Annotated in this window: 43 protein-coding genes and 3 pseudogenes; 30 read left to right on the plus strand and 16 right to left on the minus strand. The window is 46.7% G+C overall.

Annotated elements, in window-relative coordinates; genetic code table 11:
• On the plus strand, positions 1-191 hold a 191-nt coding region (locus ACYQ2M_RS19240; RefSeq protein ID WP_459918006.1), incomplete at its 5' end, for a hypothetical protein.
• A gap of 258 nt (positions 192-449) precedes the next feature.
• Positions 450-563 (plus strand): annotated as a pseudogene (locus tag ACYQ2M_RS19245) (HD domain-containing phosphohydrolase); the annotation flags it as partial.
• 292 nt (positions 564-855) lie between these two features.
• Here ACYQ2M_RS19245 and ACYQ2M_RS19250 read toward each other — a convergent pair.
• Positions 856-1,206 (minus strand): zinc ribbon domain-containing protein YjdM, encoded by a 351-nt coding sequence (locus ACYQ2M_RS19250; RefSeq protein WP_459918007.1) that lies wholly within the window; start codon positions 1,204-1,206, stop codon positions 856-858.
• Between the two features lie 487 nt (positions 1,207-1,693).
• On the opposite strand from ACYQ2M_RS19250, the gene ACYQ2M_RS19255 reads away from it, so the two are divergent.
• Positions 1,694-3,946 (plus strand): ATP-binding protein, encoded by a 2,253-nt coding sequence (locus ACYQ2M_RS19255; protein ID WP_459918008.1) that lies wholly within the window; start codon positions 1,694-1,696, stop codon positions 3,944-3,946.
• A gap of 197 nt (positions 3,947-4,143) precedes the next feature.
• Positions 4,144-6,243 (plus strand): oxidoreductase, encoded by a 2,100-nt coding sequence (locus ACYQ2M_RS19260; RefSeq protein WP_459918009.1) that lies wholly within the window; start codon positions 4,144-4,146, stop codon positions 6,241-6,243.
• A 57-nt stretch (positions 6,244-6,300) separates the two neighbouring features.
• Here the strand turns inward: ACYQ2M_RS19260 and ACYQ2M_RS19265 are convergent, their stop codons facing one another.
• From ACYQ2M_RS19265 to ACYQ2M_RS19275, 3 genes are read right to left on the minus strand one after another with little or no spacing between them, the layout of a single operon-like run.
• Positions 6,301-8,484 (minus strand): NAD(P)/FAD-dependent oxidoreductase, encoded by a 2,184-nt coding sequence (locus tag ACYQ2M_RS19265; RefSeq protein WP_459918010.1) that lies wholly within the window; start codon positions 8,482-8,484, stop codon positions 6,301-6,303.
• Positions 8,485-8,522: 38 nt separating this feature from the next.
• Positions 8,523-9,314: an NRDE family protein gene (locus ACYQ2M_RS19270; protein ID WP_459918011.1), complete on the minus strand. Its 792-nt coding sequence runs from the start codon at positions 9,312-9,314 to the stop codon at positions 8,523-8,525.
• 39 nt (positions 9,315-9,353) lie between these two features.
• Positions 9,354-10,268 carry a B12-binding domain-containing radical SAM protein gene (locus ACYQ2M_RS19275; protein WP_459918012.1) on the minus strand — a complete coding sequence of 305 codons (915 nt, stop codon included), beginning with the start codon at positions 10,266-10,268 and terminating at the stop codon, positions 9,354-9,356.
• Positions 10,269-10,718: 450 nt separating this feature from the next.
• Between ACYQ2M_RS19275 and ACYQ2M_RS19280 the strand changes: the two genes are divergently transcribed.
• Positions 10,719-13,301 (plus strand): helix-turn-helix domain-containing protein, encoded by a 2,583-nt coding sequence (locus ACYQ2M_RS19280; RefSeq protein ID WP_459918013.1) that lies wholly within the window; start codon positions 10,719-10,721, stop codon positions 13,299-13,301.
• Here the strand turns inward: ACYQ2M_RS19280 and ACYQ2M_RS19285 are convergent.
• The 4 genes from ACYQ2M_RS19285 to ACYQ2M_RS19300 are packed head-to-tail and all read right to left on the minus strand — an operon-like array spanning position 13,283 to position 19,409.
• Positions 13,283-13,597, minus strand: a complete 315-nt coding sequence (locus ACYQ2M_RS19285; protein ID WP_459918014.1) for a hypothetical protein — start codon at positions 13,595-13,597, stop codon at positions 13,283-13,285. The two genes, ACYQ2M_RS19280 and ACYQ2M_RS19285, sit on opposite strands and share 19 nt — an antisense overlap.
• 48 nt (positions 13,598-13,645) lie before the next feature.
• Positions 13,646-14,947: a TolC family protein gene (locus ACYQ2M_RS19290; protein ID WP_459918015.1), complete on the minus strand. Its 1,302-nt coding sequence runs from the start codon at positions 14,945-14,947 to the stop codon at positions 13,646-13,648.
• A gap of 47 nt (positions 14,948-14,994) precedes the next feature.
• The gene (locus tag ACYQ2M_RS19295) at positions 14,995-18,240 is read right to left on the minus strand and encodes an efflux RND transporter permease subunit (protein WP_459918016.1); all 3,246 of its coding nucleotides are present in this window, start codon (positions 18,238-18,240) and stop codon (positions 14,995-14,997) included.
• Positions 18,237-19,409: an efflux RND transporter periplasmic adaptor subunit gene (locus ACYQ2M_RS19300; RefSeq protein WP_459918017.1), complete on the minus strand. Its 1,173-nt coding sequence runs from the start codon at positions 19,407-19,409 to the stop codon at positions 18,237-18,239. Before ACYQ2M_RS19300 ends, ACYQ2M_RS19295 begins: the two co-directional genes overlap by 4 nt.
• Positions 19,410-20,009: 600 nt before the next feature.
• Between ACYQ2M_RS19300 and ACYQ2M_RS19305 the strand changes: the two genes are divergently transcribed.
• The 15 genes from ACYQ2M_RS19305 (at position 20,010) to ACYQ2M_RS19375 (ending at position 37,078) form a co-directional block, all read left to right on the plus strand.
• On the plus strand, positions 20,010-20,924 hold the full coding sequence (locus ACYQ2M_RS19305) for a DMT family transporter (protein WP_459918018.1): 915 nt from the start codon (positions 20,010-20,012) through the stop codon (positions 20,922-20,924).
• Positions 20,925-21,150: 226 nt separating this feature from the next.
• Positions 21,151-22,542 carry a DEAD/DEAH box helicase gene (locus ACYQ2M_RS19310; RefSeq protein WP_459918019.1) on the plus strand — a complete coding sequence of 464 codons (1,392 nt, stop codon included), beginning with the start codon at positions 21,151-21,153 and terminating at the stop codon, positions 22,540-22,542.
• 98 nt (positions 22,543-22,640) lie between these two features.
• Positions 22,641-23,435: a bifunctional demethylmenaquinone methyltransferase/2-methoxy-6-polyprenyl-1,4-benzoquinol methylase UbiE gene (ubiE, locus tag ACYQ2M_RS19315; protein WP_459918020.1), complete on the plus strand. Its 795-nt coding sequence runs from the start codon at positions 22,641-22,643 to the stop codon at positions 23,433-23,435.
• Between the two features lie 457 nt (positions 23,436-23,892).
• Complete coding sequence (locus ACYQ2M_RS19320) at positions 23,893-26,883, plus strand: molybdopterin-dependent oxidoreductase (protein ID WP_459918021.1); 2,991 nt, start codon at positions 23,893-23,895, stop codon at positions 26,881-26,883.
• Positions 26,884-26,908: 25 nt separating this feature from the next.
• On the plus strand, positions 26,909-28,213 hold the full coding sequence (nrfD, locus tag ACYQ2M_RS19325; protein WP_459918022.1) for an NrfD/PsrC family molybdoenzyme membrane anchor subunit: 1,305 nt from the start codon (positions 26,909-26,911) through the stop codon (positions 28,211-28,213).
• Between the two features lie 3 nt (positions 28,214-28,216).
• On the plus strand, positions 28,217-28,732 hold the full coding sequence (locus tag ACYQ2M_RS19330; RefSeq protein ID WP_459918023.1) for a DUF3341 domain-containing protein: 516 nt from the start codon (positions 28,217-28,219) through the stop codon (positions 28,730-28,732).
• Positions 28,729-29,967, plus strand: a complete 1,239-nt coding sequence (locus ACYQ2M_RS19335; protein ID WP_459918024.1) for a hypothetical protein — start codon at positions 28,729-28,731, stop codon at positions 29,965-29,967. The genes ACYQ2M_RS19330 and ACYQ2M_RS19335 overlap by 4 nt, the downstream gene beginning before the upstream one ends.
• Positions 29,958-30,587, plus strand: coding sequence for a cytochrome c3 family protein (locus ACYQ2M_RS19340; RefSeq protein WP_459918025.1), 630 nt, complete (start codon positions 29,958-29,960; stop codon positions 30,585-30,587). The genes ACYQ2M_RS19335 and ACYQ2M_RS19340 overlap by 10 nt, the downstream gene beginning before the upstream one ends.
• 16 nt (positions 30,588-30,603) lie before the next feature.
• Entirely contained in the window at positions 30,604-31,977 is a 1,374-nt protein-coding gene (locus ACYQ2M_RS19345) for a cbb3-type cytochrome c oxidase subunit I (protein WP_459918026.1), read from the plus strand.
• Positions 31,974-32,906: a cbb3-type cytochrome c oxidase subunit II gene (locus ACYQ2M_RS19350; protein WP_459918027.1), complete on the plus strand. Its 933-nt coding sequence runs from the start codon at positions 31,974-31,976 to the stop codon at positions 32,904-32,906. The genes ACYQ2M_RS19345 and ACYQ2M_RS19350 overlap by 4 nt, the downstream gene beginning before the upstream one ends.
• A gap of 26 nt (positions 32,907-32,932) precedes the next feature.
• Positions 32,933-33,187, plus strand: coding sequence for a cbb3-type cytochrome oxidase assembly protein CcoS (gene ccoS, locus ACYQ2M_RS19355; RefSeq protein ID WP_459918028.1), 255 nt, complete (start codon positions 32,933-32,935; stop codon positions 33,185-33,187).
• Positions 33,188-33,235: 48 nt separating this feature from the next.
• Positions 33,236-33,511 carry a hypothetical protein gene (locus ACYQ2M_RS19360; protein ID WP_459918029.1) on the plus strand — a complete coding sequence of 92 codons (276 nt, stop codon included), beginning with the start codon at positions 33,236-33,238 and terminating at the stop codon, positions 33,509-33,511.
• A 3-nt stretch (positions 33,512-33,514) separates the two neighbouring features.
• Positions 33,515-33,748, plus strand: a complete 234-nt coding sequence (locus ACYQ2M_RS19365) for a hypothetical protein (protein WP_459918030.1) — start codon at positions 33,515-33,517, stop codon at positions 33,746-33,748.
• Positions 33,749-34,264, plus strand: coding sequence for a c-type cytochrome (locus ACYQ2M_RS19370; RefSeq protein ID WP_459918031.1), 516 nt, complete (start codon positions 33,749-33,751; stop codon positions 34,262-34,264).
• Positions 34,265-34,606: 342 nt separating this feature from the next.
• Positions 34,607-37,078: a heavy metal translocating P-type ATPase gene (locus ACYQ2M_RS19375; protein ID WP_459918032.1), complete on the plus strand. Its 2,472-nt coding sequence runs from the start codon at positions 34,607-34,609 to the stop codon at positions 37,076-37,078.
• Between the two features lie 143 nt (positions 37,079-37,221).
• Here the strand turns inward: ACYQ2M_RS19375 and ACYQ2M_RS19380 are convergent, their stop codons facing one another.
• The 3 genes from ACYQ2M_RS19380 to ACYQ2M_RS19390 all read right to left on the minus strand — a co-directional run bounded on the left by ACYQ2M_RS19380 (position 37,222) and on the right by ACYQ2M_RS19390 (position 40,439).
• On the minus strand, positions 37,222-38,739 hold the full coding sequence (locus ACYQ2M_RS19380; RefSeq protein ID WP_459918033.1) for an ABC1 kinase family protein: 1,518 nt from the start codon (positions 38,737-38,739) through the stop codon (positions 37,222-37,224).
• A gap of 194 nt (positions 38,740-38,933) precedes the next feature.
• A complete protein-coding gene (locus tag ACYQ2M_RS19385) occupies positions 38,934-39,215 on the minus strand; it encodes a hypothetical protein (protein WP_459918034.1) in 282 nt (93 codons plus the stop codon).
• Between the two features lie 288 nt (positions 39,216-39,503).
• Positions 39,504-40,439 carry a UbiA family prenyltransferase gene (locus ACYQ2M_RS19390; protein ID WP_459918035.1) on the minus strand — a complete coding sequence of 312 codons (936 nt, stop codon included), beginning with the start codon at positions 40,437-40,439 and terminating at the stop codon, positions 39,504-39,506.
• 417 nt (positions 40,440-40,856) lie between these two features.
• On the opposite strand from ACYQ2M_RS19390, the gene ubiG reads away from it, so the two are divergent.
• On the plus strand, positions 40,857-41,555 hold the full coding sequence (gene ubiG, locus ACYQ2M_RS19395) for a bifunctional 2-polyprenyl-6-hydroxyphenol methylase/3-demethylubiquinol 3-O-methyltransferase UbiG (RefSeq protein WP_459918036.1): 699 nt from the start codon (positions 40,857-40,859) through the stop codon (positions 41,553-41,555).
• On the opposite strand, the gene ACYQ2M_RS19400 is transcribed toward ubiG, so the two are convergent.
• A complete protein-coding gene (locus tag ACYQ2M_RS19400; RefSeq protein ID WP_459918037.1) occupies positions 41,542-42,786 on the minus strand; it encodes a 3-dehydroquinate synthase in 1,245 nt (414 codons plus the stop codon). The two genes, ubiG and ACYQ2M_RS19400, sit on opposite strands and share 14 nt — an antisense overlap.
• A 2-nt stretch (positions 42,787-42,788) precedes the next feature.
• Positions 42,789-43,631, minus strand: coding sequence for a sugar phosphate isomerase/epimerase family protein (locus tag ACYQ2M_RS19405; protein ID WP_459918038.1), 843 nt, complete (start codon positions 43,629-43,631; stop codon positions 42,789-42,791).
• 319 nt (positions 43,632-43,950) lie between these two features.
• Between ACYQ2M_RS19405 and ACYQ2M_RS19410 the strand changes: the two genes are divergently transcribed.
• On the plus strand, positions 43,951-44,127 hold the full coding sequence (locus tag ACYQ2M_RS19410; RefSeq protein WP_459918039.1) for a hypothetical protein: 177 nt from the start codon (positions 43,951-43,953) through the stop codon (positions 44,125-44,127).
• Positions 44,128-44,651: 524 nt separating this feature from the next.
• On the plus strand, positions 44,652-44,822 hold the full coding sequence (locus ACYQ2M_RS19415) for a hypothetical protein (RefSeq protein ID WP_459918040.1): 171 nt from the start codon (positions 44,652-44,654) through the stop codon (positions 44,820-44,822).
• A 115-nt stretch (positions 44,823-44,937) separates the two neighbouring features.
• Here the strand turns inward: ACYQ2M_RS19415 and ACYQ2M_RS19420 are convergent, their stop codons facing one another.
• Positions 44,938-45,150, minus strand: a complete 213-nt coding sequence (locus ACYQ2M_RS19420; protein ID WP_459918041.1) for a hypothetical protein — start codon at positions 45,148-45,150, stop codon at positions 44,938-44,940.
• A 382-nt stretch (positions 45,151-45,532) separates the two neighbouring features.
• Between ACYQ2M_RS19420 and ACYQ2M_RS19425 the strand changes: the two genes are divergently transcribed.
• Positions 45,533-45,787 (plus strand): hypothetical protein, encoded by a 255-nt coding sequence (locus tag ACYQ2M_RS19425; RefSeq protein ID WP_459918042.1) that lies wholly within the window; start codon positions 45,533-45,535, stop codon positions 45,785-45,787.
• Positions 45,788-46,227: 440 nt separating this feature from the next.
• Here the strand turns inward: ACYQ2M_RS19425 and ACYQ2M_RS19430 are convergent, their stop codons facing one another.
• Positions 46,228-47,214, minus strand: coding sequence for a sigma 54-interacting transcriptional regulator (locus tag ACYQ2M_RS19430; RefSeq protein WP_459918043.1), 987 nt, complete (start codon positions 47,212-47,214; stop codon positions 46,228-46,230).
• A gap of 38 nt (positions 47,215-47,252) precedes the next feature.
• On the opposite strand from ACYQ2M_RS19430, the pseudogene ACYQ2M_RS19435 reads away from it, so the two are divergent.
• The 6 genes and pseudogenes from ACYQ2M_RS19435 to ACYQ2M_RS19460 form a co-directional block, all read left to right on the plus strand.
• Positions 47,253-47,546: pseudogene (locus ACYQ2M_RS19435) on the plus strand (hemerythrin domain-containing protein); the annotation flags it as partial.
• 187 nt (positions 47,547-47,733) lie between these two features.
• Positions 47,734-48,069 (plus strand): cupin domain-containing protein, encoded by a 336-nt coding sequence (locus ACYQ2M_RS19440; protein ID WP_459918044.1) that lies wholly within the window; start codon positions 47,734-47,736, stop codon positions 48,067-48,069.
• Positions 48,070-48,369: 300 nt separating this feature from the next.
• Entirely contained in the window at positions 48,370-48,687 is a 318-nt protein-coding gene (locus tag ACYQ2M_RS19445) for a hypothetical protein (protein ID WP_459918045.1), read from the plus strand.
• 458 nt (positions 48,688-49,145) lie between these two features.
• The gene (locus ACYQ2M_RS19450; protein WP_459918046.1) at positions 49,146-49,313 is read left to right on the plus strand and encodes a hypothetical protein; all 168 of its coding nucleotides are present in this window, start codon (positions 49,146-49,148) and stop codon (positions 49,311-49,313) included.
• A 369-nt stretch (positions 49,314-49,682) separates the two neighbouring features.
• Positions 49,683-50,806: pseudogene (locus ACYQ2M_RS19455) on the plus strand (IS4 family transposase).
• Positions 50,807-51,225: 419 nt separating this feature from the next.
• Complete coding sequence (locus ACYQ2M_RS19460) at positions 51,226-52,080, plus strand: nitrous oxide reductase accessory protein NosL (RefSeq protein ID WP_459918047.1); 855 nt, start codon at positions 51,226-51,228, stop codon at positions 52,078-52,080.
• On the opposite strand, the gene ACYQ2M_RS19465 is transcribed toward ACYQ2M_RS19460, so the two are convergent.
• Positions 52,066-52,764: a sulfite exporter TauE/SafE family protein gene (locus ACYQ2M_RS19465; protein ID WP_459918048.1), complete on the minus strand. Its 699-nt coding sequence runs from the start codon at positions 52,762-52,764 to the stop codon at positions 52,066-52,068. The genes ACYQ2M_RS19460 and ACYQ2M_RS19465 overlap by 15 nt on opposite strands.
• Positions 52,765-52,890 lie beyond the last annotated feature (126 nt).

Here is a 52,890-nt window from a genome sequence, read left to right on the forward strand (position 1 = left end):
ATTGTACGGTTCGGCTCAGCTTTACCATAGCCACAGAAGGCGAACTCCCTGCTGTTCTGGAGACACGAACTTGGAATCAGCCGATAGGTCTTCATATCACTGCCCTGATCGGACTGGGTATGGCAGTTGCTTTGCCGGTGGAGAGTATCTTTTTCTTAAGAGAAAACGTAAGCCATTCACTGGCCGCCTGACAGAGACAGGAGATTAACAGATGGGAAGTGCGGCGATCCACTTCAAGAAAAGTCATGTCCAACAGGAGCAAAGGGATCTTTTTTGTAACTGGATCTTGACTTATTTTTTGATGAAAAGGTCTAACTCAAATTTTATTCTTCATCCATCTCATCACGGTGAAGATAACACCACTCCGGGTCAGATGGCGGCCCAGGCTGCCAGTGAACTGTGAATGTGTCATTCCCGACAGGTGCAAATTGTCTCCTCGACTGCGGACGGTCAAACTGGGCGAAATAATCGCCCTCACTCACCATGAAAAGTGGGATGGCAGCGGTTATCCCAATGGGCTGTATCGCAACGAAATTCCGCTTTTAGGTCGGATCGTTGCCATAAGGTTAGTCGGGGTAGAGTATCTCTATTGCAATTCATACAAAAAACATGACACGGACTCACTGGGAACGTCTTATCAAAATATGTCCGGTCCTGAAAACGTGATCCTGGCGGTCTCAGGGAGACACGGCGTAAAAAAATCAACAACCACTGCACATGGACAAGCCAGTGAGTTAAAGATTCACGGCGGCGCAGGCTTTGCCATGAATCACGGTGGTGGCTTTGGCTATGCTCCTTGTCATCAAAAAGCATAGTCAAAGAACAAAATATATTTCCGAAGGTTTAAACTGCCCTTTACGCTTTTTTAACAACAGAGCATTTAAGGTACATGGCACCGAATCCTGAAATCTTACAAGAAATATCATGGCCATTTACAGGGTCATCAAGTAGTTTGATGTTTCTGACCCTTGTACCCAATTTCATTGTGTCCTTTCCGGCCTTAAGATCTTTGATGGTGGTGACGGTATCTCCATCCTGCAAAGGATTGCCATTGACATCAAGGAATCGTGGCGCATCTTCCAAGGGGGTATCAGACGTCTGGTCAGGTACCCACTCGTGGGCACATTCAGGGCATATCCACAGGGGGCCATCAGGATAGGTGTAGGGCGAATTACATTTGGGACACATCTTTTCTTCAACTGACATAGCAAAATTCCTGGTTGATTGTGTAAACTGGTTTAAAATATTTTTTTAATGCAGGGAAACTCTTATCATAGTGAAAGACAAATGAAAACTTTATAAGAAGAAGATAGATTTATTTTTGAAATTTCCCAATAAATATGAAAAAGGGGATACTCATACCGTGTCGTTTAGTGAAATACTTTGGAAAAACCATTCAACATGGTGGATCTTGAGATGATGGCAATGGTGTATGCCTTGCTCGCCCATGATAAATAAATCATTTTGTCACCAAACCGGAAAAATGGTAATGCGTCCGATTTGTTTCCTCTTAAAAGCTGACGCCTAACTCTTTTTTTAAGGGGCTTTTTTTAAAACAAAAAATCAGGTATAATTGGATCAATTCTTGACTTTAAATCCGAACCTTTGATGATTTTCAGGGCTTTAGCCCAATTGAAATTATAGCCTCTTCTAAATTCCTTATAATCAGAATTTATCTGGGAAAATGTTTGCCATGAATGAAATAGAAATAATACGATTGCATGTTGATACTTCAGTTTCTTCATTGAAGTCTAATATTCTCAGGTATTATGATGTCTTATATGAACTAAGGCGAATGTCCACCTTTCTATTTAACGAGACAACCTGCAGCCAAGCAGATATTGATAAATGGTTTAAATCTGAAAACTTTGGGATTTGTGAAGATGGGTTTTGGCAAAGTATATCTGCATTAGAGAAACACAGACAAGGGAAATTATCTAAAGATGCAATAAGTTATTCATGCCATCCAGATTTGCGTCATGATAAAAATGCGTGTTTTCGTATGTATTTACATAGAAATATTGGACGGTATTTAGCAAATATCAAATCAAGACTGCCTGGTTCGGCATGGATATATTACCAGGACTCACACAATATAGCTCTTCAGTACCCTTTTATAGATCAATCGTCTGCGATAACCCCGGATTTTGATTGGTCAACCTATCATACATGGATTTCGGTGGTTTTGGAAAATAACCCAGATCGTGAAATTAAATGGACAGATCCTTCCATCGACTATGCAGGTGAGGGGTTGATTATTTCAGTATCTATACCAGTATATTGGGGAGATGCTTTTGCAGGACTCTGGAGTATTGATCTGCCAATGAAAACGCTTTATCAGGCTGCAGATGAACAGCAAATTCCAGAGCAGCAAGACTTTATCTCGGATTATCACGGTAATATAATCACTCATCCCTATATAGAAGTGAAGATAGATAAAGAAAAAGGCAGTATTTTTCAGGAAAATATAAGTTCAATTGGAGGAGAATTTAAAACAATAGATAGGGAAAAATTGATTTCCAGCAAATCAGGTCAAATGGAGCTTTCCATTGAGGATGGAAGAAAATATGATGTTATTTATAAAATAATACCTGAAATTCAGTGGATATTTTATTCAATTTATCCCAAAGACAAACTCCTTGAAGTAGTTAACAATAAGGTGAAATCAGCACTCGATAAAGTGAGGTCTGGAGATTATTCCTATCGTCTAAACCATATGCAAGATGATTTCAACGAAAATATACTTGTAACAAGCTATAATGAGATGGCAGAAGCACTGGAAGTACAACATCTACAGATTCAAGACTCTCAAAAGCGAATCATTCAGGCAGAAAAAAATAGTGCAATAGGTACTTTGGCAGGCGGGATAGCCCATGATTTTAACAATATTCTTTCAGCCATAATTGGATTTACAGAAATTGCATTGGAAGATGCACTTAAAGGTTCATCTCAAGAACAAAGCTTGAAAGAGGTCTATATTGCAGGCATGAGGGCAAAAGAACTCGTTCAGCAAATTCTTGCATTTGCTCGCCAGTCCAGTGGAGAGGTAAAACCTGTCAGGTTGAGCGAAATTATCGCTGAAACGCTCAAATTACTTCGCCCCTTAACACCATCCACCATTGACATTGTCTTTAATATCAAAAGCACTTTACCAGTTAATGGTAATGTCTCTCAATTACACCAAATCATCTTGAATCTGTGTACCAATGCAGTCTATTCATTGCAGGAATTAGGAGGGGTCATAAAAATAGAATTAAAAAATAGATTCCTCGAAAACTATATTGATAGAGAACATTCAATGTTGCCTGGAGGGGAGTATGTCGAACTCACCATTACCGATAACGGTCCTGGAATTGATCCGGCTATTATTGATTGTATTTTTGAGCCGTATTTCACGACAAAAGGAGTTGGCGAAGGGACAGGCATAGGTCTGGCGATGGTAAAGGGTATTATTAAGAGCTATAAAGGTGATATCCAGGTGAGAAGCGAACCTGGAAATACCACATTCATAGTAATATTACCAGTTGCGGCAGTTAGAAGTGTGGATGTGGTGGAGCAGGACGATATAATACTGCAGGGGACTGGGCATATTTTATTTGTTGATGATGAGCCCCCAATAGCCAGAATGGGTTGCCGCATGCTTGAGGGGCTTGGGTACAAAGTGACTATAAGAACCAGTAGTTTTGAAGCTCTTGAGTTATTTAAGACAAAACCAGATGTATTTGACTTGGTAATAACTGATATGACAATGCCTTCAATGACAGGGGATGTTCTTTCGATAGAAATTCGAAAGATACGGTCGGACATCCCGATTATACTCTGCACTGGATACAGCCGAAAGATGAGCGAAGCGCTTGCCAAGCATATTGGTATTAACGCATTCGTATATAAACCATTCACCAAATCAGATTTTGCCAAGACTGTAAGAGCCGTATTGGAGTCGTAAAAATTATTTTCGGCTTTGTGGTCAGGATGCTTGGGTTGTCAGGGATCCTCCTGTTTTGATCAACTGACCGGGCAGACATCTCTTGGGCAGATATTGATAAAAAAATAGTTAAGCTTCAGTGAAAGCATGCCCAGGTGATCAGGCGAAATTTCTACTGCTTTAAAAGAAACGTAAAGAAAGCTGGTGAAGATTCACGCATGACACAAAATAAAAAAACAGAAAAAAAAACTTATCCCTCTCTCTTTAGCCCGGTGAAAGTGGGATCATATCACATGGCGAATCGGCTGGTGGCCTTGCCAGTGCATACGGGTTTTGCCCATACCAACGGTGGTGTCAGTCCATGGATGGAATCGCTGTATTCCAGATTGGCCGATTCGGGGGTGGGTATGGTGATTGTTGCCAATGCAGCGGTGTCCTTCGATGGTGCAGTCTCCAGTTTTAACTTGAGGGTGGACCAGAATGCGTTGATTCCAGGGTTAAGCAGGCTGGCCATGCGCATCAAACAAAAGGGAGTCATTGCCTGCCTTCAGCTGAACCATGCCGGAAGGTTTGCCAAAACAGACCGCCCCATGCTGCCTTCACCCATCATCAGCGAACACCTTGCTTTCAACATGGAGTCCCTGAAGGATTTCATGCACTTCTTCCCCTTTGAAAAACGCTTTGGCCTGACAAGAACCTTCCTGCGCCAGGCAGCAAACTGGAGAGATGCCATGACCGCCGAAGACAGGGACAGAGTCATGGAGGCTTTTGCCAACGCCGCTTGCAGAGCCTATCTAGCCGGGTTCGACATGGTGGAACTCCACGGGGCAAACGGCTATCTTCTATGCCAGTATCTTTCTGCATTTACCAATAAACTGCCACCTGGGTCCGGATTTGGAGGGGACTTTCAGGGTCGCAAGACATTTCCCCTGGAAGTAATCAGAAGAGTGAAAGAAAAACTTCCCAAAGATTTCCCCGTGGGTTTTCGGATGATTCTAAGGGAATGGGTCCCGGACGGTATTGATCTTCCCGAAGCACTGTCTTTTGCTAAACTTCTGGAAAATGAGGGCATTGACTATCTTTCCGCTTCTGTGGGTACCTATAACTCCATACTATCGCAAGAGATCTTAAAAAAAATGGACAGTACGGCATACCTCGAATCCGATATGGCCAAACTGACCGCCAGGGTCGGTATTCCAACCATCATATCTGGAAGGATTACCAGCCCATCCCTTGCCGACAAACTGGTTCGTGAAGGCACCGCAGACCTAATCGGTTTGGGTCGTCCCCTGCGCACAGACCCGAAATGGGTGAAAAAGGCGAAACACCCCGGCAAAAAAATAATTAAATGCATCAATTGTAATTGGTGTTTAAAGAGGGTTGTCCTGGAAAAGGGGTTTAACTGTCGCCTCTGGCCCCAACTATATCAGGAAAGAACAACCCTGGATCATAAGATTCTCACCCGGAACAACAGAACCTTATGGATCATCTCCAGTATAGATGAGATGCAATTGTTCAAGATGGCCCAGCCACTTGTGCCCCAGATGAAAAAAGAAATGTCCTTTTTAACGATTCTGTTTCTCTTGAGAAGTGCTGACAATGAGAGAAATAAAGGAAAAAACAGCTCAGAATTTGATTCTGCCCGACTGAATTTTATACAATTTATCCGGCAGATTTTTAATAATAAGCCCAACAGATTGAATCCTTCCAGAGATCGCGTAGAAATTCCATTCAATTACAATATCATTGAATCAGATCAGGAGTGGGAAAAAACAGCTATTGATGAAATTCGCCGTGGTAATCATGGCAGAATCGCCCTTTGCTCAAATCCTCGGGAGTTCTGGCGGGAACGCCTGCTTTACAGGGAGCGTGGCAAAGTAATGATGCTCCTTGGCGCGGATTATCACAGCCAAAAGCCCCCATATCAGCATGAATTTGATAAAAACAAGGTGATAATACCCGTGGACCTTTCCGATGTCTCCCTGTTGATGCTTCGCTTTTTGCAACAAAATTATATGGGGAAAAAAGCATGGCAATTCGATTTTGTCCATGTGGCAGCAAAATATTCCACCCACCTGCAGCAACGCTGGTCAGAGTTAAAGCGCATTGCCGATCTTCATATTCAAATTCCCCTGGAGATCATCATATCCCAGGGCGACGTGGTTTCCATCTTGACTGAACGCATTCACAGCAGAGAGTATAAAACGGTTATCATGGGAAAACGCGGCCTGTCGGGAATGAAGCGATGGCTTTTGGGAAGTGTTTCCGCAGGTGTGCTGAGGCAGTTGAACGGGCAATCCCTTATTTTAATTGATTAATGCGTTTCATGTTAGTAAATATTCGGTAAGCCCCCATCTTCATCTGTTTGGGCATGCTCACCCCGCATTCCCTTCCGCCGCCCCTTTTATGGTGCAGATGGCATGATTCCACACCACATCATGGGCATAATCCGGGAACAGATGTTTGAACACTGTCCAAAAGATCCTGCCAAAAAAAGTTTTGCCCTTTTGAAAATCAAAGGCCGTATAGATTATCAGTCGATGGTTTCCATCCCTTGTGGGGGCGATATCAAAAAGCAACTTTCCCCGCTTTGTAAAAAGCTCTGTCGGTTCATACAGCAGGGCTTTTCCAGGAATGACTTTAACAAGGCGGATGTCCATGGAGATGGGCACCCCCTTTAAACGATAACGAACAACAGCGCCTTGGCGAAGGGACTTGCCGGTCAGGTTTGTGACCGCCACAAATCTAAGTTTGAGAAACTTTCCCTCTGGATGTCCGAATTTGCTCAGCTCCTGAAAAATCCTGCTGGCACTGGCCCTTATTTTAATGGCATACATCCGCTCCATATCTGGAGATGCATCCAGTTCTATTCCCAGGGGCTCTGCTATGGATTTCTTAAAATAATTACGTTTCTCCTTTATTATAACCGTTGGATAACGACCCCGATCGCCCCAGTTCAGGCCGAAAAAAATTTCCGTAAGAATATTTCTGATTGTTTTATATATGCCCGTCAGTATTGAAAAGAAAACGGCTGGGGAAAAGATATCCCTGCAGATATCCCTGTAATCGGCCTCCCCGCTGCCCACCTTCCAGAGTACGGATCCCAAGGCCCATTTATCCTTCTCCTTAAACTTCATCTCCGTTGCAAAGGCCTGATATAAAATTCGACTCAAAAGGGTAGATTTCAAGATCGCCTGTGTCGTGCCCATCACCAGACGGCCATGGAAATTGTCTTTTTCAAGCCACTTTAACACCCATCCATATTCCTGAGAAAGAGTTTTTTTGTCTATCCCTTTATGAATCACCGTCTCTGCAAGTGCACGGGCACTGATAAAGGCAGAGAAGAGGCCGTCTCTGTAAAGTCGTGATCCCAGGGAATCCCCGGCCATGGCGATCCTGTCTGAAAAGGGTTCTTTTGCCGGTGTAACAGCCATGCGGGGATTGCATATGCAGGCCACAGGAATGGTGATGATGGTAGCAGAAGAAAGAAAGGCTTCTGAGGTGCCAGGGATTTTGTTTTCATGTTTTTCAGGGTTTTGGCCGGTAGGGTAGGTTACTTTGATACTGATATGGGGCAAAATAGTTTGAATATGGGGCAAAGAAAAAAAACTTTGGATAATTTGATCCGTTTCTCCGGGAGATAGGGATTTATCAACGCTTTTTCCGGCAAGGGCCACAGTGAGATATTCCCCCTTGGGTATCAAAGCGATGTGGTCAAGCTGTAGAGATCCGGCACCAGATATGATGAGATAGAGTTCCCTGTCCATATGTTTTTTTAGATAGTCTCTGCCCGGTTTTAATTCAAAAATAAGTGCAGAGCTTGTCACAGGAGGTGTGAACAGGGGATTTATTTGCCGGTATGATTTCCAAAATGGAATTTCTTTGTTTTTTTTCCGGTTGTGATTAACGCCTGTGCAAATACAGACAAACTCAGATTCAATGGATAAAAAATTACCCAAAGAAGTTTTGATGGTCAGGCAGGGTTTGTTTATCCCCAGCCCGCCCATATTATTTTTTATGCCCAGATGTTTCTTATCTTGAAGGGGAGGAGAAGAATTATGAATCTCCAGCACTTCTCCACTTATAACTTTTGCACCCTCCCCAACGGCCCCTCGTAAAATGAATTCGTCAAATCCCCGGGATAAACCCTGGGGCAGTTCTTCACGACCAGGGGGCAGACTCCCCCTGAATACCGAAAAAAGCCTTTGTCCCACCGGTACCCTCAAGGGAAAATTTTTCCAGAATCCGTGTATCCATACATGGGAAAAAGATTCGGCCACCACTTCCTGGGGCAGTACGATGTTGCATTCTGCCAAGGCTTCCTGCAATCGGGGAGAAATAACGCCTGCGCAGAAATTACACCCTTTGAACGCCTGGATACTCCCATCCAGCTCAAGTATCACCCTTTCATCAATAATAGTAACGGTGATATCTAAATCTGCCTTTCTGGCATCCCGGAGCAGATGAATGGCAAAAAAAGCACCGGCAGGACCACCCCCCAGAATCACAATTCTGGCTCCATTTTCTAATCTCAATGGGTTCCAATTCTGTTTTCCCAAAATAGTCCATCCTTAGTCGGCCATCATTATCAGGGATATTAATGCCCACCTGATTCCAGCCGCACCGGGAAATGCTTTAATGATAATTTATGACATTTTTTTTCGTCTTCATGATTTTTAAAGCTCAGCTCACTGAAATGGATTATGCCTTCCCTTTCCATGCGGATTACCGAAGACGAGCGAGTGCCGTAAGTATCACCACAAATAAACAAAGGGGAAAGGATTCGCTCCCATTCCATGCCAACCCCGGTGCTGGGAAGCTGGTCATCCGGCGGTTGATCGCGGTTCTCCAGGAGTTTGAAAATACTTTCATCATCCACCGTTCCCTGCTGGATTAATTTTTTCAAGTGGGCTTTTCCTGTTTCCACCTTGGGCCAGGGAGAATCAATAAAGCGGTTGCTCAGGCCATATATCCCGGGGGTAAGCCGGTGAATTTTATTTTGATAATTGGAATAATAAAAAAGTTCGGTGCCATCACCCAGTATAAGATTAAATCCATTATACTTTCCGGATGAGGGATGAATTTTTTCAAGATAGTTCAGGGGCGGTTCATCCCCACAGAGAAAATCACTCACCAGGGCACCCCGGGACGGGGCATTTTTTTTCAAGCCAGCCGGATCTCGAAAATTGGTTATCCCGGCAAACTTTCCGGTTCTGGTTATCCCCATCCAGGTGCCACCGCCCCTTAAATCCCTTCCGGCCAGAACACTTGGATAATCCTTCCACCAGTCAAGGGGTGCTGTGGGGCGTTCATAGAATTCATCCCGGTTCGCCCCAAGAATCAGATGATAATTATCATGCATCTCGTATGCAAATAAAATCAAACACATAAACTTCCTTCAACCATGAACGGCGTGTTCGCTTGATGTTTACAATCCACGCATATATTCAGGACGTCTCACTGCCGGATTTTTAATACCCGCTTCAACCCTGTGTAAGAAGTCTTTCTTATCTTTTCCCAGTTCCCCTTTTAAGCTTAGATAATTGGAGGCATGGTTGGTGTTGAAAATACAGCCTTTGAGGTCATCGTCTGTATGTTCTATTAGCGTATACAATTCCTCTAAGATCTGGGTTGAGGTACAGGGGTGAAATTTTTCTTTCAAATTTTGCGCCATTATCTCTGAGCCCGGGGTCATCTCCAGTGTGAGAGGGGAAATATACCATTTTTTTGGCATGGGGGGGGCCATGCGGTTTATCAATTTTGCTGAGTCAATAGCGTGGCTGCGGCTTTTTGCAGGATCGTTTCCAGCAAGACCCAGCAGGAAAATTCCGGACCATTCAATTCCTGCCCGGTGACATTTCTGGGCAGCCAGTGCATAATCATCCTGGGTTGCCCCTTTGTTGCAGTCTTTGAGCACTTGGTCGTTCCCGCTTTCAATGCCAACGTAAACCATTGTAAAACCGGCGTCGGCAAGCCGCTTTAATTCATCATCAGATTTTTTGAGGATATCCTGGACATGGGCATAGGAGCTGACCTTTCTTAAATTCGGGTGCTGCTGATAACAATATCTGGTCAATTCAATGAGAACTTCCGATTTTACGACAAATGCATTGCCGTCTTCAAAGAAGATTTTTTCCGCCCGGCTTCCGAACAGCTCTCTGGCCTTGCGAATATCCTTCTTGATCTCTTCAATATCCTTGCGCATTGAGAATTTTTTGGTCAGGTACATGGAACAAAAAGTACATCTGTGGGTGCATCCGTTTGTAACGCTGATTAATAACGCATCCCATTCTGAAGGAGGCCTGAATACAGGTGGTTCTAAATTGCCAACATCTAAATTCATAATTTTAACTGCCCTTTTGACGTCTTACAGGCTGAATTCACCTTATAAAAACGAGTTCATGTGACTTTTCCATATGAAACTTTGTCCAGACGACTGGAATTATAAGCGTTTCAATCATTGTTGTGGCTAGTGGTTATTGCCATGCATGTTATAAAGCCACAACACCATGAGGGTGTCAATATGATTTTGGGTATTGCTCATAACCTAGCCCACTTTGGGAATAAGCGCCCTTCTTTGATTTTCAGGGTTTGCTCATAACATGGGCCACTTTAGGGTGAGGCCAGGCTTGGGCTTGCATTATTGTTTTGCTTTAACTATAGGATCTTGTGCAATAACAGAAGCCTGGCCCCATTGGCCCGTCAATTCGGACGGTGGTCCATGTTGTGACCAAACCCAACTTACTTTCACAATTTTCTTGATTTTTTGCGGGTTTTTAAAGATATTCAGATCATGAATGAAACAACGCAAAGGGGTGAATCGTCCCTGAAAAATCCAGAACTGGAGCTGGCCCGGGAGTTTGTTCTGCACACAGGGTGCAATCTGTTTTTAACGGGCAAGGCAGGCACCGGGAAAACCACTTTTTTACAAACCCTGGAAAAAGCTACAGCCAAGCAGATGATCATCACCGCCCCCACCGGCGTGGCGGCCATCAATGCGGGTGGGGTAACCTTGCATTCGTTTTTTCAACTGCCCTTTGGCCCCTTTGTGCCGGGAAGTGAAACCCAGGAACACAACCGCCAGCGCCTGTTTCGGTTCAGCCGGGAAAAACTAAAAATTATCCGATCCCTGGATTTGCTGGTGATTGATGAGATCAGCATGGTGCGCTCGGATCTTCTGGATGCAGTGGACGCCCTGCTGCGCCGCCTCCGGCGTAATGAACGGCCCTTTGGTGGGGTGCAATTGCTCATGATCGGGGATCTGCACCAGCTGCCGCCGGTGGTCAAGCAGGAGGAGTGGGGCCTTTTGCAGCAATATTATGCATCTCCCTATTTTTTCAGCAGCCAGGCTTTGCTCCAGACGGAATTGATCTCCATTGAGTTGCAGCATATTTACCGACAGACCGATGCACGCTTCATCCGGCTGCTCAATCAAGTCCGGGACAACTGCCTGGACAGCCAGGGCATGGAAGCCTTGAACCAACGTCATGTGCAAGGATTCATCCCGGACCCGGATCAGGGATATATTACCCTTACCACCCATAACCTCACCGCAGAATCCATCAATAACAATCGTTTGAACGATCTTAATGGAAAATTTTCCGGTTTTGAAGCCGAGGTATCCGGAGAGTTTCCCGGCCACAGTTTTCCCACCCCCGCCAATCTGATCCTTAAAAAAGGTGCCCAGGTGATGTTCCTGCGCAATGACACATCGGCGGATAAACGATATTTTAATGGTAAGATTGGTAAAATTATTTCCATGTCCCCGGAGGAAATCTGGATATCCTGTCCCGGGGAAAGCGATGCCATCAAGGTGGAACCTGTGGAGTGGGAAAATATCAAATACACCGTTGATGATGAGACCAAGGAGATCCAGACCGAAGTTATTGGTAAATTCAAGCAGTTTCCATTAAAGCTTGCCTGGGCCATCACCATACACAAAAGCCAGGGACTCACCTTTGATAAAGCCGTTATTGAGGCCGGGGCCGCCTTTGCCCATGGTCAGGTGTATGTGGCCTTAAGCCGGTGTAGAACCCTTGAAGGCATGGTGCTCAACTCCCCCATCCCGGCCCGGGGGATTGATGCCGATGCCACCATCCTTTCGTTTCTGGCCATGGCCCGGGAAAATCATCCCTCATTGGAAAAACTGGAAGCTGCCCGGGTTACCTTTCAGCAAAATCTGCTGCTGGAGTGTTTTGATTTTAAACGTTTGCAGAGTCGTTTTAACTATCTCACCGGGCTCTTAACCGGCAATGCCAGGGTGGTGCAGATTTCCGGGATCAGTGATGTTGCCGGATTGCGGCACATGGCCTGGCAGGATGTGTTTGCTGTCAGTGAAAAATTTAAGCATCAGTTGATGGGTATTTTTGCCCAAGGCCATCTGCCCGAATCCCATGATCATACATTGGAACGTATTGCCAAGGCATCGGGCTGGTTCCAGGATAAGTTTTCCCAGTGCTTTGATGATATTTTAGAAAAATTGCATGTGCAGACGGACAATAAAGAACTCAGGAAAAAGATCGGTAATGCCCTGAACAATCTCAAACAAGAGATCATTGTCAAACGGGCCGGAATTCAATGCTGTGAAAATGGCTTTTCCCCTGCTCAATACCAGCGGGCCGTGGCTGTGGCGGAGCTTGATTTTGTGCCGGAAAAAGTTAAGACCCAGGCCGCTCCAAGCTATGGTGAGTCGGACATTGAACACCCTGAGTTGTTTCGGTCCATGATGGCATGGCGCAACCAAAAGGCCCAGGAGCTGGGCGTTGCCCATTTCCAAATTTTACACCAGCGGGTCTTGATTCAGATTGTGGTGCATCTGCCCGATAACAATACAGACCTTAAAAAGATCAGTGGGGTGGGGCCTAAAACCATTGAAAACTATGGCGATGAGATCACAGCCATGGTAAAGGCCTACCGCAAGGCCCATAATATTGAAACGGTGATTTTAAATCCCCCCCGGGTGGTGCCGGAAGATGTCGCCGGTGAGAAGGGGGATAAAAAAAGATCAAGGAAAGGAAAATCGGGCGGGTCCGATACCCGCCAGGTCACCCTTGATTTATTCATTACCAAGGGGTTGTCCGTGGCCCGAATTGCCGAAGAAAGGGGGCTTGCGGAAAGCACCGTCCAGGGGCATCTTGCCTTTTTTGTGGAAAGAGGCACGCTTGGCATTGAAAAGGTCATTAGCGCAGAAAAACAAAAAACCATTGAAAAGGCTGTTGCCAAAATCCAGAAACAGGCTAAAGACCCCTCAGAGGTGCACGGCGGGTTTTTGAAATCCGTTAAAGAAAAACTGGGGACTGCCTGTTCCTATGGTGATATCAGAATGGTCCTGGCCCATTTAAAGCATCAGGCCCAAAATCATCCACCGCCGTTATAGGCGTCATTAAGGGTGACAAAGGCCCTTTTATATCCCCACTTGAAGCCTTTAATATAGGCATCGGAAAGGGGCGTTTCAATTTGTTTTAAATGTTTACCGATATTTTCTCTTATAACAGAGACGTTTGAAGCCCGGCCGATGTTGCTCTGGGTGTCGAGAACATCTTGCTTGGCAGCCTCTTCACCGGCAAATCGTCCTGCATGGTAATCGCCGGTGGATGGTGTTCCCACCATGTTCTGGCATGACATGGTCAAAAGAAGCAATGAACAGGCAATAAACAATTTATATGTTTTCATGAATTTCCTCCATTCTCTACGTATCTGAATCAAATAGGGGCAGGCTGCCTATTTGATTTCCAAGATTCCCGCAGCCAACTCAAGACGGGTCATGGCAGCCCGGTAGTCATGGATGGCTTTGAGATGATTTGTCAGGCTCTGTTGCACTATTACTTCAGCATTCAGCAGATCCGTGATGGTGAAAAGACCGCTGTTATACCTGTTTTTTACAATGCGTAAGGATTCTTTGGACTGGCCGATGGCAGCGGTTGCCACCTGGATACGTTCCCAGGCGCTCCGGGCAGTGAAAAAAGCCTGGCGGGTTTCTCCGCAGATGCGCTGTTCCATACCCTGGAGCATGGCGTTGCTCTGTTTCAGGTTAAATTCAGCATCTCGTATGCGTGATGAAATCCGGCCACCGGTGAACAAAGGCAGGGATGCCACGGCCCCAACGGTGTAGTTGGTGCCGCTGTCATTAAAGTCTTCACTGTTGATCTCATAGTTTCCAGAAAGGCTCACCGAGGGAAGACGGCTGGCCCTGGCTTTATCCCTTTCTTTGTCGGCAATTTGTTTTTGAAATTTCAATTGTTTAAAATCCGGTCGATGGGCCAGGGCCTTGGAAATCCATTCATCCAGAGTGCCCGTCATGGCCAGACCTGCTTCCAGAGGTGTGGTCAGGGTATCATCCAGGTTTCCGGCCCCGCCCATGGCGATTTTCAGCATGCACTTGGCAATGTCGGTCTGGCTTTTGCTTTCTGAGAATTGCTGCTCCAGATCGGCTATGTGCACCTGGGCACGGAGCAGATCACTCTTTGCCACAAATCCGCCGTTATACCGGGATTGCACCAGTTTTAAGTGGGTCCGGGCCGTCTCCAGAATTTGCTGGATCACGGCCTGGTTTTCCCGGACCAGCAGTGCCCGGATGTAGGCGGTGACGGTTCCGGCAATGACCTGCTGACGGGTGCGCTCCTGGGACAAGGCTGCAGCCTCCTGGTTAAGGCCTGCCTGCTGTACGCCATACCAGGTCTGACCGCTGTCATACACCGGCCAGTTAACGGCAACCATGGTTGAATAATTGGTGATGGCATTGGGGTCATTGAGGCGATTGGGGTCAAAATCAGCCGCCGCGATGGACTCCTGGTTGAGTTTGGTGCCAAAGGCCCACATGGGATTGGTGGTGCGGTTGACCTGTTCCTGCAGATATACCTGGGGCAGGGCACCGGATCGCGCCTGGATCATTTTTTCCCGGGCTGAAAGGGTCTGGAACTGGGCTGCCTGGAGTCCGGGGTTATGGGCTATGGCTTTGTCCACCGCCTGGGCCAGGGTCAGCTCTGCTGCCTGTCCATGGACGGGAGATATGATTATCGTCATTATCCACATTGCCCAGGATAATTTCATCATATTTTTAATCAACAAACTCATTTTACCTCCTTGGCATTCTGTGTATGGACGTGGGCCGTCTCCCAGCGTTTATCCATGAAATAGAGCACCGGCACCGTCATGCGGGAAAACAGCAAAGAGGCCACTTCCCCTGCCATGAGGGAAATGGCAAGCCCCTGGAAGATGGGATCAAACAAAATCACCGAGGCCCCCACCACGACAGCCGCCGCCGTCAACATCATGGGACGGAACCGCACCGCACCGGCATCAATCACCGCCTGATCCAGGGGCATGCCCTGGGCAATTCTGAGCTCAATGAAATCCACCAGAATAATGGAATTTCTAACCACAATACCCGCCCCGGCAATAAACCCGATCATGGAGGTGGCGGAAAAGAATGCCCCCATGGCCCAGTGGGCCGGCAGAATCCCGATGAGGGAAAAGGGAATGGCCACCATGATCACAAAGGGCGTTGAAAAGGACTGGAACCACCCCACCACCAGCACAAAAATAAGAATCAGAACCACGCCAAAGGCAAAACCAAGATCCCGGAACACCTCATAGGTGATGTGCCATTCCCCATCCCATTTCATGGACAGATGGTGGTCGCTTTCCGGAAGGGCAGCCGTGTGTTGGACAATGCCATATCCTTCTGCCGTGGTGATGGCATCAATTTTTTTCCACATTTCCAGGATGGCATACACCGGGCTTTCCTTGGCCCCAGCCACATCGGCTGTGACATAAACCACGGGCATCAGGTTTTTATGATAAATGCTCCGGTCGGGTTCAGTCTCTTTGATCCGGATCAGGGAGGACAGGGCAACAAGGCTGCCGTCGGCGGCAGGGAGCTTCATCGATCCCAGGCGATCCACCCCAGCCCGGGTGGCAAGGGATGGCTGGAGTACAATGGGCACATCTTCTTTTTCCAGGGGCTGATGGAGAAGACCTGCCTGCTGCCCCTCCAGGACAAGCCTCAATGTTCTTGCGATCCTGCTGACACTGATGCCGTTTATGGCCGCCTTTTCCTGGTCAATGTCCAGCTGGTACCGCACCTGATCCTCTTCCATGTACCAGTCCACATCCACCACCCCTTCGGTGGTCTCAAAAATATGTTTCACCTGAAGAGCCAAGTTCTTTTGCCGGTCATAGTCCGGGCCATATATTTCCGCCACCAGGGTGGATAACACCGGTGGTCCCGGGGGTACCTCTGCAATTTTTACCCGGGCTCCATACCGGTCGGCTATGGCTTTCAGGGCTGGTCTGATCCTTCTGGCAATGGCGTGGCTCTGTTCCTTTCTATGGCCTTTTCCGGCCAGGTTCACCTGGATATCAGCCATGCTTGGCCCTTTCCTCAGGTCGTAATGACGCACCAGGCCGTTGAAATTAAAAGGGCCGGCTGTTCCACTGTATATCTGGTAATCCACCACCTCATTAACGGTTTTGAGATAATCCCCCATTTCCATGGTCGCCGCTGTGGTTTCCTCCAGGGTGGCGGTTTCCGGCATGTCCAGAATTACCTGGAATTCACTTTTGTTATCAAAGGGCAGCATTTTAACCTTTACCAGCCCCACTCCCACCATGGCGCAGGCCAGGATAAGAAGACCTACCACGCTTAAAAGAAATCCCCATTGCCAAACGGGCTTGTGAAGCAGGGGGTCCATAATTTTCCGATAAAGTCTTGTGGACCAGTCGTCACTGTCATGATCGTCATGGCCTTGCCCTGCATTTGCTTTGATTATGCGCACCGAGGCCCAGGGGGTGACAATAAAAGCCACAAGCAGAGAAAAGAACATGGCCGCCGATGCCCCCATGGGGATGGGACGCATGTAGGGCCCCATGAGTCCCCCCACAAAGGCCATGGGCAGAATGGCGGCAATCACGGCAAGTGTGGCAAGGATGGTGGGATTACCCACCTCATCCACGGCTTCAATGGCCACCGTGAACTTTGATCTGCCCTGGTTTTCGGCAAGTCTGTAATGGCGCACCACATTTTCCACCACCACAATGGCATCATCCACCAGGATACCGATGGAAAATATCAGGGCAAACAGGGTGATGCGGTTTAATGTGTAGCCATAAAGATAAAATGTGGTCAACGTCAGGGCCAGAGTGACAGGAATGGCAAAGGCAACCACCCCGGATTCCCGGTGCCCCAGGGTGAACCAGATGAGGATGGTCACGGACACCACAGCAATGAGCATGTGAAATAGGAGTTCATTGGATTTTTCTTCGGCGGTTTCCCCATAATGACGGGTGATGGTCATGTGGACGTTGTCCGGGATGATTATTCCTTTGGCATCATGGACACGTTCCAGAACCCTTTCTGCCACGCTGATGGCATTGGTACCCTTTCTTTTGGCCACGGTGAGGGTAACGGCAGGGAACACCCCCCGGGAGGAATCAACTTTAGGAATCTCTTTTTCACCGGCAGCGGGGCCGGTACCAAAAAAAACATATTGCCCGGGGTCTGAAGGGCCGTCTTCAATCTCAGCCACGTCCCTCAGGTACACGGGATGGCCTTTGGCGACGTTGATCACCACTCGGCCCACCTCTTGAGCATTTTTAAGAAGGCCACCGGTGTGGATGACAACTTGCCCCTGGTGTGACGGAAAACTGCCGGAATCCGATGCCTGATTGGCTGCAGATACCAAGGATGACACCTGTTCCACATCCAGGCCATAGGCAGCAAGACGGATGGGGTCCAGCTTCACACTTACCTGACGTTGCTCTCCTCCGATGATGTTGGTTATGGAGACATTGGGTTCGCGTTTCACCAGATCTTCCACTTCGGCGGTGAGTCGCCTGAGTTGGTAATTATCCACCTCTTCGCTCCAGAAAGTTAAGGCCAGGATGGGGACATCATCAATGTAGCGGGGACGGATGAGTGGAGGACTGACCCCCGTGGGAATTCGATCATAATTGGACATGAGTTTGGATTGAAGTTTTACAATGGAGGCTTCCTCGTCTTGTCCCACCAGGAAGCGTACCACGGCCATGGACATGCCGGGCATGGAGGTGGAGTAGATGTATTCCACCCCGGGGATTTCCCACAATAATTTTTCCATGGGTTTGGTCACCCGTTGTTCCACCTCTTTTACACTGGCTCCGGGCATTTGTACAAACACATCAATCATGGGGACAATGATCTGGGGTTCTTCTTCTCTTGGAAGGGCAATCACCGCTGCAATACCAAGCAGTATGGAGGCAATTATGACCAGCGGGGTGAGTTTGGAATCAATGAAAAATGCGGCGATTTTTCCTGCCGGGCCTTGTTTTATGCTCATGATTCACCCTCCACTTTCATGCCGTCTCTTAATTCCGGCGGAGGAGAGATAACGTACCGGATACCGGGTTTAACCCCGGAGATGATTTCCATTTGATCTTTAAAATGCCTGCCGGTTCTCATGAGGCGGAACCTTGCAATGTTTTTGTCATCCACCATGAAGTATCCGGTGAGCTGTCCCTGGGTTACCTGGGCGGACGCTGGCATCAAAAGCATGCCTCCGCCCCCCACAGGAATGCTCACCCTGCTGAACATGCCGGATCGAAGCATGGTGTTTTCCGGAAGGGTCATCTTTACATTAAAGGATCTGCTTTTTGCATCCGCTGTGGGGGCAATGGTCATGACGGTACCTGTGATGGGGGGAAAATTTGCAAGGGACGGGATGCTGACCTCCATGGTCTGGCCCATCTGGACCGCCTGAATATGATGTTCGGGTACCAGAAATTCCACCTGGAATCCCCCGATTTTTTCCAGGGTCAGAAAGGGACTGCCAGGGGAGGCAAGGTCGCCCACGTTGATCATCTTGGCGGTTACAATGCCGTCATAGGGCGCAAGGATGGTGGCATCTTTCTGTGAAATCCCGGCCCCGGACACCGCAGCCTGGGCCTGTTGAACCTGTGATCGGGCCGCCGAAACCATGGCCTGGGCCTGGGCAAGGGCTGCCTGGGCCTGGAGGTGACGGGCCTGGGCTTCCTCAAATTCCTGGCGGGTGGCAGATTCTTCCTGGAATAATTTTTTGAATCGCTTGTAGGTGGCTCTGGCAAGATCAGCACCCGCTTGGGCAGCGTTCTGGGCTGATATGGCGGCATTTTCAGCCTTTCTGGCCCCAGCAAGCCCGGCTTCACTCTGGCGTAGACCTGCGGCCACCTGTCGTTCATCCAGAATCACCAGGACGTCTCCCTTGTTTACGGCATCGCCTTCCTTGACATTTACCGCTTTGACGGTGCCCATGATTTTACCGGACAGAGTGCTGGAGTTTTGGGGGGTTATGGTGCCAAGAGCCTCGTAAATAAAGGGTTGATTGCTGATGGCTGCCACTGCCACAGGGGTTTTGATGGTTGACGGGGGATCTTGTTCTGTGGTGCCTGGTTCAATTTTATCATTGCAACCCATTAAAAGACAAATGATCCCCAATGAGATACATATCCCTAATAGCGATTTTTTACCCATGGTTTTCTCCTTATTATATTGATCTAATAAAATTTTTAGCTATGGTCCATAAGTTATCAGGCTTTGTCAATGCCTTTTGGGTCTTGGTCATAACATAGGCCTTTCTGGGTAGGAGTAATGCATGCGTTATTAACACTTATTGCCTTGATTCCATTCGAAAACAGTACAATTGGATAATTTTCTATATAGCGTAACTATTTATTATCCATATCATAAATATATACATAGGGGCAATTTGATTTTCCAGAACGGGCCGGGCTGTTGATCAGGAAGTCCCGGTAGAGTGGAGCGCGGAGCGGAGCTGTCCATCAGTCTTAACAACAAGGTATTTACAAAAAAGGGATCATCGCGTACAAGACAAGAAAAATAGGACATGACTTGTTAATCATAAGTTCTTACCATGGTTTGTTTTGATTTTAAATAACCCATTCAAATCATTAAACCTGGATCTTGAGAACGGTAAAGATTCTGGTTGAAAATGTAATTCTTTGGACAGAGTCCCATATTCGTCTGTTTGGACCTTTGTAGTATACTAATGCTATGTGAGCGGGTCAAAACAGGTGAAGCTGGGGGCCTGCACCGAAAAAAGGCGATACAAAGATGGAACCAACTAAAATATCGGGATATCTATGCATACTTGGGGCGGGCAGCCTGTGGGGAGTTCTTGGTTTAATCGGTAAAATTTTATTTGAATACGGACTCAAATCCCCGGACATCTCCTTTTACCGCCTGTTTATGGGTAGCCTTTTTATATTGATCTATCTGTCGGTCAAGGATCTGGATCTATTAAAAATTGACCGCAAAGGGGTATTGCTCACAGCCATAATCGGATTGATCTCCCAAACTCTGCCCAATGTGTTTTATTTTCACACCATTGATCAAACCAGCATCACAACGGCCGTGATTCTCCTTTACACCGCACCCGTTTTTACCAATATCATTTCCAGATTTATTTATAATGAGCACTTTACGCCCCTGAAACTGTTTTCCATGGCCCTTTGTGTAACAGGGGTTGTTTTCACCGCCACAGGTGGAGACACCAGTACCTTGAAATTCAACACGATTGGCTTAGTCACAGGGATTCTTGCCGGATTAACCTTTGGTTTGATGCCTATTTTAAACAAAGGCATTGTCGGGAAATACGACTCCTGGACGATCCTGTTTTACAGCTTTCTCTGGGGCAGTGTCTTTTTACTGCCCATGGCCCGGCCGTTTAAAATATTTTCCATCCACCTGGATCTTCGTTTCTGGGGTACATTTCTTTTTCTGGGACTGTTTCCTGCCATGTTTGCCTATGGATTGTATCTAAAAGGTCTCTCCATGGGGGTGACACCTTCAAAGGCCACCATTATCAGCACGGTGGAGATCGTAGTGGCTGTATGCATTGCCTGCACACTCTTCAATGAAAGACTTAATTTATACAACACCCTTGGCATTGTCATGGTTGTTGTTGCCTCCATTTTAATCCAGATGAAGAGTCCAGTGAAAATGCTGTTGGTCAAAGATAATCAATAAACTCATGATTCGAGTTCGAAATGTTCAAGATGATCGTGTGGCCTGAAATCTAAGCCCTGCGTTTGCTTAATGCCTCAAAGCCTCGAAAATTTTGAGACATTCCCCTGGGATTATGATATATTACCTAATTCACTTGAAATCCTTCAGCCAATATCCTCTGGTCTAAAGACCCATGGGCTTTTTTTGTTGGCTTTTTATAAATATTAATGAACCAGTTGGAAAAAATATGTCATTTGAAGAACTTGGCCTTCGGGTAGAATTGCTTAAAGCCGTTAAAACCAATGGCTACAACGCCCCCACCCCCATCCAGAGCCGTGTCATTCCGGCCATTATTCAGGGACGGGATGTCCTTGCCAGGGCTCAGACTGGAACGGGTAAAACCGATGCTTTTGCCTTGCCGCTGGTGCATGTTTTAAGTCAGCACAAGGGCGCTGGTCGACATCCCCGGGCCCTTATTTTAACTCCCACCCGGGAACTTGCTCTCCAGGTGGGAGACTGCTTTAAAGATTATGCCAGAAGGGTATCTCTGCGATGCTCTGTGGTGTATGGCGGGGTAAACATAAACCCGCAAATCCACCGATTAAGAAGGGGTATTGATATCCTTGTGGCCACCCCTGGCCGTCTTCTGGATCTAGCATCCCACAGGGATCTGGATCTTTCCCTGATAGAATTCCTCGTATTTGACGAGGCCGACAGAATGCTGGATCTGGGCTTCAGTGGGGAGATCTCCGCAATCCTTGAACTTATGCCAAGTCATCGGCAGACCATGTTGTTTTCTGCCACATATACCCCGCAGATAAGGCAACTTGCAGATAAGATGCTCAATAATCCCCAAAACATTGAGGAAACCCCAAATATTAAGGCTGCGGCATCCGTTTCCCAGAAGGTGCATCTGGTGGAACAGAGTAATAAATGTGCCCTGCTTGTCCACCTGATCACCAAAGAAGACTGGAACCAGATACTTGTATTTACCCGTACCAAACACGGGGCAAATAAGTTGACGGATAATCTTATGGCAAAGGGGGTCAGTGCTGCTGCCCTGCATGGCAATATGAGCCAGTCCCAGCGTACCCGGACATTAAAGGCGTTTAAAAAAGGGCAAATAAGAACCCTGGTGGCAACGGATGTGGCAGCAAGGGGGCTTGATATCACACATCTTCCCCATGTGGTGAATTATGACATGCCCCGGGCCCCGGAGGATTATATCCATCGCATTGGTCGAACGGGACGCGCCGGATTAAGGGGAGTGGCGGTTTCCCTGGTCAATCATCATGAAAATGCCAGTTTGAAGGCCATTGAGGAACTGTTGAAACAGAAAATTCCCCGGAAACCCGTAAAAGGGTATACCGTGGATGGTGATGTGCCGGATTTTGTTTTATTGCGCCCCAAAAATCCCGCCAGTGAAAGAAAGGCAGACAAGGGGATAAAGGAGGTGGTGAGCAATAGAAACGCTGCAAAGGCAACTGCCGTCAAAACCAAGGATTCCGGCAAAAGAAACGGGGATGAATCAAAAGCACCCGCTGGCAAAAAAGCTCAAAAATTTAAAAAAAAGCCTTCCCGGTCAGAAGCACGTTCCCGCCCAGTACCGAGAAAGGGAAGAAGCAGAGGGAAAAAATAGGACGCCCGGGCAAATAAAAAAACATTTTCATTTGTTGTGCCAGATGCTATAAATTAGAGAATCTTTTACATCAATATCAAATGGACCCGGACAAGAGAATGATCTTAGCTGTTGATAAATGGTACAATAGAGAAAAACGACAAGAGCAACTTGAAAGGCATGTATCAGAAACTCGGACGGCAACATTTGGGTTTACCACCTATGCCGAATCCGATAAGCGTCACCGGGTCAACCGGCATTTCAATTCCATTGCCACGCGATACGACTTGATGAATACCATTTTGAGTGGCGGAATTCATTATGCATGGAAACGAAGGGCCGTTGAAACACTCATGATCAAACCGGAAGAAAAAATCCTGGATGTATGCGGCGGAACCGGTGATATGGCCTGTTTGTCCGCATCCAGAACAGGTAAAAAAGGTGTATCGATTGTGTACGATATGAACCGGAAAATGATCGAGCAAGGGAAAAGAAAATCCATAAATGGGGTAACCTTTGTTCAAGGGGATGCTGAAAGCATCTCTTTTCCTGATGGTTCATTTGATGCTGTTTCCATTGGATTTGGGATTCGAAACGTCACCCATCTTGAAACCGGTTTCAAAGAGATCTTTCGAGTGTTGAAAAAAGGAGGCGCCATGTGTTGTCTGGAATTTTCAAAACCTGACAACTCATTTTTTAGATTTCTTTACGATCTGTATTCGTTCAGGATAATGCCGTTAATAGGGGGGCTCATCACCGGCTCAACAGAAGCCTACACTGCGTTTCCCGAATCCATACGCGCGTTTCCACTCCCCGGAGAGCTGAGCCTGATTTTACAAGATATTGGTTTTAAGGATATCAAAGTCGAGAAGTTGACAAATGGTATCGCAGTGATTCATTCAGCAAGAAAATAAAGCTCTATTACTGATAATTAAAAGTAAATATTCGGCTTGCTCATGTAATTGTTTGGCCAGTGCCCCATATTCGCCTGATTGGGGCTGCGTAGTATACGAATGCGATGTGAGCATGAGCAGACCCAAACAGGTGAAGATGGGGTGCTGACCGAATATTTACATATTAAAAATCGTTTTTACAAATTAAGACAATAGCTTTTGGCCAATGCTTTTTGAGTTGTTACAGACCGATGGCCCTTTGATTCAAAACTAGTGTACTGTCATCTCTTAATTTTTGGATAACTGATTTTGAACAGCTCACAGATACTCTGTTATGGGAGATGCAGAATCCCAAATTTTAGCATTGTCCGTGCACCAGGGGATTCAATTGTCCCACTTATTCGGAAAACTCAAATGGCCTCTGAATGGGAAAAATGTATATAAATCTATCAGCACCGTTACGATAAAAGGACGCATAATGGATAGGCGAACATTTCTCAAAACTGCTGGAATCGGAAGCATTTCTGTTGCCTATGGCTGCAAGTCAGACTTTGACAAAAATATTTTTTCGCTGGTAACGGCCCCGGAAGATTTTGTAACAGGGCAAGCGGTATGGTATGCCTCCACCTGCATGGAATGCCCGGCAGGATGCGGAATCCTTGCAAAAAACCGTGAAGGCCGGGTCATTAAACTGGAAGGGAATCCCGCCCATCCGGTGAATCTTGGGAAACTGTGCATCCGGGGCCAGGCTGCCCTGCAATCTGTTTATGATCCAGACAGACTGATGATGCCGCAACTCAAAACAGGGCAGCGTTTTAAACCCATCTCCTATAATCAAGCCTTTGATATTCTGAAAAAGCGGATGCAAACCGCATCAGAAAAGGGAAGCAACCGCGTTAAACTGTTGACCGGCATTACCTCTGCTCCCCTTTCCGCCCTGTTTGAAGCCACCCTGGAAGCCTTTGGTTCAAGTCCCGCAGCCATGTACGAACCCTACTCCCACGATGCTTTGAGGGCAGCTCATCAGGCCCTGTTTTCAAAACCCATGCTTCCCTCTTTTCACATGGATAAAGCTGATTTTATCCTGGGATTTGGCGCGGATTTTATAGAGACCTGGCTGTCACCGGTTGAATATATTCGCAAATTCAAATCCATGCACAGCCTTAAAGACGGTACAAAGGGAACTTTCGTTCATGCTGGGCCTTACATGTCCCTGACGGCTGCCAATGCAGACAAGTTTTTCCCAATCACTGCGGGAACCGAATATATGGTGGCCCTGGGGTTGGTCCGCCAAATTCTGAAAACCAGAAAAATAGATCATTTGCCTGCGCCGTTTTTAAAAGAACTTGCGGCTGTTGTCAGATCATTTAAGCCTGAAATAGTTGAAGCATATACCGGATTTCCGGAAGCGGATCAAAACCATCTGGCCAAATCCCTGCTCACATCCCATCGTCCCCTGGTTCTGGGATCAACAGGCACCACAACGGCAGACACCTCCTTTGCCCTGGAGATGGCCGTGACCCTGATGAATCTTCTGCTGGACAAGGATCTTTCCCTGTATGATTTTGAACAAAGGCACGCCCTTGAAAAGGTCATGACGGCAAAAGAGACAGCAGATTTCTTTAAATCGGCTGTTACGGATTCCACTGATCTCTTTTTGTTTTATAATACCAATCCCCTGTTCACGTTTCCAGAAAACAGAGATTTAACAGAGATTTTCAATCGCAAAGAGATCTTCAAGGTCAGTTTTTCAAATGTCATGGATGAGACGTCCAAAAAGGCAGACCTTGTTTTTCCTGTGCAGATGCCCCTGGAAACCTGGGACAGTTATGCGGGCAACACGGCATGCATTTCAACCCTCCAGCCTGCCATGGGACGGTTAAGCAAGGCTCCTTCCATGGGCGATGTTTTCCTTGACCTGTCTGACAAAGATCGGCAGTTTGAGGACTACTATCAATATCTTGCCGACTACCTGTATACGAATATGCCTGAAAAGAGCAAAGTCCATTTCATTCAAACAATTCAATCAGGCGGGATATTTCATTCCAACAGCAAATCCGGGGGCCAAAGACCATCCCTTGACCCTGGCTCCATCAAGACACTTAAAAATGCACTTTACGTCATCGAACCCTCTGAAAAACCAGAATTAAAATTTTTGGTGGTTCCGTCACTTCGGCTCTATGACGGTCGAGGGGCCAACAAGTCCTGGCTCAATGAAATACCTGATCCCGTGACCAGTATTGCCTGGGAAACCATGCTCATGATTCATCCTGATACCCTTAAAGAATTTGGATTCGCACACGGAGATATCCTGACCATTGAAGCAGGCGATAACGCCATTGAAGCGCCGGTCTATTCCTACCAGGGCGTGGCGCAAAGAGTGATGGTCATGCAGATGGGCCAGGGGCACAATGCCTGCGGCCGGTATGCCCAAGGATTCGGCAGCAACCCAGCTGATCTATTGACGGGCAATCTTGAGAGCTCCGATTTTCTCTCTTATCTGATCACCCCCACTTCGGTTAAACGAACAGGCCAGGTGGAAGCACTTCCCCAGACAGACGGCAGCCGGTCCCAGTACAAACGAAAAATTGCCCTGTCCATGACCTTGGCCAACAGTCATAGCGAAAAGGGGCACGGTGAATCTGCCGGCCACGGCAAATCTGACAAACATGGGAAAAAAGAGGGTGGGGGGCTGGATATGAATCAATTCCCGTTAACCCTGCCAACCAAGGAAGGATACGATAAAAAGCGAGATGCTTACGCGCCCCACGAGCATGACGGCTACCGGTGGGGAATGATCGTGGATCTGGACAAATGCGTGGGATGCAACGCCTGCGTGGCCGCATGCTATGTTGAGAACAATATTGGCGTTGTGGGAAAAGATCAGATCATAAAAGGCCGGGAAATGTCCTGGCTGCGAATTGAACGATACCAGGATCAGAACAGTGAAGAACGACTGATTTTTCTTCCCATGATGTGTCAACACTGCGATTCGGCGCCCTGTGAGTCCGTATGCCCGGTGTATGCCCCCCACCATTCCAAAGAGGGGCTCAACAACCAGGTTTACAACCGCTGTATCGGCACCCGGTTCTGTGCCCAGAACTGCCCGTACAAGGTTAGAAAGTTCAACTGGTTTGACTGGGAAAGACCCAAACCCCTTAACCTTCAGCTCAACCCCGATGTCACAGCCAGAAGTAAAGGGGTTATGGAAAAATGCTCATTTTGTGTACAGCGAATTAAAAAAGCCCATAATCAGGCAAAAAACGAGAACCGTAAAATCCGGGACGGGGAGGTTCAGCCAGCATGTGTGCAGACATGTCCTGCCAATGCATTGACCTTCGGTAATTTCCTGGACAAGAACAGTGCGGTTTCCATCCTGGCCCGGGAGTCACGGGCTTACCAGGTGCTGGGCTATCTGAATACCAAACCTGCCGTTATATATCTTAAGAAAATGGTGCAGGAACTATGAACCTTCAACCAGGGGTTTTAAACATATGTCTCAATTGACCTTTGAAACAATCAATACCACGGTTCTGGACACACTGAGCCGTCCGGGAAAGGCCTACTGGTGCATCATCGCCCTGCTGTTTTGCGGGGTCATCATGGGGGCTTCCTGCTGGGCCTACCAGATCTTTGTCGGCGTGGGCGTGGCAGGCATGAACACACCGGTCCACTGGGGCACCTATCTGATAAACTTTGTTTTCTGGGTGGGGATTGCCCATTCCGGCACCCTGATTTCCGCCATTTTATTTTTGTTCCGGGCAGGATGGAGAAATCCCATAGCAAGGGCTGCTGAGACCATGACCGTCTTTGCCGTGTGCATTGCGGGCCTGTTTCCCTTTATCCACCTGGGACGGGTCTGGCTGGTGTTTTACATGCTGCCCATTCCCAACCAGCGGACCCTGTGGCCCAACTTTCAATCGCCCCTGATCTTTGATGTCATTGCCATCTCCACCTATCTCACCGTGAGCAGTCTTTTTTGGTATACCGGGCTTCTCCCGGATCTTGCTATTATCAGGGACCGGTCCCAGGGGGTACGCAAAAAGATCTTCAAGGTGCTCTCCCTTGGATGGTCCGGCAGAACGGGTCAATGGATGAACTACTCAAGGGCCTATCTTTTGTTTGCTGGACTGGCTACTCCCCTTGTTATTTCTGTCCACAGCGTGGTGTCCTGGGATTTTGCCCTTAGCGTGATACCCGGCTGGCATACCACCATTTTTGCTCCCTATTTTGTTGCCGGGGCCATTCATTCAGGCCTTGCCATGGTGCTGACCTTAAGCATCCCCTTGAGAAAAATGTTAAAGTACGAAGCGCTGATCACCATGGATGTACTTGAAAGCATCGCAAAAACCATTGTTTTTACCGGCATCATTGTGGGATTTTCCTATGCCACAGAATTGTTCATCGCCTGGTACAGCCACAACAGCATTGAGATGGAAACCTTCTGGTGGCGGGCCTTTGGTCATTATGCACCCGAATACTGGATCATGGTGATCTGCAACACCGTCATCCCTCTTTTGTATTTATCAAAAAAAATCAGAACCCATGTCATCCCTTTGTTTATCATCTCCATTTTTGTCAATATCGGCATGTGGTTTGAGCGGTTTGTCATCATCGCGGGCAGCGTTGCCCATGATTTTCTGCCCAATGCATGGGGGCATTACCGCCCCACATGGGTTGAGGGAGGCATCATGGTGGGGGCCTTTTGTCTTTTCTTTTTCCTGTTTTTGCTGTTTGTTAAGCACCTGCCGTCGGTTTCCATGACGGAGATGAAGGAAATGATACACAAAACGGAGTAAGTCATGAATACGGATGCCATCATAGTCACCGGCCTTTATAACACCCAGGAAGAAACCCTGGCGGCCGTGGAAAAAATTCAGGAAAAGGGCTTTGAGGTAACTGAAGTTCACAGCCCCATTCCCAGCAACGCCCTTGCAAGGGCCCTGGGCAGAAAAAAAAGCAGGATAGGATGGTTTACCCTGACCGGCGGGATCATGGGATTTATTTCCGGATTTTCCCTTGCTGTGTTCACGGCCACTAGATGGAGCCTCATTGTCAGTGGAAAGCCCATCCTTTCCTGGATACCGTTTTTTGTTATTGCCTTTGAATTTACCATTCTGTTTGCTGTGCTTGGCAATGTGCTGGGCATCGTTACCCAGGTGGGGCTTCCTGATCCAAACTATGAAAAAAATTATGACCCGGAATGCTCAGGCTCTCTGTATGGTATTGAAGTGGCTTCAACGCCCGAAGACGCTGACAGTCTGAGAGATCTACTTCACCGTACTGGGTCTTTAAAAAAACAGAGGGAAACCAAATGACGTCCATGGACACGGCATTCACAAAATCTTCAGTACCTTTTAATAAGAGTGTGTACTTCATTCCTGCACTCATTGCCGGAGGCGGATTTCTATTTTTCATTATTTTGGCAGTAACGGGTCACCCGGAAAAAGCCTGGCTTGCTTACCTGACAAATTTCATATTTTTTACCATCCTCTCCTGCGGGGGACTTTTATTTTCCACCCTCATGCACTTTACCAAGGCCGGATGGAGCCACACGTTTGCGGCCGTAGCAGAGGCTTTTTCCGCCTTTTTCCCTGTCTCCTTTGTTCTTTTTATACTTCTTTTCATCGGGCAGAATTACATATTCCCATGGGTGGGACAAGATCTTCACGGCAAGGAAGTGTGGTTGAATGTTCCCTTTTTATTTGCCCGGGACAGTGTGGCGTTGTTGATTCTCTACAGTCTTGGATTTGGTTATCTGTATCACTCGCTTAAATTCAGATTAAAGACGGCTCCCCCAAATACCCGGTTGAAAACATTTTTATTCAAGCGGTTTGAACAAAGCCTGTATGACCCTGAAATCATCAAACGCCGGATGACGGTTTTTGCTGGCTGGTATATGTTTGCCTTTGCCATGTGCCTCTCCCTTATCGGATTTGATCTGGTCATGAGCGCGGATCCGCACTGGTATTCAACCCTGTTTGGGGCCTATACCTTTATCAAAGCCATCTTTGCCGGGTTCGGGGCTATTATCCTTTTGGTATCGCTTCTTCACCTAACCCCCAAGGTTCCCTTTACCCTGACCCCGACACAGCTGGCTGACATGAGCACGCTTTTTTTTGGCTTCAGCATTGTATGGGGGGATTTTTTCTATTCCCAGTTCGTGGTTATCTGGTACGGGAACATTCCCGAAGAATCTGCATATATCATTGAACGGACCATGACCTATCCATGGAGCATTCTGGCATGGACCGTCTTTCTCGGCTGCTTTATCCTGCCGTTTATCATCCTTTTGAGCAGAAAAATAAAACAATCCCCCAGGTGCATGGTCGTCATCAGCTCATGCGTATTGGCAGGTCTGTGGATCGAGCATTTTCTTCTTTTGGGACCCAGCTTTCTTGCCCACGATCCGGCTGTGTTTCCCATTGGCTTTGGTGAACTCATCATTACCCTTGGGTTTTTGGGCCTCTTTAGTATTTCCATTTTAGCGTATTTCAAAGAATTGCCTGAAGCACTGAAAATAAATTCAGGGGAGGGGGGTCAATGGAAATAATACTGGTATCCCTGACACTTTTAACCCTTATGGTTCTGGTGATTCTGGTGGGGACAAAAGGCAAACCCTTGACCCTTGTCTCTCAGTTTCACTCTTTTTCAGCCCAGGTTAAAGAGAATAAAATTCAATTGTTGGTATTCAGCGCTTTGATCATTTTGCTTTTTTTGTTTGCCTATTTTTATTATCTCATGCCCCATGTGGATGCAGGGCCTGCCCAGCCCATCTCTTTCAGCCACAGGCTCCATGCCGGCAACAAAAAAATTGACTGCCGTTTCTGCCATTCGTATGTGGACCGGTCCATCCATCCCGGGATTCCGCCGGTGGAAAAATGCCTTTACTGCCACAACTTTATTATTCCCAATCACCCGGAAATAAGAAAAGAACATGCTTATTTTGATACAAAGACGCCCACACCGTGGAAAAAGGTTTTTTATGTACCCGAACATGTCATGTTCAACCATGAACGCCACATAAAAAAAGAGATTCAGTGTGAAGCCTGTCACGGGGACGTTACAGGGACTGACAGGCTTAAGCGTCATGAATTTAAAATGGGATTTTGTATCCAATGTCATAGGAAGGAAAAAGCCAACCTGGACTGCTGGCTTTCCTGTCATAATTAATAGAGGAGTATTTGCTTTGCCCGAGAACCCAATCCAACCCGATACCGCCACTTACCTGACAGCCAGGGGATTTTGTTTGACCTCTGCCGTCTGGATGATGGTGGCCACCCTGGCAGGATTTATTGCGGCCATAGAGCTTGTGGCCCCTGATTTAACCGGCAACATTGCCTGGCTTCTCTTTTCAAGACTTCGCCCCATGCATGTGAACCTGGTGTTGTTCGGGTTTGTTACCCCGGGTCTTCTGGCCAGTGCGTTCTATCTGGTTCCCCGGCTGTTGCGCACCGAGCTGTACAGTGAACGGCTGGGGGTCTTCACGGTTGTGCTGTGGAACATTGCCCTTGTGGCCCTGGTGGTCACTCTTGCCGCAGGCTTGACCCAGGGCCGGGAATACGCTGAAATGATCTGGCCCATTGATGTGGGAATCGTCGTTGCGTTCAGTTTGATTTTCTTTAATTTCATGATGACGGTGAAAAACAGGCAGGAAAAAATCTTGTATGTCTCTGTCTGGTATGTGCTGGCCGGGATTCTTCTCACCATCTGTACTTACAGCCTGGGCAACGTTATCTGGCAGCCGGACTCAGGTGCCCTTGTGGGCATTCCCGATGCCATTCTCCTCTGGTTTTACGGACACAATGTGTTTGGGCTTTTGCTGACGCCTCTGGCTGCGGCCATTGCCTATTACATTATCCCCCAGGTCTGCCGGGCTCCCCTGTACAGTCACACCCTGTCACTACTGGGTTTCTGGGCTTTGATCGTTATTTACACCCATATCGGAACCCATCATCTTTTACAGGTGCCGGTTCCCACCTGGCTCAAGGTGGTCGCCATTGTAGACAGTATTGCCATGGTGATTCCGGTCATGGCCTTTCTCATCAATATCTGGTACACGGCCAGGGGAAAGCTGGGTCTGATCAGTGAAGATATTGGTGGTAAATTTGTGTTCACTGGGACCATCATGTATTTTATCGTCAGTATCCGAGGATCAATGATGGCCCTGCCCGATGTCCAGCGGGTGACCCACTTCAGCCACTGGGTGGTGGGCCATGCCCATGTGGGTGTCCTCGGGTTTGCCGGAATGATTGCCCTGGGGGGTATGTATTTCATCCTCCCGCGAATAACGGGCAAACCCCTTTTCAGTCCATTCCTGGCCAATTTCCAATACTGGATGGTATTGATCGGCGTGGTCGGGTTTACCATCGTGCTGACCATTTCCGGACTCATCCAGGGCAATGCCTGGCTCAACGGAGAAACCGTGTACCGAGTACTTCCTGAAATACACATTTACAATATTGTCCGGGCGTCCCTGGGGTTGTTAATTTTTCTATCTGCCCTGTCAGGGTTTTATAATATTTTTAGATCACTCTTTTCAACTCCCGGAGAAACGCCATGAAAATGACACCCACAGCCATTGTCATCGGCAGCCTTCTTATCCTTGTTGCTGTTGTATCAGTGGTCATCATTCTTCCCTATGCCAACACCAGCAAAACCATTCCTTCGGATCTGTTCAGAACCCGGACGGCCATGGAAGAAAAAGGTCGGGCCCTCTATATCAGTAACGGATGCGTTTATTGCCATACCCAGTCGATTCGATCGGTGGACTGGGGCCTGGGTGCTGAGAGGATGGCCCAGGCCGGGGATTATCTAAAGGATTACCCCATACTCCTGGGTTCCCAGAGAACGGGCCCGGACCTTTCCCAGGAAGGCGGAGAACATCCTAATGACTGGCACCAGGCCCATTTTACCAACCCGAGATTTACACGGCCGTTGTCCATCATGCCCCCGTTTCAATTTTTACAGCAGGACAATATAGACATACTGATCCAATATACCCAGAGCCTGGGGCTGAAGAATGCAGACCTGAGAATGGAGAGACAAACGCTCTGGAAAAAACGATCCATTGACGCATACGAGTCGGGTGTAAACGAAAACGTGGCATGGATTCATAGAAATGTCCCCAAGGGCTGGCACGACATCCCCACACCCTACCCAGCCTCAGAGGCGGGCCTTGCAAGGGGTGAAAAAATCTACCAGGATTTCTGTTTTGGCTGCCACGGACCCGTGGGAGACGGCATGGGTCCGGCCCAGCCCTATCTGAATCCGCCGCCGTTGAACTTCACCATCCTCAAAGGCCGGGGGATCAGCGGGGGAATTATCTACTATCAGATCATGAACGGCATTACCGGAACCGCCATGCCCTATTTTAAACGGGAACTGGAATCTGAAAAAATATGGGATGTGGGAAACTACATTGCTAAATATTTTATTGGCGAGATCGATGCAAATATGGAACCCAAAGGAATTGATGCCGCATATGAATAACCATTTGAAAATCTATAGAGGCTGACATGTATTATCCGTTTTTTGTGGCATATATTCTAACCGGTCTGTTTATCGGTGTTTCCGTGTTTGTATGGGCGCTGAAAACCGGACAATTCTCCGACCAGCAGCGGGCAAGGTTTCTGGCCATGGAGGAGCGCACGACATCGGCAACAGCACCGTCAGCCAAGGCCGGCCGTGATCTCTATTGTGTCTTTTACCTGGCCCTTGCAGCCATTGGGGCAAGCTTTGCCCTGGTGGGCTATGCCCTTTTTTTCAGATAGGCAGTGATTTAAAACCCGAAACTGCGGCCAAAAACTAAGGATTGATAAATGAGATTTTTCGAACTTTTAAATACCCAGCATGTACTTGCCCTGATCATTCTGACCCTTATCTTTGCAGTCGTTTTTGGCGTGACCCTGTGGGTTCTACCCATGCTCGGGCCCAGATCCAGGGTCTCCAACCTTAGCGTCGTCCAGCACTTTGCCGACGGCATAGAAAAGGCAGACGGTCCGTTCCCCATGATCATTGCCCTGATCCTTTGCGGTACCGTTTTATGGGCGATTTATTACATTCTGTATTACGGCCTTTCGGAGGTTATATTATAACTTATGGACACACTCAAAATCAAAAATAAAGAGAGCCTTTTGCGCACTTGGCTGTGGATCATGACCATGGTTGCCATCATACTTGGTGTTGGATATTTCTCTTTTGTGGTGGTGGCGGACAAAGGCGTTCCTTCCTGGGATTATCGGCCCGTGAAAAGCCTTCCTTCAGAGTCTCCCTATGCGGTATATGAGAAAAATCCCCTGGGTCAACATGTCAGTGGCAAGGAGACCAACTAAATGAAAAAAGTGCTGTTTCTTGCCGTTTTTGTGTCGCTGGTTTTAACGGGGGTCTATACGGTCATTACCCTGTATGATTCAAACCTGAAACCTGGGAGAATGTACCAAACCCCGGTGGTCCGGCCCCATGAGGAGCCGGAACTTATAATGGACAAACGAACCATTAGCGATACAAAAAGTGAATCACTGCTAAGGGAATTGGTTAAAACCGATTTTGCCCTGACACCCATGGGATCTGTCCTGCCCACGCTGGCCAAAGGTGAAAAGGATTACCAGGCCTTCTGTTCCCATTGTCACGGCCCAAATATGGACGGGCTTGGAACTGTGGGACAGAGTTTTTCCCCCCTGCCCACGGACCTGGCTGGCGAGAAAACCATCGCCATGAGTGACAGGGAATTGTTTGCCTTTATCAGCTATGGCGGCAAAAAAGCGCCTGCCCTGGCAAGCTCCATGTCTGTTGAAAGCCGGGAAGCGGTTATCCGGTATATCCGACATATACAGAAAACCGCCCGCTGATCATCTTATCCTTATGCAACTCGGCTGGGTAAGGATGCATAATGTACACCGTGGTGCTCTCTGTATACCCCCATGTCCTGCCGAACACAACGAAAATGGAAAATGCTACACCATGCCGCCGCCCCCCGACGGACAATGGGCCCGGCCCGGAACCGTAGACGGCTCAATTGGCCGGTTCCTATTGCCCGTCGGGGGGCGGCTCTGCTGAGGTAAACTTGAAGGCTGCCTTTTCATATAACCGCCACGGGCGGACCGTATTCTGACCTCGGTCTGCCCACAACGAAGCTTGAAATACGCCCCTGATTTGCGGAGTATTTCATATAAAAAAAAGAAGAGCAGGTAATGAAAAGAGAAGTCCCGTGTACCCTTTGCGGCCTGGCTGTTAAGGTTTCTAAGACTACCTCAAAAGAGATATTTTGCTGCCAGGGCTGCAAAATGGTCCATGCCATGCTCATGGAATCCGACCAGTACAAAGATACAAAGGATTTCAAGGACACCGATCTGTACAAAGAATGTGTTGCCGCTGGTATTGTTCCGGACACATCCAAAGACACGTCAACGTCCTGGGGAAAAAATTCTGAGTCCCCTGCCGAGGATTTATCCGGGACGGATGGAACGGTTCCCATTGATTCCGGTGATTTTCTGACCCTTAATCTCCAGATTCAAAATATGTGGTGTCCGGCCTGTGCATGGATAATTGAAAACACGCTCACCCGGTCAAAGGGCGTGATAACCGCCTCGTGCAATTTTTCCAGCGACCGGGGAAGCGTGCTGTATGATCCTGTAAAAACCTCTCCGGAAAAAATTTATTCCACCATTGAAAAGCTGGGATACCCTTCTGCTGATCTTGATCAAACACCCAAAAAGAACAGAAAAGAATTTATTCGGATCTGTGTGACCCTATTTTTAACCATGAACGTTATGATGCTCAGCTGGGCCATCTATTCTGGATTCTTTATTGAGCTGACACCGCACTCCGTTCAGCTTCTGGCCTGGCCTGTATTCATCATGGCCACCGTTGTTGTGTTTTATGGCGGATATCCCATACACAAACGGGCCCTTGTGGGTATCACATCCGGATGGCCTGGAATGGAAGCCTTGATATCCACCGGATCCTTTTCCACTTATATTTACAGCCTGTTTCATTTTTACTGGGGAAGCATCCATCTCTATTTTGATGCTGCCTCCATGCTGATTCTGCTGATTCTCACCGGGAAAATGCTGGAGCAGTCCGCAAAAAACAAAATTGCTGAAGGCCTGTGGGGATTTTTTTCCCTGGTTCCCCAGAAAGTCAGAATCTGTACAGAGCAGTTTCCCAGGGGACGGTATGTTTCCATAAAGCAATTGTCCCATGGGGATTCTTTTCTGTCTGAAGAAGGAGAGATTCTGGCTGCAGACGGCATTGTCACCAAGGGCGCTGCCGTCATTGATGAGTCCTCCATCACAGGAGAGGCAAAACCTGTCAATGTTCGTCTTCAAGACACCGTCAAAAGCGGTACACGGATTATTTCCGGCAAGATCCAGGCAAAAGCCGTAAAAGTAGGAGAAGAATCAATTCTCGGCAGAATGCTTGCCATCATGGAAAACAGTCTTTCCGAAAAAACCGTTCAGACCCAGCGGTTTGAGAACCTCTTAAAATTCTTTGTTCCATCGGTTATCGGTTTTTCTGTGATGACCTATTTTTTCTGGGAGCTTTACGGGCTGGATTCATATGAGGCCTTTAACCGAGGGATATCCGTCATGGTTATTTCCTGCCCCTGCGCCCTAGGCATTGCCATTCCCCTGGCTCTTGTGGCCGGGGTGTCTGCTGCGGGGAAAAAGGGTATCCTGGTAAGAGATTTTGAAGCGTTTGAAAGCGTTGCAGGGCTGGATACCATCGTTTTTGACAAGACCGGAACATTGACCACGGGCCGACTTAAAGTGCTGGGTATGGACACGGCAAACGGTTTTTCTGCTCAAAAAGCCTGGCAAATTATCCATTCCATGGAACAGGGCTCGGACCACTACATCGCCCACACCATATCAGCTTACGCAACGACCCGAGGAATACCGCTGCTTGATTTGGAAGATGTCATTTACCATTCCAACGGTGTCAGTTGTCGGTTTCAGGATAAATCCTATTGTTTTGGGAGCAGGGCTTTTGTGAATAAAAGCAATCAGGCGGAACCCGCTTTTGTTTCCAGTTCCGGGATAGGGGCCCAGATCATATCAACGGTATTTTTATCTTTAGAGGGTACCATTGTCGCAGCTGTCCATCTGGGAGATTCCATGAAAACCGGCGTAAAGAGGCTTGTTGCAGATATTGATAAACTGGGACTCTCTTGTTTTTTGATTTCAGGAGATGCTGAAAAATCCACCTTGGCCGCCGGAACCTTTGTGCAGATACCTGCAGAGCATACCCATGGCGGATTGCTGCCCCATGAAAAAGCCGAATTTATCAAAGCGCTTAAACAATCCGGCAAAAAAATTGCCATGGTGGGGGACGGCGTAAACGATGCGCCGGCCATGGCCCAATCCGATATTGCCATGGCTGTTCATTCAGGCCTCAACCCGGGGGAGGGGGTTGCCGCCATTACCCTCATGCAGGAGACTCCGGTCCAGCTCATCGATTTTATAACGCTTGCAAAACGAGTGAATCGTAAAGTCAAGCAGAACCTTGTATTTGCCCTTATTTATAACATCATCAGCATCCCGGTGGCCGCCAGCGGCTTTTTGAATCCCATCATCGCTGCAACTGCCATGCTTTTAAGCAGTCTTTCCGTGACGTGCAATACCCTGCTGTTGGTAAAAGGGGAATCGAAAAACAGACCATGATCCCATAGCTAAGCAGAACAGGCAGAACTAAAAATATTTTCTGATTCTCTTGCCTAAATAACACGAAAAACAAAGATAAGAATCTAATTGCAACAGCCAGAAATCATTTTCATTCTTCATAGATTAAAATTAAGTATGAGGTGTTACAGACGTCCTGAGCGGAGGATTGAAATTATCAACCAGAGTCCCAGAAAAGTTGCGATGACATACCCTGAAACGCCGAGGAGGACGGTTAGTGAGATTTTGGGAAATCCCGCAAATCCAAGGTCAATGTCAAAAAGTTTCTGGGACGAATTAAGAATCAGGGCAGCGGCAATGGTGGAGGCAGAAATGATTATTCCCACAATCAGCCGGTTGATTCCTCTTTCCAGGGATTGGTGTAACGGGGCGGATGCTGTGTGCCGAATCTCCATGGAAAGGGTGTTGTCTGCTGCATTGGCAAGGAAACCGCTGAAGCTTGCTGGCATGGATTCAAGATGGCCTGCTATTTTCCGTGCATCCGCATTGAATCGTTTGAACAGCTGGTCCGGTTCAAAACTTTTCTTTAGAAGTCTTTCGGCATAGGGCCTGGCGATTTGAAGAATGCTTGACGTGCAGCCAAGTTTTTTTCCAATGGCTTCATTCTGAACAAAGGTCTTGAAAATCAGCAGGAGATTCCTTGGCATGATGACCCGGTGCTTGAGCACCAGTTGCATGACTTTATCATAAACCTCTTTGACAGAAATGGTGGGGAGAGACCGGCCATAAAAGGGTTCGCTGACCTCCTTTAAATCCGCTTTGAATTCCTTGAGACGGATCTCTTTATTGTCCAGGAGACCCATCTCCTTCAGGGCATCCATAACCAGATCATAATCGTGATCTGCAAACCCAAGGCAAATATTGGCAAGTTCTTTCATCATGTCATCATCCACATAGCTCACCAGCCCGAAGTCGATAATACTGACCCGGCCATCTGGCATGACAATGGTGTTCCCCGGGTGGGGATCGGCATGGAAGAAACCAAACTCCATGAGCTGTCGAGAGAAGGATCTCAGGCCAATAAGTCCAACGTCTCCGGGGTCGATGCCTGCGACTTTGATGGCCTCCACCTGATCGACCTTGATTCCATCGATGTACTCCATCACCAGGACTGACCGGCTTGTAAATTCACGATAAACTTTGCAGATATGCAGTTCGTGCGTATGTTTAAAATTATTTCTGAACCGCTCAATATTGCCGGCTTCCACAAACATGTCCAATTCGTTGAAGATGGTCCTTTCAAACTCTTTGACAAGGTTCACGACACCAAGCATCCTGCATCTTTCAGAACGATTCTCCATCTTGTGTGCAAGATAGTACATCAGCCGGATGTCTTTGCGGATAATGGGAAGGATATCAGGTCGAATCACCTTGACCGCCACCCGTTCCCCTGAAAAAAGCCAAGCCTCGTGAACCTGGGCCACGGATGCCGCTGCAATGGATTCGGAATTGAAGCGATGAAACAGGACTGTCAGGGGTTTGCCTAATTCCCTTTCCACCACACTGGAAATCACCGTCAGGGGAAGGGGTTGCACCTGATCCTGGAGTTTTTTGAATTCATTTACAAATTCAGAAGGCAGAATATCATCCCGGGTGCTCAAAAGTTGGCCGAGCTTGATAAAGCTTGGACCGAGCCGCTCCATACAGAGGCGGATTATCCTGGGCGATGGGAATTCAGTCTCAGCAGTATACCTGTTTTTTTTGGGAACGCCAAGTACCTTGGACGAAACCTGGGCAACACGGCCGGTCACATCCCTGATCCCATACCAGACTGCGACGTAGAGGATGCACACAAACCGCCAAAACAGCTTAACGTTTAGGAAGAGTCTCAAAACAATCATTCGTCAGAAGCGTTGGCCGATTTGTCTGCGGAGGCTTTATCCCATTTTTTTGCGATCTCTTTCAGTTTTGAACGGTCGGAGATATAATGTTCAACATAGCCGCAGTTGACACAGACGTAGTTATCGATGGGAGCCATGCTTGTAAGGCTTATGGGAATTGAATTGCTGGCAAAAGGTCCGCCTTTCAGTAGACTGGAGATGGGGCCATCTTTAACAATCAGGTCAACTCCAGAATAGACTTCACCAGAACCACATTTAGGGCAATTGGCGTTTTTCACAATAGCACCTCCTAATAGTATCTTGTTAAGAAAAAATGGTTGTTTTAAGTTGTCACTTTGTTCCCAGGCAACACAGATACCCGCCCATGAGAGCCCACTGCGGTTGGGGCATCAGCTGCAATCAGCCTGAAAATATTCTGCCTGGTAATGTAAATGTTTGGCCAGTGCCCCAAATTCGCTTAGTTGGGATTGCGTAGCATACTATTGCCTTGTGAGCAGGCCCAACTAAGTGAAGATGGGGGGCTGGCCGAATTTTTACACTATCACAGTCTATCCAAACTTGCCAATTTACAGAAACAAATTCATCAGCACCACACACAACAAAAAAAACGGATAATAACTGGCCTTGTTGAAAAGGCTCATTGCGGCTTGATCTTCACCGGTTTTCCGAAGTTTTTGTGCCGGCAGAAGCAATAGGAGGAGAGAGCCTGTCCCGAAAACCAGATATGAAAACCAGTTAAAATCAATTGGCGACAGAAAGAACACGGCTGTCATGACACATAAAGCACCTGCCAGAAGCCCCATGATCAGGCCACTTGCAATGTCCCGTCCAAATACCAGCGGGAGTGTCTTTGCATTTATCAGCCGGTCTTCCTCTATGTCTGTATAATCATTGGGAATGTTTTGTCCCCCGGCTTCCCACAGAAAAAAGAAAACAAATATTAAACATAAAAACAGGGCATCGGGGTTTTTGTCCACGGCAAAGACAGCGGCAACGGGGCCGGCTGCTTTTACCAGCCCATTGATGACAATTCTGAGATAACTGATTTTCAATAAAAAGCAGTAAATAATCTCTAAGAGCGCGCCGCTCAGAAAGATCAGAATACAGACAGGGTTTAAATAATATGCACCCAGCACCGCCGTAACGGACCAGAAACCTGCCCATACCGCAGCGGATTTTAAGCTGATCACGCCCTGGGCAAGCGGGTGTCGGGTAAGGATGGAGTCCAGGTCGGTTACTTGCTTATCCATCGGCCGAATATTTTTTTTATCGTCTTTGTATCCGGCGATATCATTGAGTGCATAAACCGCTGTATACCCAGAAAAAACAGTGATAACGCCTGCCAGGACAATCCCCGTATCAGGAAAGCACCCAAGATAAACCAGGGCGGCAAAAACAGGGGCCATCATGTCGAGCACGCCGTGATGGGTCCGTGAAAGGGCAAAAAAGAATTGAAGTTTTTCCGGAACTATCGTGTCATAAAAGGACATTACATTTTTCAAACGCCACCCCGCTAAAAGTAGAACAAAACGTCAAACTCTGCCTTAAAAACAAGTCTTCATTTCGTGGAACACTGGCACACCCATGCATTGACGCTTAAATATTAGTGTTGTAGATAACCGATTTTTTTAGTAAAAAGCCACAGACATACCATGCCTGTATAAGGATACCCAAGAAACGATTGTAATAATCAAGCATGGACGGAAAGTATAAACGGATCAGGTGAAAACTTCAAGAATTTATTCACGAAAGCGCCTGAAATAAGTAAATATTCTGGTTGACAGTCAGTGCCCCATATTCGTTTGTTTGGGACTGCGTAGCATACTGATGCTATGTGAGAGGCCCAAATAGGCAAAGAAGGGGAGCTGGGTAAATATTTACTGAAATAAAACCATAGACAGGGACACTCAAGGAACCGGATGACACACAATATCTCTTCAAGTGAAATTGAAAAATTTAACGATTTTGCAACAGATTGGTGGGATGAAAACGGTAGGATGAAATCTCTTCATGATATCAATCCCTTACGGTTTGAATATATTATGCAGCAAACAGATCTTAAGGGCAAACGGGTGCTGGATGTGGGCTGCGGTGGCGGGATACTCACCGAAAGAATTGCAAGGCAGGCTGCCGCCACCATCGGCATTGACGCATCATCGGAAATGACGGCCATTGCCCGGATCCACGCAAAGCAATCAAACCTCGACATCCACTATATCGATACGGACATCGAACATATCACCCGGTTCACTGAAACCGGTTTTGACGTCATTCTCTGCATGGAACTGCTTGAGCATGTGCCAAGCTATGAATCAGTCATTACTGCGTGCAAAAAGGCCCTGAATCCCGGGGGAATCCTTATATTTGCAACCATCAACCGCAACCTGATGTCCTTTCTTCTGGCTGTGGTGGCTGCAGAATATGTTCTGGGGCTTCTGCCAAAGGGTACCCATGACTGGGCATCATTGATTAAACCTTCTGAACTTGCCCGTGCCTGTTCTGATGCTGGATTAAAGCAGATTGATATCACCGGGTTTTCATACAATCCGATTACCCGAAATTACTATTTTTGCAAAAATTCCATGGTCAACTATCTGGCAAGCTTCACCGCTGTTTGATCCCTTCGGTGATTCGGTTGTTTCTGCCCGGATCACAGCAGGCCTTCTTGAGAAATGCGACCCCCTGCCTCACAATCTCAAAATCCATTTTATGGCGTTCACATTTCTCCCCGATGCCATGGGGCATGGTAAACGTCAACCTGCCCCCAAGGTGCTGCCGGAACTCTTCAAGCCCGTTTTCTATTTCAAGGCGTCCCGAAGTGTCCGTGGTCTCCAGATAATGGCTCCACACCGGAAGACCACAATTTATCAGCGCTGTGATGATACGATCCAGCTCGGCCAGGGAAATCAGGGACTGTTGCCATGCATAATAGGAGTCGAGGGCAATGCCCACTGAAACTGCTTGGCCGTGCCCCATGGAGAACCCGGACAGCATTTCAAGCTTGTGGGCAGACCAGTGACCATAATCCAGGGGCCGTGATGACCCTGTTTCAAATGGGTCACCGCTGTGGGCGATGTGATCAATGTGGAGCCGGGCGCATCTTTCAATGGTCTCTTCTATGGCCTTTGGGTCCCTTTGTTTCAATAAGGTACAATTTTTCTCAAGAAATAAAAAAAAGGAGTTATCGCGTATCAAGGCAATTTTAAAGGCTTCCGCCACCCCCCCGATAAAATGCTCAAAGGGCAGGGTTTCCAGGAAATCATAGTCATTGATCACGGCCACGGGCAGATAAAATGTGCCGATACAATTTTTTTTACCATACTGGTTTATGCCGTTTTTAACCCCAATGCCGGCATCGTTCTGGGCCAGGGTTGTCGTTGGGATCCGCACCAGCTGTATCCCCCTGTGGAAGATGGCAGCGCTGAATCCCGCCATATCCAGAAGGGCTCCTCCGCCCATGGCGATGACCACACCGTGCCTGTCCAGTTCAGCTGTGTCCATGGACTTTGTTGCCCGGTGTACATGGTCCCAGGAGTTTTTTACCTGTTCACCCCCGGGAAACACCACAGGTTCTGAGGCCAGGCAAACAAGGTCTTTGTGGTGTTCAAACCACTGGGATATATCATTCAAGATTTGTGGGTTCTGGCGGGTCAGCCCGTCATCAATCATCACCACTATTTTCCTTGGCCGGGTCTGGTTTTCAACGGCAAGGGTCTTGATGAGAAGGGGATTGCTGGTGTTGAAAATATCACGGGTAAAGGAGACCGGGTAATGATACGACTGATCAAATTTCAGCGGAACGACGGTCTCTTGGGTGTGGTCTTCTTGTAACGATATTTTATTGTTCATAATTAAACCGAAAACCCATATTTTTCCATTACAGGTTTTAACGTCTCAATACTTTTTACACCGGCCTCGCAGGGCGCTTCGGTATAGGTATAAAGCTCAACACAAACATCTTTAGTGTAATTGAGTTCCCCGAGTCGTTTAAAAAATGCGTCATAGTCTATGGCACCCAGGCCGGGGATGAGATGGTGGTGCTTTCTTGTGGGCGCAATATCTTCAATGTGGATATGGCCAATTTTATCAAACAGGGTTTCAAGGGCAACTTCAGGCGCCTCTCCCACACAGTAAAAGTGACCTACATCAAAGTTAACCCCCAGATTTGGAGAAGTAAAATCCTTGATAAACGAACTCATCTGGCTGCTATTTTCAATTAAAAGATCAGGTTCTGGCTCAATAAGTATAGAGACGCCCAGGGCTTCGGCTTTGGGAATCACCTTTTCAAGCCCCTGGCGGAATAGTTTTAATGATGCGTCCCGGCTTATTTCAACCGGTGGCCCGCCCGGTGGCACCGAGATACACGGGCTTCCCAGGAAATGGGCGATATCCAGACAGTTCAATGTATGATCAATTCTCTCCTGTCTTCTTGATTCATCTGGCTCAATCCAGGAGGGAAGCCAGGTATTGCCCACGGCAAAAAGAGTGAAACAATTAAGGTTGGTAATCGTCAAATTTAGCTCTTTAAGTAATTGCTTGAGATTTTCAAGATCCTGTTTGTTTGCATCCGGGGGATACAGATGGGGTCTGTCGCACATAATCTCCACCCCCTGAAATCCCGTCTGGGCAATTAATTTAACAGCCTCGGAAAGAGAATATTTAACAAAAGCATTGGTGCTGTATGAAAATATCATTAATTTAAAATCCTTATTTTTATCCCTGCAGGGTAGCCTGCATAAGCGGGTGGGTAAGTTCCCCACCGGGAGAATCCAGGCCCATGGCCAAAAGGGCGGGCAAAAGGTAATATGGAGCGGGTAAATGCCGTGATCCAACTCTTTTAGTCTTACTCTTTTACGGTTGTTCCAATGCTGAAATCAAGAACAACTAACCCATGCCGACTTGCCCTCAATAGATACGTTTAAGGCCATATCATGTCAAGTAAATAAACCATTTCAACGGGGCGTCATATAAAAAATCCAGGATTTAATCCTTCCTTTTGTGCAGGTGTAGCCAGTGGGAGACGCGGCCCACACCGTCTACTATAAAGCCAGCCAGGGAAAACTTGGTGGGCAGATGCTGTTCCGCTCGGACGAATCACGCCTTTCCTTGGCCACAGTCGGTCGTGCCTGGGCCTTTGATGCACCCGGAGCTGAATTCAAACTGGGCCTGGAAGCCTGGCGCATCTGCTAGGCAGCCCTGTTTGATCCCATGATGGCCGTGCACACCTCCAATGTGGACCCTTTTCCCCACCAGATTTCCGCTGTATACGAATCCATGCTCCCCAGACAGCCCCTGCTCTTTGTCCTGGCAGATGCCCCTGGGGTCTCTAACGCCCCTGTCCTTGTCTCTGTTTATCCCTGTTGTTGTGAAGTTACACATCCTAATGAAAACACGTTGTGGTCATATCCTATATCTACGGAGGCAATATATTCCAGCTTGAGAACTGAGGTGAGCTTTTATCGTGATGTAGGTGTAACTTTTCTTCTTTCGAAGGCAAATGACTCTGGTTGAAAAAAAGAGAGAAATGATTATTATTAAGAATAATTTGGTCGGAAGCCTGTTTTTCATGACGCAATACGGCCATATTTGAGGTAATAAGGCGTTGTTCGTTGATCGGATCACTTTCGGTGGTTCAGTCTGGAACATGTCGCCAATATATATTAAGGTTCCGGTGTCGAACACAGTTTGACACTGTGCTGACGGGAGGTATTATCATGGAAGAATCCAACGAAAAAGTAAAATCAAAAAACAAAGAATGTGTCGATGAAAGTATTGACTCTTCTTCTTCTGGTACGGATGCCTGCGGATGTTTTGAAGTGGTCGATGCCTGTGGCTGTCCTGTTATAGACCCATGCGGCTGCTATACGACGTATTGCTGCTGCTAATTATGTGGGCAGTCACCCGACATTTATGTGCTAAATAACCTTATATATCTGCAGAAAGGTGGTTGCCTTTCTGCAGTTTCACACCATTGCATTCATGGAAAATGACATCTCTGTGTTACTTTTTATTTTTTCTTGCATTGACTGTGAGAAAAATATCTTTATCATTAACTGTGATGATCTCGTAAAAAGTCCAAGGTCTTTTTTTTTCATCACAACCCATTGCGTAAAAACAAGGCAAAGTCCATATTTGTTGTGGTAAAAAAATCATTGGCCGACTTTTTACAGGTCCATCAACTGTAGACGTAAAAAAATGATCTTTATTATTCATTTTCAGAGCTTTTAAGTATAAAATGGAAACGTCTATCAAAGAGTGGACTTATAAATGAGAGGTGCACTATGAAGAATAAGCGATACAGCCAGGAGAGAGCCTGTGGAATAAGCAAAAAAGGAAAACTGTTGAGGGCTCTGAGATGTTGTGAATTCAACACAGACAGCATTCAGGAGCTACGATCCTGTTATAGCCGCACTGCCAGACAGAACGGTGAATCTGCAAGGCAATGTATTGCAGCAAAGAATTTTGCCAGCGATTCATTTACTCAAGTTTAAATCAATTAAGGGGCGGGGACTAAGGCTCCAGGACTGAAAACCGCCCCTTTTTCAACTGACGGATCAACCTCAATCAGTCCTTTTTAAAATGGAGGATAGCTTTTATGAATGCTAAAGAGATATGTAAAACAATTAGAGAGATCTACCCAGAAATCGGTGCATGTGGTATTGATATTAATGTGAGTTTTGATAAAGATAACGACCGTTGGATTGTCGATCTAAAAAAAGGCAGAAAAGAGTTAAAAACCTTTCTTGAACCAGGCGATGCAGAATTGTGTCTTGAAGGAAAACAATGTTTAAGCCTTAGCATAGAGGTGAATCAGTTAAAAGACAGCATTGAAAGGGTGCCAACGTTATAGCCCCCACTGAGCGCGGTCACAGTTTTTGATGGGATCGTGGTCACATAAAAAGATTGGCTATGTATTAACGATTTGAAGAAATAATATATTATGACACACTCCCCCCTGGGGTTGATGGGAAAAGGCCTTCTTATATGCGAAAAACCGGCCAAATGCCTGAATTTGAGTCAAGATATTTAATGAGAATATGGTCAAATTATTGATGGGGTATTCATAACATTCTGATATAATGATATTAAATTTTTTCGTATTGATTTTTTGGACACGGAAAATAAAGGGTTGCCTTTCGGCGAAATCAAAAAGTGCGTTGCTATTATTTAAATAGGTTAAGGCTAAAACCCTTATTTAACTTGGCCATATTAAATACGATATCCATCAATTGTTGAGGCCACTCTCACCCGTCTTTTTAACGGACTTTACTTTCTTAATCGTTTCAAACATTACAATCCTGGAGTTTGATTTATGCTCCGTTTTTGACGCAACCCCAATCGTGTGGCCAAATTATGGAGATTGCTTCTCTGCATCCCCAAATCGCGGGCAGCAGCAGCCCAGTTGCCATCATTTCTTGACAGTGCGAGTTTGATAACTTCCTTTTGGTATTTTTTTGTCTCATCTCTAAGAGAGAACCCCAGCTTAAAAATGATGCCATGCTCCCCTATGGAAGGCAAAATCTGTTCTTTGACCGGCATCAAATCTGTTTCCAAATGATCGGATTCTACAACCACTTGTTCACTCCGTGGTGTTCTGGATGAGGCTTTAAGCACTGCCCTGGATATAACATTTTCCAGTTCACGAACGTTACCAGGCCAGTCATATCGGCTCATCGCGTCAAAAATATCTGATCTGAAGCGCACCGGTCCTAAGCCCAAACGGCGCTGAAGCTGTTCACAAAAATGTCCAACCAAAAGAGGAATGTCCTCTTTGTGCTCTCTTAGCGCTGGCACCTTTATTGGATAAACGTTAAGCCGATGAAAAAGGTCAGCTCTGAATTTTCCATTTTCGACCTCATCTTCAAGATTACGATTGGTAGCAACTAGTAGCCGGACATTGACATAAGTCATTTTTTCAGCCCCAATGCGCTGGATTTCACCTTCCTGAATGGCGCGTAACAGTTTGGCCTGAACAGTCAGCGACAGCTCGCCGATTTCATCTAAGAAAAGTGTGCCCTCATCTGCCAGTTCAAACTTCCCGGCCCTGTCTCGAACGGCTCCTGTAAACGCTCCTCTGGCGTGGCCAAACAATTCACTTTCCGCCAAAGTTTCCGGCAGAGCTGCACAATTGAGATAAAGCATGGGCTTGCCTTTGCGCTGTGAGGTCGCATGGATTGCACGAACCACCAGCTCCTTACCTACGCCCGTTTCCCCAAGCACCAGAACCGTAAAATCCGAACGGGCTACCAGCTCGATTTCTCGCTTCAAATGTTCCATGATTTGAATTTTTCACTGTATTTGTAGATAAATGTCACCACACTAAAGAAGAAGAGTTGCTTTTCCCAGCCCTTGAGGCAGTCGGAGTCAGCCGTGAAGGTGGTCCAATTGGAGTGATGCTGAATGAACATCAGCAGGGCCGTGAACATGTTGCCAGAATGAAGCAAACCTTTACCCAATATTCCAACGGGGATACAGATGCAATATTAACCCTTAAAAAGCATGCCGATGCATATGGTGATCTCCTGAATCGTCACATCGACAAGGAAAATACTATACTCTTCCCCGTGGCACTTCAACATTTGTCAAAAGACAAGCTGGCGGAATTGTAGACCGGGTTCGACCGGATCGAAGCAGAAAAAATCGCAAATGGTAAACACGAGGCATTTCACCGTATGCTGGAGAAGCTGGAGGAAATTTATCTTAAACCGGCATAAAAAGACATGAGATAGGATTCTATCAGAGATACCGGACAGTAACGTACCCCGGGATCTCTAAATTTTAAATAAATAGGAGGTCATGATGACCATTGAAAATACGCTAAAGGGCAACCCGTTTAACCTGGAAGGGTTCATTGAATACTCAGAAGGGTCTGTTGTAAGTAAAACCTTAATTAAAAAAAATATTGGCACGATTACCTTGTTTGCTTTCGATAAGGATCAGGGACTTAGTGAACACACAGCTCCGTTTGACGCGGTAGTATATATTCTGGATGGAGCAGCCGAGATCACAATCGGAGGTCAACTTAAAGCTGTTTCTTGCGGAGAGATGTTAATCATGCCAGCCAATATTGCCCACGCTGTTCAGGCAAAACAACCGTTTAAAATGCTGTTGATCATGATCCGTGGGGAATAATGACTACTACTAAGTACTTTACATTATTTTAATAAAATAGAATCGGGACTGTGCTGTCTGTTTGGCAAGCGCATCACTGAACAGACAGTCCCTGATTATAACAGAAGCAAAAACACCAAGGGGGATCTGACATGAGTTTTATTGTTAAAAACAACATTCACTGGGTGGGGAAGATAGACTGGGAACTTAGAAAATTTCACGGAAACGAATATTCTACCCATCGCGGATCTTCCTACAATTCCCATTTAATCAAAGAAGAAAAGGTGGTTTTGATCGATACGGTTTGGAGCCCGTCATCTATTGCACTGCAAACGGTGTCAAATCACTGAAAGGTCATTATCATCAAGACTGGGAAACAAGGAACTTATTTTTGTTGAAGCTCCCATGCTGCACTGGCCTGACAGCATGTCCTGTTATCTGAGTGAAGAGAATGTTCTGTTCAGTAACGACGCCTTTGGTCAACACTACGCATCCGAATATATGTTTAATGATCTCGTCGATCAGAATGAACTGGCCCATGAGTGTATCAAATATTATGCGAATATTTTAACCCCTTTCAGTCCCATGGTTATAAAAAAATCAAAGAAGTTCTCTCTTTCAACCTGTCTCTGGACATGATCTGCACCAGCCATGGAATCATATGGCGAAATAAGCCCGAGAAGATTGTCGGGAAATACATGGAGTGGGCTGATCCTTGGTCTCACCCTTTTTTTTAAGGTTGAAGATATCGACCAGGCTTATTCGGAACTACGCGGATTGGGTGTACCTTTGTCTAAAGTGAAATTTGTTTAGGGGTCACGATCATTTTTTTTGACTGATCCTGAAGGCCATCGTATTTAATTGTGGGCCTGACTTATTTAATCGAATTTCACAAGAAATTATCCAGAAAACAAAGACCTATACTCAGAGAGCAAGTATTAAAACTGGGTGCTTACTAAGAATGGCCTGTTTGACATGTGCATTGCAATGTTTAGTTTATTGGTTAATAATACCGCATAAATTGATGGTTCTATTTCCTGGATGCAATGCGGAATAATATATATGAAATATCAATATAAAAATGGAGATAAACAACAATGAGCGATGATAAACAAAAAACATTATGCGCCTATATAGAAGAAGAACTTCAAGTCAAGGACCCGAAGGGCTATGTTGCACTTATCAAACCGGCCACACACTACTGTGAAGGCTGTGGTCGCAGCGCAGCCAAGGCTGAAAATTTGTGCAAACCGAAACAACTCTAATATGTCGTGATTCTAACCGCCCCATGCTTTGTGAAAACTGATATGGGGCGGTTTAGTATTAGTATCTCATGGCAGAATATTTTGGGGCCGAAAATGTTTAAGATACAATTCAAAAACTGATACCATCGGTAGTAGCATTAATTTTGATTCAAATATGGTCGGCTCTTTTTTATATTTTTTGACAAAAATAAATGGGAAAAAATCAGTGGTGTCCGGTTAGGTTTTTGCATGTAATAAAAATAAAAAATAGTTAAGTTTTCGCTTGACAAACGGTAAATAACTGCGGCGCGCGCCTTGTTATAATCTACTATTATAACAAGGATAAATTAATGACTACGCACCAACAGAACGATTTAAAAGTAAGATTTGATGCTCAATCATTTCGGCAATATTTACACCCCCCTACAGCAAATTATGCTCAATGTTCCTGCACTGAAATCAAGGGGGCATCGCCAGTTGAAAATGATTTTCGATGACCAACTCAATGCCTTATTGTTTTATCACCTTCAAGAGCATGAATCTGCAAGGGATCTTATCCAGTGCATGAAAGAAGACGACTTTGCAAGAGAGAATATTGCTCCTGATGGTGGTATCAGCCTTAGCAGTTTTTGTGAGGCCATTAATTCTCGTGGACTCGAACAGCTTCAATATGTCTTCGATGAACTTTGTAAAAAAGCACAAAAGGTTCTGTCAGCACAATATTCAAATCTTGGTGATCTTGTCTCTATTAACGGTTCTCTTATAAATGCTGTTCTTTCAATGTATTGGGCCGATTACAGAACAGGATCAAAGAAAGCCAAAGGTCATTTTGGATTTGATGTTAACCGTCAGATCCCTCTAAAAGTTTATCTGACAGAGGGAAAAGGGGCGGAACGTCCATTTGTAAGTTCAATACTCTCAGAGGGACAAACCGGTATCATGGATCGCGGCTACCAATCCCACAAAGACTTTGATCTTTTACAGACTGAGAAAAAACATTTTGTGTGCCGTATTAAGATAAAAACCACCCGAACGGTTATCTCGGAAAACAGCGTTAAATCTGGTACTCATATCTTTTACGACTCTGTGGTTCTTCTGGGGACTCCTGGTGTGAATCAGTCAAAAAAGCCGGTGCGGGTCGTGGGCTATGAAATTGCCGGTTCAACTTTTTACATCGCTACGGACCGACATGACCTGACTGCTGAACAGGTGGCTAAGATATACACGCTTAGATGGGACATTGAATCTTTTTTAAATGGTGGAAAAAACATCTAAAAGTCTACCACCTCATCGCTCGTAGTGAGTACGGCGTGATGGTTCAAGTTCTAGGGGGATTAATTTCATACCTGCTCATGGCCATATATTGTCATGAAGAGTTTGATGAAGGGGGCTCCATCAAAAGAATCCGTCAACTCAGACATAAAGTTCAAAATGAGCTACGGTCCAACGCAACTGAGGTAAAATCAAATGATCGAATTGTCAAAGAGCAAAAGAAAAAGCATGCAAAACCCTAACCGGATACCACTGGGAAAAAATCAGATATAGAAAAACTTTTTGAAATCGTTCCTTCCCTGGTCTGTGTTGCAGACGTTGATGGATATTTTAAGTATCCAATGCTTGACCTTCACCCTGACCGAAATTCTCAACACTATTTGTTGTAAGTTTGACCCACATATTGTGGTGGGGCAGAAACTTTCATTCCATTTTTTTTGATAAGGGTATTACAAAATCTTGCTAAAGCAAAACTCATATCCTAAAATTAAAGCATTGGGTTTTATGGGCCTAAAGGCCGATAGTATAACTTTTGAAAGGAAATGAAATGAAATCACTCAAGCGTCGTCAATTTTTAAAAACCATCTCCCTAACGCCCTTGTCCTTGTCTCTGTTTCTCCCTGGTGTGAACGCAATGGATTGTAAGGTGACACATCCTATCATGCCTCCACAAAATGAGTTTCATGGACAATGTCCGGTTTGCGGTATGGTTCGGTCAATGTGGGCGCGAACCTGGATTAAGTTTACCCCTTATCAGGGAGTAAAACAGGTTTGCTCCTTCCATTGCCTGGCCGACTGGAGTGTTAAAACAGGCCAGAATCCAACAGACGTTATGCTGTCGGTCTATCACGAACCTGGAAAGATGATACCTGCAGACCAAGCGTTTGTTGTTTTGGGATCCGCTGCAGCAGGTACCATGAGTCCAGTTTCCAAAATCGTGTTTGACGACAAAACAAAAGCCACAGAATTTGCCCAACAGTGCGGTGGTGACCTCATTGATTACCAAAGCGCCCTTGCAACGGCTAAATCCAGTGTTTTAAAAGAAAACAAGATGATCAAGGCCCGGCAGATTAAAAAGGGTAAAATTGTTGAACCTTCCCCAACTGACAGATGCCCTGTATGCAATATGTTTCCGGCCCGCTACCCCTACGGTAAATCTCAACTGCAGATAAAAAATGGGAAAACGTTTCACTTCTGTTCGACCCAGTGTCTATTCGCTTTTATGGGAAAGCAGTCTCTATATGTGGATACGCCGGTAAAACCTTTTTTGATTTGGGTGGTGGATCGGAACTCGGGCATGTGGACCAGTGGTCGAACCGCATTTTATGTTGTCGGATCTTCCAAGGTCTTCGGGCCCATGGGATATGAGGCGTTTCCCTTTAACTCAAAGAATGAAGCCTCTGAGTTTGCGGTTGAAAATGGTGGCACTGTGACAAACTATGGAAACGTCAGCATTGAGAAAATTGTGCCGGGGTGGCAATATCCGTCCAAGGTTGTCGGATCAAACGAAGGATGAAAAAAGGGCTGCAATCCCATCCAGAATAAGGGTTGCGGCCATGCCGATCATAAGCATCCCCGACAAAATATCGAAGTGACGCCGGTGGCGGCGGGCGATGACCGAGGCCCCCGTACCCAGCAGCAGTAGTCCTGGCAGTGTGCCCAAGCCAAATGCAAGCAGAAACGCGCCACCCTCCAGTGGCCGGCTGGCAGCCAATGCCCTTGAAAAGGCAGCAAAAGAGAGGCCGCAGGGGATGAAGCCCATGAACATCCCGGTAATGACCATTAACCAGCCATCGGATTTTTGAAAGGCGGACCGGACAATAAAGCGGTAACCGGGTATTATCTGGGGATTTGATATCATAAGCCATTCAGACTGACCCAGGAGGCCCAGCTGGCCAAAACCAAATAGAGCCAGAAAAATGCCTGCCAGCAACGAAAACACCAATTGTATGCGGGCCAGGGTTCCCAGGTAGTCAAGCCCCGTAACAGAGGCAAGTTTTGCCAGTGCCAGTCCCAGACTGCCCATCACGATGCCAATGCCTGTGTAAGTGATAATCCGTCCGGCATGGTAGTAAAGATGGGAATTAAATTTTCCTGACTTGCCGGGAAAAGCCAGGACAAGGGGACCACACATGCCCAGGCAATGGCCGGTTCCGGATAGGCCCAGAAGAAATAAGGAAAACAGGGAAGATACGTCCATAATCGAAAAGTTCCATTGATCCGTCATGAATTAATTGCGTTGAGTGTTGCTTGCGCGTATAGTACAGACAGTTTGATATTGCGTCAACTCGGGAGCGTCTGGCCGTGGAGAGAACATTGAACGGAG

Source organism: Desulfocicer niacini (assembly GCF_054657595.1).

Bases quoted from the DNA above. Each gene is read 5' to 3' on its own strand.
- ACYQ2M_RS19425 (WP_459918042.1), top strand. From the start codon at position 45,533: ATGAATGCTAAAGAGATATGTAAAACAATTAGAGAGATCTACCCAGAA.
- ACYQ2M_RS19295 (WP_459918016.1), bottom strand. From the start codon at position 18,240: ATGAGCATAAAACAAGGCCCGGCAGGAAAAATCGCCGCATTTTTCATT.
- ACYQ2M_RS19275 (WP_459918012.1), bottom strand. From the start codon at position 10,268: ATGAATTTAGATGTTGGCAATTTAGAACCACCTGTATTCAGGCCTCCT.
- ACYQ2M_RS19430 (WP_459918043.1), bottom strand. From the start codon at position 47,214: ATGGAACATTTGAAGCGAGAAATCGAGCTGGTAGCCCGTTCGGATTTT.
- ACYQ2M_RS19440 (WP_459918044.1), top strand. From the start codon at position 47,734: ATGATGACCATTGAAAATACGCTAAAGGGCAACCCGTTTAACCTGGAA.
- ACYQ2M_RS19320 (WP_459918021.1), top strand. From the start codon at position 23,893: ATGGATAGGCGAACATTTCTCAAAACTGCTGGAATCGGAAGCATTTCT.
- ACYQ2M_RS19285 (WP_459918014.1), bottom strand. From the start codon at position 13,597: ATGAAAACATATAAATTGTTTATTGCCTGTTCATTGCTTCTTTTGACC.
- ACYQ2M_RS19370 (WP_459918031.1), top strand. From the start codon at position 33,749: ATGAAAAAAGTGCTGTTTCTTGCCGTTTTTGTGTCGCTGGTTTTAACG.
- ccoS (WP_459918028.1), top strand. From the start codon at position 32,933: ATGTATTATCCGTTTTTTGTGGCATATATTCTAACCGGTCTGTTTATC.
- ACYQ2M_RS19400 (WP_459918037.1), bottom strand. From the start codon at position 42,786: ATGAACAATAAAATATCGTTACAAGAAGACCACACCCAAGAGACCGTC.
- ACYQ2M_RS19420 (WP_459918041.1), bottom strand. From the start codon at position 45,150: ATGAATAATAAAGATCATTTTTTTACGTCTACAGTTGATGGACCTGTA.
- ACYQ2M_RS19300 (WP_459918017.1), bottom strand. From the start codon at position 19,409: ATGGGTAAAAAATCGCTATTAGGGATATGTATCTCATTGGGGATCATT.
- ACYQ2M_RS19350 (WP_459918027.1), top strand. From the start codon at position 31,974: ATGAAAATGACACCCACAGCCATTGTCATCGGCAGCCTTCTTATCCTT.
- ACYQ2M_RS19375 (WP_459918032.1), top strand. From the start codon at position 34,607: ATGAAAAGAGAAGTCCCGTGTACCCTTTGCGGCCTGGCTGTTAAGGTT.
- ACYQ2M_RS19290 (WP_459918015.1), bottom strand. From the start codon at position 14,947: ATGACGATAATCATATCTCCCGTCCATGGACAGGCAGCAGAGCTGACC.
- ACYQ2M_RS19310 (WP_459918019.1), top strand. From the start codon at position 21,151: ATGTCATTTGAAGAACTTGGCCTTCGGGTAGAATTGCTTAAAGCCGTT.
- ACYQ2M_RS19405 (WP_459918038.1), bottom strand. From the start codon at position 43,631: ATGATATTTTCATACAGCACCAATGCTTTTGTTAAATATTCTCTTTCC.
- ACYQ2M_RS19280 (WP_459918013.1), top strand. From the start codon at position 10,719: ATGAATGAAACAACGCAAAGGGGTGAATCGTCCCTGAAAAATCCAGAA.
- ACYQ2M_RS19365 (WP_459918030.1), top strand. From the start codon at position 33,515: ATGGACACACTCAAAATCAAAAATAAAGAGAGCCTTTTGCGCACTTGG.
- ACYQ2M_RS19380 (WP_459918033.1), bottom strand. From the start codon at position 38,739: ATGGAGCGGCTCGGTCCAAGCTTTATCAAGCTCGGCCAACTTTTGAGC.
- ACYQ2M_RS19360 (WP_459918029.1), top strand. From the start codon at position 33,236: ATGAGATTTTTCGAACTTTTAAATACCCAGCATGTACTTGCCCTGATC.
- ACYQ2M_RS19415 (WP_459918040.1), top strand. From the start codon at position 44,652: ATGGAAGAATCCAACGAAAAAGTAAAATCAAAAAACAAAGAATGTGTC.
- ACYQ2M_RS19260 (WP_459918009.1), top strand. From the start codon at position 4,144: ATGACACAAAATAAAAAAACAGAAAAAAAAACTTATCCCTCTCTCTTT.
- ACYQ2M_RS19340 (WP_459918025.1), top strand. From the start codon at position 29,958: ATGGAAATAATACTGGTATCCCTGACACTTTTAACCCTTATGGTTCTG.
- ACYQ2M_RS19450 (WP_459918046.1), top strand. From the start codon at position 49,146: ATGAGCGATGATAAACAAAAAACATTATGCGCCTATATAGAAGAAGAA.
- nrfD (WP_459918022.1), top strand. From the start codon at position 26,909: ATGTCTCAATTGACCTTTGAAACAATCAATACCACGGTTCTGGACACA.
- ACYQ2M_RS19330 (WP_459918023.1), top strand. From the start codon at position 28,217: ATGAATACGGATGCCATCATAGTCACCGGCCTTTATAACACCCAGGAA.
- ACYQ2M_RS19335 (WP_459918024.1), top strand. From the start codon at position 28,729: ATGACGTCCATGGACACGGCATTCACAAAATCTTCAGTACCTTTTAAT.
- ACYQ2M_RS19460 (WP_459918047.1), top strand. From the start codon at position 51,226: ATGCCTCCACAAAATGAGTTTCATGGACAATGTCCGGTTTGCGGTATG.
- ubiE (WP_459918020.1), top strand. From the start codon at position 22,641: ATGATCTTAGCTGTTGATAAATGGTACAATAGAGAAAAACGACAAGAG.
- ubiG (WP_459918036.1), top strand. From the start codon at position 40,857: ATGACACACAATATCTCTTCAAGTGAAATTGAAAAATTTAACGATTTT.
- ACYQ2M_RS19270 (WP_459918011.1), bottom strand. From the start codon at position 9,314: ATGTGTTTGATTTTATTTGCATACGAGATGCATGATAATTATCATCTG.
- ACYQ2M_RS19255 (WP_459918008.1), top strand. From the start codon at position 1,694: ATGAATGAAATAGAAATAATACGATTGCATGTTGATACTTCAGTTTCT.
- ACYQ2M_RS19250 (WP_459918007.1), bottom strand. From the start codon at position 1,206: ATGTCAGTTGAAGAAAAGATGTGTCCCAAATGTAATTCGCCCTACACC.
- ACYQ2M_RS19305 (WP_459918018.1), top strand. From the start codon at position 20,010: ATGGAACCAACTAAAATATCGGGATATCTATGCATACTTGGGGCGGGC.
- ACYQ2M_RS19465 (WP_459918048.1), bottom strand. From the start codon at position 52,764: ATGGACGTATCTTCCCTGTTTTCCTTATTTCTTCTGGGCCTATCCGGA.